Annotated in this window: 43 protein-coding genes and 1 tRNA gene (1 of these 44 running past the window's edge); 25 read left to right on the top strand and 19 right to left on the bottom strand. The window is 60.7% G+C overall.

Features of this window, described 5'->3' with window-relative positions:
• The 3 genes from tssG to DPV79_RS21440 all read left to right on the top strand — a co-directional run.
• On the top strand, positions 1 to 578 hold a 578-nt coding region (gene tssG / locus DPV79_RS21450; RefSeq protein WP_113046417.1), incomplete at its 5' end, for a type VI secretion system baseplate subunit TssG.
• Entirely contained in the window at positions 575 to 1,684 is a 1,110-nt protein-coding gene (tssA, locus tag DPV79_RS21445; protein WP_113046416.1) for a type VI secretion system protein TssA, read from the top strand. The genes tssG and tssA, both read left to right, overlap by 4 nt.
• Positions 1,685 to 1,795: 111 nt before the next feature.
• Positions 1,796 to 2,257: a hypothetical protein gene (locus DPV79_RS21440; protein WP_341867611.1), complete on the top strand. Its 462-nt coding sequence runs from the start codon at positions 1,796 to 1,798 to the stop codon at positions 2,255 to 2,257.
• Positions 2,258 to 2,531: 274 nt separating this feature from the next.
• Here DPV79_RS21440 and DPV79_RS21435 read toward each other — a convergent pair whose 3' ends face one another.
• The 3 genes from DPV79_RS21435 to DPV79_RS21425 are packed head-to-tail and all read right to left on the bottom strand — an operon-like array spanning position 2,532 to position 7,241.
• Entirely contained in the window at positions 2,532 to 3,428 is an 897-nt protein-coding gene (locus DPV79_RS21435; protein WP_113046415.1) for a bacteriophage abortive infection AbiH family protein, read from the bottom strand.
• Positions 3,429 to 3,442: 14 nt separating this feature from the next.
• Positions 3,443 to 5,179 carry a UvrD-helicase domain-containing protein gene (locus tag DPV79_RS21430; RefSeq protein ID WP_113046414.1) on the bottom strand — a complete coding sequence of 579 codons (1,737 nt, stop codon included), beginning with the start codon at positions 5,177 to 5,179 and terminating at the stop codon, positions 3,443 to 3,445.
• On the bottom strand, positions 5,172 to 7,241 hold the full coding sequence (locus DPV79_RS21425; RefSeq protein WP_113046413.1) for an ATP-dependent nuclease: 2,070 nt from the start codon (positions 7,239 to 7,241) through the stop codon (positions 5,172 to 5,174). The genes DPV79_RS21430 and DPV79_RS21425 overlap by 8 nt, the downstream gene beginning before the upstream one ends.
• Positions 7,242 to 7,581: 340 nt before the next feature.
• Here DPV79_RS21425 and DPV79_RS42715 point away from each other — a divergent pair, with 340 nt between their 5' ends.
• The 11 genes from DPV79_RS42715 to DPV79_RS21380 all read left to right on the top strand — a co-directional run bounded on the left by DPV79_RS42715 (position 7,582) and on the right by DPV79_RS21380 (position 15,349).
• Positions 7,582 to 7,728: a hypothetical protein gene (locus DPV79_RS42715; RefSeq protein WP_165843544.1), complete on the top strand. Its 147-nt coding sequence runs from the start codon at positions 7,582 to 7,584 to the stop codon at positions 7,726 to 7,728.
• Positions 7,721 to 8,206, top strand: a complete 486-nt coding sequence (locus DPV79_RS43410; RefSeq protein WP_244321786.1) for a hypothetical protein — start codon at positions 7,721 to 7,723, stop codon at positions 8,204 to 8,206. Before DPV79_RS42715 ends, DPV79_RS43410 begins: the two co-directional genes overlap by 8 nt.
• Before the next feature lie 93 nt (positions 8,207 to 8,299).
• Complete coding sequence (locus tag DPV79_RS21415; RefSeq protein ID WP_113046412.1) at positions 8,300 to 9,268, top strand: DUF932 domain-containing protein; 969 nt, start codon at positions 8,300 to 8,302, stop codon at positions 9,266 to 9,268.
• 74 nt (positions 9,269 to 9,342) lie between these two features.
• Positions 9,343 to 10,335, top strand: a complete 993-nt coding sequence (locus DPV79_RS21410; protein ID WP_113046411.1) for a YqaJ viral recombinase family nuclease — start codon at positions 9,343 to 9,345, stop codon at positions 10,333 to 10,335.
• Positions 10,336 to 10,371: 36 nt separating this feature from the next.
• Complete coding sequence (locus DPV79_RS21405) at positions 10,372 to 11,331, top strand: recombination directionality factor (RefSeq protein WP_113046410.1); 960 nt, start codon at positions 10,372 to 10,374, stop codon at positions 11,329 to 11,331.
• Positions 11,328 to 11,723 carry a hypothetical protein gene (locus tag DPV79_RS21400; protein WP_113046409.1) on the top strand — a complete coding sequence of 132 codons (396 nt, stop codon included), beginning with the start codon at positions 11,328 to 11,330 and terminating at the stop codon, positions 11,721 to 11,723. The genes DPV79_RS21405 and DPV79_RS21400 overlap by 4 nt, the downstream gene beginning before the upstream one ends.
• A gap of 55 nt (positions 11,724 to 11,778) precedes the next feature.
• Positions 11,779 to 12,891: a hypothetical protein gene (locus DPV79_RS21395; RefSeq protein WP_244321785.1), complete on the top strand. Its 1,113-nt coding sequence runs from the start codon at positions 11,779 to 11,781 to the stop codon at positions 12,889 to 12,891.
• A 319-nt stretch (positions 12,892 to 13,210) separates the two neighbouring features.
• A complete protein-coding gene (locus DPV79_RS21390) occupies positions 13,211 to 14,017 on the top strand; it encodes a DUF4942 domain-containing protein (protein WP_113046408.1) in 807 nt (268 codons plus the stop codon).
• Positions 14,018 to 14,124: 107 nt separating this feature from the next.
• Positions 14,125 to 14,313, top strand: a complete 189-nt coding sequence (locus DPV79_RS42180) for a hypothetical protein (RefSeq protein ID WP_133295697.1) — start codon at positions 14,125 to 14,127, stop codon at positions 14,311 to 14,313.
• 96 nt (positions 14,314 to 14,409) lie between these two features.
• Complete coding sequence (locus tag DPV79_RS21385; protein WP_113046407.1) at positions 14,410 to 14,709, top strand: hypothetical protein; 300 nt, start codon at positions 14,410 to 14,412, stop codon at positions 14,707 to 14,709.
• A gap of 1 nt (position 14,710) precedes the next feature.
• A complete protein-coding gene (locus DPV79_RS21380; RefSeq protein ID WP_113046406.1) occupies positions 14,711 to 15,349 on the top strand; it encodes a hypothetical protein in 639 nt (212 codons plus the stop codon).
• On the opposite strand, the gene DPV79_RS21375 is transcribed toward DPV79_RS21380, so the two are convergent.
• Positions 15,327 to 15,668: a helix-turn-helix domain-containing protein gene (locus tag DPV79_RS21375; protein WP_113046421.1), complete on the bottom strand. Its 342-nt coding sequence runs from the start codon at positions 15,666 to 15,668 to the stop codon at positions 15,327 to 15,329. The two genes, DPV79_RS21380 and DPV79_RS21375, sit on opposite strands and share 23 nt — an antisense overlap.
• Before the next feature lie 163 nt (positions 15,669 to 15,831).
• Here DPV79_RS21375 and DPV79_RS21370 point away from each other — a divergent pair, with 163 nt between their 5' ends.
• The gene (locus DPV79_RS21370; RefSeq protein ID WP_113046405.1) at positions 15,832 to 16,305 is read left to right on the top strand and encodes a hypothetical protein; all 474 of its coding nucleotides are present in this window, start codon (positions 15,832 to 15,834) and stop codon (positions 16,303 to 16,305) included.
• Between the two features lie 140 nt (positions 16,306 to 16,445).
• Complete coding sequence (locus DPV79_RS21365; RefSeq protein ID WP_113046404.1) at positions 16,446 to 16,784, top strand: hypothetical protein; 339 nt, start codon at positions 16,446 to 16,448, stop codon at positions 16,782 to 16,784.
• A gap of 244 nt (positions 16,785 to 17,028) precedes the next feature.
• On the opposite strand, the gene DPV79_RS21360 is transcribed toward DPV79_RS21365, so the two are convergent.
• Positions 17,029 to 17,592 (bottom strand): hypothetical protein, encoded by a 564-nt coding sequence (locus tag DPV79_RS21360; RefSeq protein ID WP_113046403.1) that lies wholly within the window; start codon positions 17,590 to 17,592, stop codon positions 17,029 to 17,031.
• Between the two features lie 452 nt (positions 17,593 to 18,044).
• On the opposite strand from DPV79_RS21360, the gene DPV79_RS21355 reads away from it, so the two are divergent.
• The 3 genes from DPV79_RS21355 (at position 18,045) to DPV79_RS21345 (ending at position 19,726) form a co-directional block, all read left to right on the top strand.
• Positions 18,045 to 18,761 carry a hypothetical protein gene (locus DPV79_RS21355; protein WP_165843543.1) on the top strand — a complete coding sequence of 239 codons (717 nt, stop codon included), beginning with the start codon at positions 18,045 to 18,047 and terminating at the stop codon, positions 18,759 to 18,761.
• Positions 18,762 to 19,010: 249 nt separating this feature from the next.
• Entirely contained in the window at positions 19,011 to 19,202 is a 192-nt protein-coding gene (locus DPV79_RS21350) for a hypothetical protein (protein WP_113046401.1), read from the top strand.
• The gene (locus DPV79_RS21345; RefSeq protein ID WP_113046400.1) at positions 19,199 to 19,726 is read left to right on the top strand and encodes a hypothetical protein; all 528 of its coding nucleotides are present in this window, start codon (positions 19,199 to 19,201) and stop codon (positions 19,724 to 19,726) included. The genes DPV79_RS21350 and DPV79_RS21345 overlap by 4 nt, the downstream gene beginning before the upstream one ends.
• Before the next feature lie 72 nt (positions 19,727 to 19,798).
• Here DPV79_RS21345 and DPV79_RS21340 read toward each other — a convergent pair whose 3' ends face one another.
• Positions 19,799 to 20,527, bottom strand: coding sequence for a hypothetical protein (locus DPV79_RS21340; protein ID WP_133295695.1), 729 nt, complete (start codon positions 20,525 to 20,527; stop codon positions 19,799 to 19,801).
• A gap of 209 nt (positions 20,528 to 20,736) precedes the next feature.
• Between DPV79_RS21340 and DPV79_RS21335 the strand changes: the two genes are divergently transcribed.
• The 5 genes from DPV79_RS21335 to DPV79_RS21315 all read left to right on the top strand — a co-directional run bounded on the left by DPV79_RS21335 (position 20,737) and on the right by DPV79_RS21315 (position 26,424).
• Positions 20,737 to 22,131 carry a reverse transcriptase domain-containing protein gene (locus DPV79_RS21335; RefSeq protein ID WP_113046420.1) on the top strand — a complete coding sequence of 465 codons (1,395 nt, stop codon included), beginning with the start codon at positions 20,737 to 20,739 and terminating at the stop codon, positions 22,129 to 22,131.
• A 95-nt stretch (positions 22,132 to 22,226) separates the two neighbouring features.
• Positions 22,227 to 22,976, top strand: a complete 750-nt coding sequence (locus DPV79_RS21330; RefSeq protein WP_133295694.1) for an SLATT domain-containing protein — start codon at positions 22,227 to 22,229, stop codon at positions 22,974 to 22,976.
• A 52-nt stretch (positions 22,977 to 23,028) separates the two neighbouring features.
• The gene (locus DPV79_RS21325) at positions 23,029 to 23,766 is read left to right on the top strand and encodes a hypothetical protein (RefSeq protein WP_133295693.1); all 738 of its coding nucleotides are present in this window, start codon (positions 23,029 to 23,031) and stop codon (positions 23,764 to 23,766) included.
• Positions 23,763 to 24,851 (top strand): DUF3800 domain-containing protein, encoded by a 1,089-nt coding sequence (locus DPV79_RS21320; RefSeq protein WP_113046396.1) that lies wholly within the window; start codon positions 23,763 to 23,765, stop codon positions 24,849 to 24,851. The genes DPV79_RS21325 and DPV79_RS21320 overlap by 4 nt, the downstream gene beginning before the upstream one ends.
• A gap of 205 nt (positions 24,852 to 25,056) precedes the next feature.
• Complete coding sequence (locus DPV79_RS21315) at positions 25,057 to 26,424, top strand: AbiJ-related protein (protein ID WP_113046395.1); 1,368 nt, start codon at positions 25,057 to 25,059, stop codon at positions 26,422 to 26,424.
• Positions 26,425 to 26,530: 106 nt separating this feature from the next.
• Here the strand turns inward: DPV79_RS21315 and DPV79_RS21310 are convergent, their stop codons facing one another.
• Complete coding sequence (locus DPV79_RS21310; RefSeq protein WP_113046394.1) at positions 26,531 to 26,848, bottom strand: hypothetical protein; 318 nt, start codon at positions 26,846 to 26,848, stop codon at positions 26,531 to 26,533.
• Between the two features lie 172 nt (positions 26,849 to 27,020).
• On the opposite strand from DPV79_RS21310, the gene DPV79_RS21305 reads away from it, so the two are divergent.
• Positions 27,021 to 27,935, top strand: coding sequence for a hypothetical protein (locus tag DPV79_RS21305; protein WP_133295692.1), 915 nt, complete (start codon positions 27,021 to 27,023; stop codon positions 27,933 to 27,935).
• A 295-nt stretch (positions 27,936 to 28,230) separates the two neighbouring features.
• Here the strand turns inward: DPV79_RS21305 and DPV79_RS21300 are convergent, their stop codons facing one another.
• The 12 genes from DPV79_RS21300 to cysS all read right to left on the bottom strand — a co-directional run.
• Positions 28,231 to 28,419, bottom strand: coding sequence for an SEL1-like repeat protein (locus DPV79_RS21300; RefSeq protein WP_113046392.1), 189 nt, complete (start codon positions 28,417 to 28,419; stop codon positions 28,231 to 28,233).
• Between the two features lie 1,050 nt (positions 28,420 to 29,469).
• Positions 29,470 to 30,771, bottom strand: a complete 1,302-nt coding sequence (locus tag DPV79_RS21295) for a hypothetical protein (protein ID WP_113046391.1) — start codon at positions 30,769 to 30,771, stop codon at positions 29,470 to 29,472.
• 265 nt (positions 30,772 to 31,036) lie between these two features.
• Positions 31,037 to 32,245 carry an inovirus-type Gp2 protein gene (locus tag DPV79_RS21290; RefSeq protein ID WP_165843541.1) on the bottom strand — a complete coding sequence of 403 codons (1,209 nt, stop codon included), beginning with the start codon at positions 32,243 to 32,245 and terminating at the stop codon, positions 31,037 to 31,039.
• An 843-nt stretch (positions 32,246 to 33,088) separates the two neighbouring features.
• Positions 33,089 to 33,355 carry a hypothetical protein gene (locus DPV79_RS42175; protein WP_133295691.1) on the bottom strand — a complete coding sequence of 89 codons (267 nt, stop codon included), beginning with the start codon at positions 33,353 to 33,355 and terminating at the stop codon, positions 33,089 to 33,091.
• Between the two features lie 457 nt (positions 33,356 to 33,812).
• Complete coding sequence (locus DPV79_RS21285) at positions 33,813 to 35,462, bottom strand: YfjI family protein (RefSeq protein WP_165843540.1); 1,650 nt, start codon at positions 35,460 to 35,462, stop codon at positions 33,813 to 33,815.
• 178 nt (positions 35,463 to 35,640) lie between these two features.
• A complete protein-coding gene (locus DPV79_RS43085; protein WP_208866738.1) occupies positions 35,641 to 36,774 on the bottom strand; it encodes an AlpA family phage regulatory protein in 1,134 nt (377 codons plus the stop codon).
• A gap of 249 nt (positions 36,775 to 37,023) precedes the next feature.
• A tRNA-Ser gene (locus tag DPV79_RS21275) sits at positions 37,024 to 37,117 on the bottom strand.
• A 110-nt stretch (positions 37,118 to 37,227) separates the two neighbouring features.
• Positions 37,228 to 38,481, bottom strand: coding sequence for an aspartate kinase (locus DPV79_RS21270; RefSeq protein WP_113046388.1), 1,254 nt, complete (start codon positions 38,479 to 38,481; stop codon positions 37,228 to 37,230).
• 343 nt (positions 38,482 to 38,824) lie between these two features.
• Positions 38,825 to 40,246, bottom strand: coding sequence for a tRNA lysidine(34) synthetase TilS (tilS, locus tag DPV79_RS21265; protein WP_113046387.1), 1,422 nt, complete (start codon positions 40,244 to 40,246; stop codon positions 38,825 to 38,827).
• 46 nt (positions 40,247 to 40,292) lie between these two features.
• A complete protein-coding gene (locus tag DPV79_RS21260) occupies positions 40,293 to 41,264 on the bottom strand; it encodes an acetyl-CoA carboxylase carboxyltransferase subunit alpha (protein ID WP_006478433.1) in 972 nt (323 codons plus the stop codon).
• Positions 41,265 to 41,367: 103 nt separating this feature from the next.
• On the bottom strand, positions 41,368 to 42,195 hold the full coding sequence (locus tag DPV79_RS21255; RefSeq protein ID WP_059493276.1) for a DNA-3-methyladenine glycosylase family protein: 828 nt from the start codon (positions 42,193 to 42,195) through the stop codon (positions 41,368 to 41,370).
• Positions 42,196 to 42,238: 43 nt separating this feature from the next.
• A protein-coding gene (cysS, locus tag DPV79_RS21250; RefSeq protein ID WP_059493278.1) for a cysteine--tRNA ligase crosses the window boundary here: on the bottom strand, positions 42,239 to 43,263 show its 3' portion. It continues 373 nt past the right edge of the window; 1,025 of the gene's 1,398 nt are visible here — the last part of the coding sequence; the start codon falls outside the window, past its right edge; the stop codon is at positions 42,239 to 42,241.

Raw genomic sequence — 43,263 nt, 5'->3', positions numbered from 1 at the left:
AGGACGTCAACGAAATCCAGCAGCGTCCCCTGCCCTCGCATGCGCGACTCGCAGCCTCGGCGCACCTCGTGCGCGAGTCGCGCAATCCGGACGGACTGCGCGCGACGCTCGAACACTACTTCGGCGTGCCGGTTGTGATCGAGGAGAACGTGTTTCACTGGATCGCGATCGATCCCGCTGATCAGGGACGCATGGGCCGCCCGGGGCCGGCCGCGACGATGGGACACGGCGCCATGCTGGGCCGCGTCGCGCCGGATCGCCAGCACCGGTTCCGTATCGTCATCGGGCCGGTCGATCTCGACGCCTATCTACGCTTCACACCGCAGGGCGAAGATCTGCCGCGGCTCGTTGAATGGGTGCGGGCGTTCGTCGGCCATGAACTGGAATGGGAACTCGAGCTGCGCATCCGGCCCGAAAGCGCGCCGCCCGCAGTGATGGGCGGCCAGCAGCGCATGGGCTGGTCGGGATGGCTGGGCCGCCCGAGCCCCCACAAACCGATTACCGGCATGCGTTTCGAGCCTGAGCGCTACGTTCGGCACTTCAATCGCCGCGCCACTGAATCTGAAGATCGACCATGAGCAAGAAACCATCCATCCAGCGGACAGACTCAGGCATTGCCCCTGCCGGGCGCGCACCGCATCACGACTGGCTCACGCCTGTGAGCGACGCCGGGCCATGCGGTCCGGACCTCGAATACGACCACGATTTCGTCGTGCTCTTCGCGAACGCGGCGCCCAGACAGGACGTGCAGTATGGCGCATTCGTCGGCGCACCCGATCCCGTCAACTGGAGTGAAGTCGAGCGCGATTGCCGGCGGCTCATGATGCGCACCAAGGACGTCCGTGTCGCCGTGCTTTACACCCGTTGCCGCACGCGACTGGCTGGCGCATCGGGTCTCGCGGAAGGCACTGGGCTGCTCGCCGCCTGGCTTGAGGCGTTCGCGGACAACGTTCATCCGCAGCCGGACATCGACGCAGAACGCAACGCTGCACTCGAAATGCGGATGAACGCGTTGCAGGCGCTCGCCGATCCCGAGGGGCTGCTGGCCGACGTGCGGGAACTCGTGCTCACGAAATCGACCGTGACGCGCCTGCAGGTCCGCGACGTCGAGCGCGCGTTTGCACATCCGAGACCGGCCGATGCGCTCGCGCCCGATTCGGTCGCGCAGCAGCTTCATGACCTGCGCACGCACCAACCCGCAGTCATGGCGGGCTTTGACGACGCGGTCGCGAATCTTGCAGCGATCGATGAGTGGTGCACCCGTCATCTCGGAGCGTACCAGCCGGATCTGTCGCCGCTGACGCGGCTGCTCGGCCGGTTGGGCACGCCCGCGCAGGTGATTGCGGCCCAACCGGTCGAGGCATCCACCGAACCTGTTTCGGCAACCGACGAATCAGAGGAAGGCGATGCGGCAATGCCGCCTGAACCGGTGTATGCAGCACCTGTTGCTGTTCCCGAAAGCACGACGGTGCAATCCGGCTCTGCGCCGCCGGCGGATCGTGAGTCGGCGCTTGCCTCGATCCGCACAGCCCGCGCATGGTTCGAGACTCATGAACCGAGCAGCCCGATTCCGGTGTTGCTCAAACGTGCCGAACAGTTCGTCGGCAAACGCTATGCCGAGATCGTGCGTGCCATTCCCACAGAGTTGCTGGCTGAATGGGAGCAGGCGGATGGCGCGTCGTGACCGCACGCACGTGGTGAGGAAGTTGGCCGATCGCGTTACGAACCCGGATTCCGCCGGTTGCCGCCATGTAATCGGCTCATTGTCAATTATCCTGAAAGGATGGAGATACGAATGCACATGCAACTGACCCGACTTGCCGTCACAACGCTCGCCTCCAGTCTTTTGCTCGCCGCCTGCAACTGGCTGCATCAGGGACCAGGCGCAGCCGATATTGACGGCGCTGTGCGTCGGGCGCTGCATACGGAAAACAGGGGCGGTCTGAATGCGCTTGCCGGCAGCCCGCTACCCACATCCGACGGTGTCGCGTCGGTAAAGCCCGATGGCGACTGCGCGAAAACGGGAAGCTCGAACGGTGTCGAGGCCTTCACCTGCAGCGTCAGCATCGTCCTGAAGCGTGGCGAGTCCGGCGATGGGGGCACAACCCTTCACGCCGAACTGCAGTTTGCACGCGATAGCGATGGTCACTGGCAGACCTCCGGTGTCGACCGCGCGATTGCGGTGGGCACGGCATCATCGCTTATTGACCAGGCTGGGCGCGCGCTCTCGGGGCAGGCTGCCTCGAATCCACAGTGACGCTTGTCGCAGGCATGAGCGGGCATCAAGGCATGACAACATACCGGTATGACGGCGCCGGTAATGCTAACCACGAGAGGCTTACTACGTAGGGCGAGTTACAGGGCGAGTAAATACCTAGCGATTTCGGATTTGCCCCCTTGTTGGTTACCTCGCGCTGTTCGCTCCCGTGTTTGAACGAATATCTGACATCTCTCCTGCCACGGCAGCAGACGCACTTTGGTAGACCGGCTCCGGAATAATCCCGTCCCGTAGCTCGGGGGGTGGAACATAGTTAGAGAGCATCCCATGACACGGCGCGCACGGCGGATGGCGCTATGCCAAATGCATAGAGGCGCTTGGACTTTTCTTCAGCGTCTTCGCGACAGGCCAGCGTCCAACGCGCCGTGCGCAGCCCGGGTACAGCAAGCATTGCGTCGAAATACGGTGCATCGACGTAGGACAATGAATGACCAAGTACGAATACCTCTTTAACATCACGCATCAGCGCGAAGAAATCGCCGTGAGCCTGGATTATTTGGGCTGAAGGCTTGAAAGTCTTAGAAAAATACTCGTCGAGGATGTCGTGCGCTTCCGCCAGGCGGACGTCGATGTCCTCGATGTCGGGCCGATCATTGAGCGACCGACGGCTTTCGGGATGCCAGGCGTGCCCGAGAATCAACTCGCTATCCGGCAAATCTGCGCTGCCGTGAATGTGGAAGACGTCGGCATCGGCCACCCCGTATACTTCACGCAATGTCGTCGTGTAGTTGAACGTCAGGAAGATTGCGTCTGTGCCCAGGAAACGCAAACGCCGCGGAACAGTTGTCACCGTCGGAATCGGTAGTTGCCGTATCCACTCGCCGAAAAGAAAGCGCAGCTCTCTGGAAAGACGCTCGACGACGCGTTCGACTTCGTATTGAAAATCATGATGGCCGGAATCGCTCCAGTCATCGTCTCCATAAGACCCCATGAAGTGCCCAAGGCTTTCGATGACGTGATTGACATCAATCTCTGCAAACGCCGCCTCCAGGTCGCTCCAGCTCTCGCCAGCGGGCAGATAGCTTTCCACGGCGTCGAACACGTCACGACCATGCAGCCGTACGTAATCCCTAAAGCACGAGTAGCTCGACGGGATACCGTGCCAAAGATCAAAGCCATTTCCGATCACGTAAAGCGTACGGGATGTCATCGATGGGTCTCCGGTCAGAGCACGACGGCGTGAACGCTCTCGGGCGAAAACCATTGTTCCAGCGTGCCCATCGCCACCGGCGACAGTAACTGGGTGAATAGCAGTGCAAGGCGCAGTTTGGGGCGAGAACACGCGACATAGAACAGATTGCGGTTTCGCTCGAAGGACTCCTCCCTCGCGGCCGGAATCGCTTGTCCCGCCGCCAACCCGAGCATCTCGCCAAAGTTGTACTGGTTCCATCCCCGACCGATAACAACCAGGACGTTATCGAATTCGGCACCCTTCACTCCGTGCTTGGTCTCAAAGGGCGAATGGCCGTCCAGGTAAGCCCGCAACGCCGATATCTCCGCGTAGGGAACAGCGCGCAGCCGCTCGACTTCGGCAAGCCTTTCCGGCATCTCTTCGCCGGCCGCCCGATCGAAGTCGCGTAGTTCGCGCTCACGCTTTTCGATCGCGTCAGGAAGCCGGGGCTTGCGTTGGTCAATGAGATGATCGATCACGTCTCCAACAGTGCCCGTCGCGCGAAGCTCCAGGACGCGGGTCATTGCATTGTGCCAGGCCGCTTTGTCCGCATGGCTGCGAAGAAGTGGAGTCGTCCCGCCGAGTGCCTCGAACATCGCCCCGAACCGGTTTGCCGCGAACGCGTCACAAGCCGGTTCGAGTTCATCGACGAGATATGCGATATGCGGATGTTCCTTCTTGGTGAAGGCGTCGTTGTAGCGAAATACAGTTGGCAGGCTCGTGTATCCCTGCTCGTTTGCGAGCAGCCTGTGCGTCAACATCAGGATCTTCGTGCTCTCGGGCGCAAGATCCCATCCTTGCTGCGCCAGGACCTCCTTGACGTGCTCAAGTGCCTGGTGACCGACATCGGCCGGAAGGTCGCCGCCCCAATGTCCGCCGGTTCTGCGTTGCCCCACCCAGTCGTTGGTATGAAAAACGCTCACCTGACCCACGGAATCCGGGTCCTTGACTTCCTGGCGCAACTCGGGCCGCATCCGGTTAAGGCAATCCACGATCGTCTTGACCGACCGGAAGTTGGCTTCCTTTCCAATCTCCGTTACGGACACGTGCTCAAGCCGGCCGCACCCATCGCCATAGATCTTCTGCCAGTGATCTCCGAAGAAGCCGAACAGCGGTCCATCCGGATTGCCTAAAAAAAGCCGCTTGATCGCCTCGACCCAATCCCTGTCAGTGTCCTGATATTCGTCCACCAGAATGATGGGAAAGCGATCTGCAACCATCCGCCGGAACTTCAGGTGCTCCATCAGGGAAATCGTGAGGGGCAGCACATCGTCATGGTGAATCGATACACGGTCCTCGCGAATTGAGCGGTGCCCCAGGCTGTACTCGACCCCGCGGCTGCCGAGCGCGCCGCCGACCTCTGCAAGTCGCTCCTGCCAATGCGGCATTGCCTCCACCAGGGACCGCAACTGCTTCTGGAAACCGCTAATCAGGGACCAGCAGAAGGCGTGGTTGGTCTCGCAGTACACCAATGGGCTCTTGTCGGTACGAGCAGCAATCTCGTCCCTGGCAACATTCGTGAATGTAATGCACGCAATCTGCTGATTCTTTTTCGGGAAACCATGTCGGTTTCGCTCGATGAGATACTGCAACGCCTTGATCAGGGAATATGTCTTGCCCGCACCAGCTCCGGCTTCGAGCCGGAAACTCCGTCCTTCATCCAGGCATCGAAACATTGCGTCGAGGGCACGTCGACTCGCCAGCTCGGCGGGAGACTGGATATCAGCCATGAGGAGAGGCCTCCGCGCTTGCAACGATAGCGTCTGCTGCCAGGGCCAGCGCAGGATCGGACAGATCGGGTTCGATGCCGGCTGCGAGCCATCGCACGCCGTCGACAAGGTACCTGGGGGCGCTCCACCCTTTCTCCTCAATGGCATACTTGAGCGCGAAGTCCGATTTCTTGAATTCTGCTGCCTTGCTACGGGCAGCGATCTCCAACTCTTCCCTGGTATTGCCCGTCAGCCCAAACAGCGCCTGATTTGCGAGGATGAAGGCGTCCTCGAACGTCCGTCCACATGGACCGCCTTCCACTTCCGCACATTGATAGGCGATGCAATTGCCCTCTCTTATTTTGTCGGCCTCGCCCTTGGCCAACAGTCCCCCCAGGGTGAATGGATCGTCATCCGAAAACCACGCCTTCAGGCAAGCGTTGCTTGAATACGTTCCCTTGTGGACCTCGCACGCCGAACCACCCGCTTTTTCCACGGCGTCAAGGTCGGTGATAATCAAGCTGCGGAGTTCGAGGAATGCCAGAAGCTTGAAGAACAAATGCGCGTACGCGCCCCCCACTTCTATCGTGGTGACGTACTGGCTGGACAACTTCGGTGAATCAGGCTCGGTCTCTTCGAGTTTCCCGATGACGACGGGCAAAAGAAGGCGCTCGCTCAAGCCTTCAACCAGAATGGCCTTGTCTGCAAAAAAGAGATCACAACGCGTCAGTGTCATGTACTGGTGAAGGAACTTCTTGTCGGGCTCAGAAACGCCATCCAGCCCCCTGCGCAGATCCTTGATCCTGGTCTGCCGGACGCCTGGTTGCGCTCCTGGCACGTCTCGTCCGAGGAAGTAACGGATACTTTCGAAGCCCGCTTCGTTTGCGACGTGCGACGAATGCGTAGAAACGACGAACTGGACCGGCCAGGGTGTCTTATCTTCGGTACTCTCCACCAGCAATTGGGCCGTTTTGGCGAGTTGCCGGATGAATACTTCCTGCATCTGGGGGTGCAGATGCGCCTCAGGTTCCTCGATGAAAATGAGATGGACACCCGGGGCCGTCGCTTCGGCGCGAAAGGCTTTGTAGAACCCCGCCAACTGCAGGAGGATGAAGATCAGATTCCGCGCACCGAGGCCGTTGTACGATTCAGGCAACGCGACACCGCTATAGCCGGCGTAACGAACTTTCGTGAAATTGGACAACAGCTTTCGTACGTCAAGAAGGGTCTCAGTATGCAGTTCCTGATTGCCTAATCCTGGGTACCCGAAGCTCTTCAGGGCAGGGATCAGTCCCTTTAGCTGTCCACCGAAGTTTGTATCAATCTGCGATTGAATACCCTGGACGGCTTCCGTCAAGGAATCTGCGATCTGTTTGTCGGCCGCATCTGCCGAAGCCGATGAGGCAGTTGCGAAAAGAAGCTCGACAGTCTTGGCAAGGACGTCCGACTCTCGCGACGTGACGTCGTCAAGGCCACGTTGCGCGTTGATGAAACCCGTCTTGACCAGACCCTTCACTGCGTTGGGAAGGAGCTGGCGCTGGTTTCCAGCGTCATTGGGGTCTTCTGCCCATATGCACGTCGCATAATTGCCTGGTATTCGATCGCGCAACGTACGAAAGAACGTTAGTCGAGCTTCGGCAGACAACGGCGTCGGTGGCAGGCCATCAAAAAGCTGGGAAAGCTGGCCGTCTTTCAGCTCGTAGCGGACAACTACAAGCGCCTCGGTGCAGTCAGGGTCGAGGTCGATGACAAAAGGACTCAGCGGTCCCAATTGAGGCTGATTCGGATCGTACTGGAAGGTCAGTCGCAGCTCGATGTAGGGGATGAGCGCACGAACGATATCGTCGTGTTCGTCGTTGCTCCGAGCCTCCCAGGCTAGACGAAAGCCCTCATAGCAGGCGCTTGAGAAGTCTTCAAGCTGAAACTGCGCGCTGCCATCGGCGAGTAGCCGTCGGATGACTTCGGAAAGCGACGTCTTGCCGCTGTTGTTGCGGCCCACGACGACTGTAGTGAGATCTTCCAAAGCAAGGTCGACATCCGAGAGAAGACGGAAGTTCTTTATCTGAACATGACGCAGCTTCATTTATTCCCCCGGGCGCCGGCAATTTGATGCGTTGGTTTTGCGTATGGTAGTTCATAAATGCCATACGCTGAGCGCGGTCGATTCAATGATATTTTTCGACGTCACAGCCACGATTTCCACATAAGTGTCTGGTCAGTACCTTGATTGCTACCAGGTTCGGACAGGACGTGACTAGCCGATGTCGACCTGGCGTCAGATCGCGTCCACGATCCCGATCACCAGCCCTCCGAAGATTCAAAAGAAACTCGGACACATATAACTGCTGCGAGCCCGGTTCGATCCTGCGGCTTCGTCGGTACGGTCGTGTTCCGGCGTCCCTCCCCGTTCAAGGAGCAAGACGATGTTTCCCACCCCTCTCGATTACCTTGCCGCCTTCGCGCTCGCATTTGTCAGCGGTGCGCTCGTGGCCGCGTGCCACTGCAAGTATGTCGGCAAGGTCCGACGCGATGTCCATGCCCGCGCGTGCGAGCCTGCCATTCATGCATAACCGTCCGCCATTCCTGCCATATGGCGAGGGGGACGAAGACGAAGAGCCCGCGTGGCAAGCCAGTCTTCACCGGCTTCACCATCAGCGTCAGCCGCCAGACCCCGACGAAGACGAATCGCCGCGCTACCGCCCGGGCAAGGGGGACCTCGTCTGGCCGTGTCCGTCATGCGAGTCACTTCGCACCGAGCAACGGCATATCGCAAGACGCGTCTTCAGCGCCGTCGGTGCTGCGGCGGGCGCGACGAGTGCAATCACCGCGTCGCTGTCCGGTGCCGAGACCGGTGCGGCCATCGGCATGCTCGGCGGTCCTCTCGGAGCCGTCTGCGGCAGCGTTGCCGGCGCGATACTCGCGGGACTCGTGGCTGGCGCCGCCGGCTGCGCGACCGGCGCCGCACTCGGCGAAGCCCTCGACCTGAAGTGCCTCGACAACTGGCGGTGCCTGGCCTGCGGACGCACCTTTACCGTTCGTCCTGGCTGACGCTTCGTCTATCTCCTTTCCGTTTCGTTCCTTTCATCTCGGTGCCCGGCGCGTGCCGGGCTTTATGCACTTCTTTTCACAGGAATCCAAAAAATGCATCTCGTACAGACCATGGCGTTTACAGGCGAGGAACCGTGGCACGGTCTCGGCAACGAACTCGCGCCCAAACAGCCGCTCGAAGTCTGGCAAAAGGCCGCTGGCATGGACTGGAGTATTGAAGAAGCCGAAGTGCGCTTCGTCGCCGCCGGCAACAAAAGCCTCGGCTCGATTCACGCCTTCCCCGAACAGAAGGTCCTCTATCGTTCGGACACGAAAGCAGCCCTGTCCGTTGTCTCAGCGCGCTACCAGGTTGTCCAGCCTGCCGAAATACTGGAGTTCTATCGCGACCTTACCGATTACTCGGGGTTCGAACTCGAAACCGCGGGTGTATTACGCGAAGGCCGCAAGCTGTGGGCGCTCGCGAAAACGGGCCAGTCCGCCACCCTCAAGGGCCGCGATACCGTGAACGGATATCTGCTCCTTGCGACAGCCTGCGACGGGTCGCTTGCCACCACCGCACAATTTTGCAGCGTTCGTGTGGTGTGTAACAACACCCTGTCGATCGCTCTGGGTGAGGGCACGGGGGCGGTGAAGGTCCCACATCGTTCGCAGTTCGACGCCGCCGCTGTCAAACGTCAGCTTGGCATTTGTATCTCTTCGTGGGATGCCTTCATGGTTCGCATGAAAGCATTGTCGGAATGCAAGGTGTCCGACGCGGCAGCCGAGAAATTCCTGCGACGCGTACTGACGTACCCCGCCACAAATGGCGCGGAACGCGATGCGATTGCGGTCAACGAGCGGGCTATCAAGGCGGTCGGCCAGCTCTACGCCGGTCGTGGCATGGGCTCGGATCTCGCTTCCGCATCCGGCACGGCATGGGGGCTGCTGAACGCTGCGACTGAATACGCAGACCACCATCGGCGCGCACGTAGCGATGATCATCGGCGTGACGCGTCGTGGTTTGGCGCGGGCGCTACGCTCAAAGCTCGCGCGTGGGAAGAAGCCATGAAGCTCGTCGCGTGAGTTCATTGTCCACCACGGCATAGACGCCCGGTCGGGTTCTCCCCGCCGGGCGTTTCCGCTTTCAGGAGGTCACCATGTCTTTGCAGGAAACCACAGGACGAACTCGCCGCCCCGCGCTGCGTCTTGTCGAAACAAAGGATCTTCCCCGCGCCGACTGGCTCGAGGTCAGAAGATCGGGGATCGGCGGATCGGACGCGGCGGCGGCAGTCGGTCTGAACCCTTACATGAGCCCGCTGGAGTTATGGCTGGACAAGACCGGACGCTCGGAAGGGCTACCCCGTCCCGATCCGACCGACACCACTTCGCCCACATATTTCGGCACGCTGCTTGAGCCGATTGTTGCAGCCGTCTACACGCAGACGACAGGAAATCGCGTGCGCAAGGTCAATGCCGTACTCAGGCATTCCACTATTCCCTTCATGCTCGCCAACCTCGATCGGGAGATCGTCGGTGCCCGTGACGTCCAGATCCTGGAGTGCAAGACCGCGGGAGAATTCGGCGCACGGCTCTGGCGCGACGGCGTACCTGAGTACATAGAACTGCAGGTGCAGCACCAGCTGGCCGTCACCGGCAAGACTGCGGCGCACGTCGCCGTGCTGCTGTGCGGACAGGCGCTCGAAGTGCATCGCATAGAGCGTGACGACGCGCTCATCGCCCGGCTCATCCAGCTCGAAGCGCAGTTCTGGAAATACGTCCAGACCGACACACCGCCTCCGGCGGATGGATCGGAGTCAGCAGACCGGGCCTTGCGGCATCTGTATCCGGGAAACGGCGGCACGATCGATTTCAGCGACGACCGCAACCTCTCGTCGGTATTCGCTGACCTGGTGGCGGTACGGGCTGAAATCGAGGCGCGTCAGGCAATCGAGGCGCAGCTGAAACAGCAGATCCAGCAGGCGATGGGCGATGCGACGCGCGCGGTGTTCGAGACCGGCGAAGCCTCGTTCAGACGCAGCAAGGATTCATCTGCCGTCGATCTGAAACGGCTGCTGGCCGATCACCCGGAGCTCGAGCAGCAGTACGCCACGTCAAAGCAGGGGTCCCGACGCTTCCTGGTCTCCACCTGATCCGATATCCCCAATCATTTTAGTTAGAGGTCCAATATGTTGAAAGGCCTTTCCATCACTCCACCCGTCGTGGGCCGAATCTCCATCGGGCGCATCGTGGAAAAGAATGGCAAACGTCTGCCGGAAAAAGCGGATGACTTCACCCTCACCACACAGGTTCAGCAGCGCGGCGAATGGGTCCTTCATCCGCTCAACGAAGCCCTGCGCAAAACCACGTCGGGCAAGCTCAGGTCGATCCCCGTCCGCATGCTGTTCAACGATCCAGATCTGAACCTGCGGGCCGACTATACGCTGTTCGAGCGCGACACCGGACGGCAGGTGTGCGTCGGAAACGGCCAGACGTGCAGACGCGTCAGCGAAGACGGCAATGGCATCGACACCCTGCCCTGCCCGTCGCCGGAGGGCTGCGCGTTCGGCCAACAGGGCGGCTGCAAGCCCTATGCGCGTCTGAACGTCATCATCGGCGAAGAAGATGAGCTTGGCTCATTCATTCTCCGTACGACGTCCTGGAACAGCATCCGGACCCTGGCCGCCCGCCTGCACTACTTCAGCGCCGTGTCGGGCAACCGGCTCGCCAGTCTGCCGCTGACACTGAAGCTGAGAGGCAAAAGCACCACCCAGAGCTACCGCTCGGCGATCTACTACGTGGATCTCAGTGTCCGTTCGGGCAGCACGCTGGAAGACGCGCTGACGCAGGCGAAGGAACTCGATGCGCGGCGCCGCGCAACCGGTTTCGACCAGGCAGCGCTCGATGCGGCGGCGCGTGCCGGATTCGCCAACGGGGCGTTCGAGGACAGCCCGGACGAACGGGCAGCTGTGGTGGAAGAGTTCTACCCCGAGTCCGTGGCCGATCACGCGGACACTGGCTCCGAGGCAACGGGAAATACTGGCGAGACACAACCGCCACAACGGCCACAACCACCACAACCGCCGCGATCAAGCCTGCGCGACAAGCTCGACCGTAAAGCCGCTTCGCTTGGAGGGAAGGCTGCATGAACAACGACACGTGCGAGCCATTCGTCTGCCGGGACGGACGACTGCTGCCCCGCTACAACGACGCCCAGACTGCGCTTGCCCCCGGTCTGTATCTAGGACTGTTCCACGGACGCGGCGCGATCGACGACATCCTCGACGACTGGGGATTCGACGGGCCGGTGATCGGTCCGCTCGAATTCGTGCATACGACGTATGCGGCAGACGTGAAGTTGCGCTTCGCCGATGGACAGATAGCCGGACGGTATTTCCCGGACACGGGTTTCGTCACGAATCTCTCAACAGCCGAACGGACACGCTGCGCCGAAGCCTCACTCGCCATCGCCGACGATCTGCTCGTCTTCGATGGCCGCTATTTCGGCGACTGGACGGTCTTTCACATCGCGCAAAAGTAGCCATGCATCCCTCAACCCCGGCTCAAAGCGCGGCCATCACATGGACATTCTGCCTATGGAGAACATCAACAGCAGTGAAGCCCGCTTTCTCCAACTGCGACCACCTGGCGGATGCGCGCTCTGGCTCGCGACGGTGGCGACCCTCACCGCGCTGGCCCTATCGATCCTCGCAGGCTGGCAGCGCGGCGGCTCGCTGTCCGAGCGGGTCGTGTGGGTAGCAATCGGCACGGTGCTCGTCACGAGCGCGCATCTGTTGCCGGCGCTACTCAGGGACACGCCGGTGCCGGTCCGTGGCATAGGTACCCTCTTATGGGGTGCCTGTCTGGCGACCGCGTGCTATGGGCACGCCGTGTTTTTCGTGACGGCCCAGCAGCATGCCGGGGAACTGCGGGCATCTGCCGTGCCAAACGTTGAGGTCACAGCGTCGGGTCGCAGTCTGACCGTCATCATGGCGGATCGGACCAGCGTGACGCGGCAGCTCGCGTTCACACAAACGCAGCGTTGTTCGCGTGACTGTCCGGGGCTGGCAACGCGTCGCGTGACGCTCGCCGCGAAGCTCGATGCGCTGAATGCCGAAGCAGACGACGTTCGACGCAGCGAAGCCGAACGGGACCGAGCCTCGACCCGGCGCGACGCATTACTCGCCGATCCGGTCACGTCGCGACTGGCGTCGTCACTCGGCGTGAGTACGGCGCGCGTCGATCTGCTCTCGGGACTGGCGTTCGCTGCCGTGCTCGAAGGCGTCGCGTGCCTGCTGTGGACGGTTGCACTCCGGCCAGCGTCGCTACCAGCGCTGTTACCGGCTGCGGTGCCTGCCGTGACTGCGCCGGAAGTCACGCCACTGCCGGAAGCAGTCACCGCCGTGACTCGCGTGAGCCAGCCTGCAGTCATGGCAGTCACAGCGAATCGCGCCAGCGAGGCCGTTAGTTGCGAAACGGTCACGGAGAGTCACGCCGTTACGACGGGCAGTCACGCGGCGCGCGACGACCCCGTTACGCCGTTGCCGAAGACAGCATCAGGCGACGACGACCTGAGCGGACTGGTTCGCGACATCGCAGCCGGTCGCGTGCGTCCGACCGTCGCCGACATCCGGCGTCATCTCAGCTGTTCCCAGGCACGCGCGACGGCACTGCGCCGCCAGCTCGCTGGAGTCGCCCCGACGGCATAAGCCGGGCCTGAGCCCGGCGATCCCGTTTTTCCCTTTCCCATCTCGTGTCGCACGTCCGGTTCATCCGGAGGCCGTCGCACGTCCATCAACAGGAGAACGTCGTGAATGCTTCAACCCATCACAGCCTGCCGTACCTGCTGGGCGGGCATCACAAACGGCCGCAGAGCGAGCCCCCAAGGGCACGCAGCCGTTCGAAGCGGGGCGCTGTGCACTCACCGCCGGACGCAGGGTCGATGCTCGAGTGGTACCCGGGACTGGCGAGCTGCCGAAGACTCATTGACCACCTGCCCGCTCCGGCGGGCTTCCTTCACGTCGACCTATGGACACCACCGATCTTGTCAAAAGCGTCAGCATCACCAATCTCGCCAGGCAGCGCGACGCCGTTGTCGAACGCGTTCACCGCGCACTCGACCTGCTCGACGAAGCTCAACAGCTCGCGAAGAGCGCACACCTCGGCTTTCCGCGGCTCGTGCTCGACGATGCCTATGCTTGTCGCGGCAGGCCCTCCGTTACCGGAGACTATGCAAAACGCGACGAGGCAGAAGCCGCCATCGTTGCTGTCATCGACGTGCGCGGCTGGAGCTATCTGCTGTCCGAATCAGGCCTGCGCACCTTCATGGATGCCAAGGCCCGGGAGCAGTGGGGCCGCCAGCTCGTCGAAGGCGACGTACCGGAACTGACTGTCGCCAATATCGAAGCCACCTTCACCCAGCTCTACGGCGCGCGCGGCGACATGTTCGAGCGCGGCGTACTGCAGTGCTTCCGTCGGCTGTCGTGGGATTACAAAAGCAATCAGCCGTTCCGGTTTGGCAAGCGGATTATCGTCAAGTATCTGCTCTCGCAGGGCTCCACGAACCACCGCGTCACGGACGAACTGGACGACATCGTTCGGGTGTTCTGCGTGCTCGATGGACAGCCCGAGCCGGATCATCGGCACGGCGTGTATTACCTGATCTCGGACGCGCAGCGGGAGCGGCGCGCCGAAGCCGAACACGCGTACTTCCAGCTGCGCTGGTTCAAGAACGGCAACGGGCACCTGACGTTCAAGCGCCCCGATCTGGTCGACCAGATGAACCTGATCCTCGCCAAGCACTACCCGAACGCGCTCGCCTCGGAAGTCAGATAGCTTCCGTCGTCTTTAGGCGCGTTCCGCACCTCGCCTTTTCCCCTCGTTTCATTAATCGCCATCCGGCTGATCCGGAGGGCCGTGTTCGCATTTCTTCAGGAGACTCCATGCACAAAACCAGCTTTGTCGATCTTCCGCCACGCCTGTGGCCGCTGCTCACGCCGTTCGGTGTCACGGCAGGCATCACGGCGGTCAGCCTCGCGCTCGCCGTGTACTGCTACGGGCAGTCCTGCAAACGCGATTGGGTCCGACGCCGGACAGGCCCGACTGCCTGCGCGACAAGCAGTAAAGCCTGACCTTTGCGCCGGTGGCTTTCACCGGCCCCTCGTTCAAGGAGCGCACATCCCGTTTCGCGAGCGGCGTGCGCTCGTCCGCTATCAGGAGAGTTCGTCGTGAATCTTCCATCTACCCGTTTCCCCGGCCCCCGATTCAGGCCCGGCCGGATTCTTGCCACACCCGCTGCCGTCGAAGTCATCGCCGATGCGCGTGTGCCCATCCTCCAGCTCCTCACGCGTCATCTGTGCGGCGACTGGGGCGAGCTTGCCGCGTCCGACCGCGAGCAGAACGATCTCGCCATCGAGGCGGGGCTACGCATCCTGTCGAGCTACGTGCTGCCCAACCGGCAGACCGTATGGGTCATCACGGAGTGGGACCGCTCCGCGACAACTTTTCTGCTACCCGGTGACTACTGACATGCTGATCCAGAAACTCCATCCGGGCATCCGGCTTGGCCAGCAGCCGGTGCTGGCCGGGTCCGGCAACCCGCTCTTCAGCCGGCAGGGACACTGGGATGGCGGCAGCACGCTGCATTGTGTCGCGATGGCGCTTGCGCTGATCGGCAGGATCGACGACCCGGTCAGGCTGCCGTATCGCACGAGTGGCAACGAGCGCACGGTGTGGGATCACGCCTGGCCTCACTACCTGCACGGCCTCACGTTCTCCGAACTGGCGAGCTTCGTGTGGGAATTGAACCTGGGCGTGCGACCGGCCGCCTTCCTGGGACAGGCGAACGGCGTCCTGCGCTTTGGCGCGCGCGAGCTGAACAGCTACCGTCCCGTCATCGTCGGGTGGCGACAGCGGCAACCCGTCGCGTCGCACGCCGCGCTCGTCGTCGGCGTCGAGGGCCGTCTATCCGGCCGGGCATTCGAGCCGCATGCCTTGCTTCTGCTTGATCCCGCCGGCAACGCCCCAGGACTGGCGGGATTCAACGCGCGCATCGACGTCCGATCGCGCGGCAGGCCGTGTTATCTGTCCACGGACGTGGCGCACCATATCCGGTTCGAAGGCGCGCTTTCGCTTCGCCCGGCCGCTACCGCAAGCGCTGACGCTTGATCTGCGGCGGCGTCGCGGCGTTCGCGCGGCGTGCTCCGGTAGGCTTGAGCGACACTCCGTGCAGCGGCGCAAACAGTTCCGAAAGCGTCACCCCCAGGCAATAGCAGATGTTCGCCACAGTCTCGACCGACGGATTGGCGATGCCCCGCTCGATCGACGAGATGTAGGTGCGGTCAACACCAGCCTCGAAGGCCAGCGTCTCCTGCGATTTCTCCGCCGCGTGCCGGCATTCCTTGATCCGCTTGCCAAGCGCAATCGAGATCGGAGCCGGACGGGCTGCGGGAGGATTGGGGCGTCTGGTAGTCATGGCGTGCAGGATGCCCGCCCGTCGACTGATTAACGACGTTGTAAACACGTCTATACTTGTCGCTTATACTCGACAATCCATTGTATTCCCCATCGCCTGCCGATGTAGCGAACCGCATCGGCTGGCTCTCTTTCATCCACGTTTGTAGAGTAAACACGTCAATCAAGGAGTTGTCATGCAGGAACAGGCACAAAACGTCCGGAACGCCGCCCACACGGTGTTCCCCCTCTTTGTCATCATTGGCATCTTCGGCCTCGGCATCTGGCCGGTGATGTATCTCTCCATGCGCGAGAAGCGCATCAACGAAGCGCTCGGCGCGGAACTCATCCCGCACTGGGTTTCCGTGACGCAGATCGCGCTGCTTGGCGCGACGCTCTTTCTGAAGTTCTTTGGCGGCTGGGCCGATTCGGACGACATCGTCGCCCTGTCGGTCCTTACCTCGCTCGCCATGGGCGTGATGTGGATCGTCTTCGCGTTCCGGGCAAAGACCACGCTCGAGCGCGTGGTCGTGCATCAATGGCAGATCACGGGCTACCGGCTCAATCCGGTGTGGACGTTCTTTTTCTCGCTCTTTTACATCGTCTACTGCCTGAACGACCTGCCGGAAGCTGTACGACGCGCCAGCCCCATCCAGCAGCCTGTCGCCTGAGCCCGTTCCGCACCGCCGCTGCGCTTTTCCCGGCAGGCGGTGCGGGATCAACGCTCCCGAGACAACAATCCACCCGGCTCACCCGACACCGTCTGCCACCACGCTCGCGGACTCCGGGGATCGCCATACGGAAGACCTCAATGGGAACAGACCGGGTCAACGCTTTTCACGGTCCGGATTCGGTCCGGCATGAGGCGGCGGAACTGCTGCTGCTCGCTGCACGGACACTCGTTTCGCCCCAGACGCCGCTGTGGGGGCGCGCACGCTGCATCGACCTGATCGATACGCTGCTCGATCTCGCGACACGCCACGGCTTCATGCTGACCGAGCCGCTGCTGGAGATGCTGGACGCCGACCTGTACGGTGATGACACGCTCCGGATGCTTCATGCCGCCTTCAATCCGGTACCAGAAACGGAACTGGTCGCAGCCCTTCAGCAGAGCAGCTTTCATGCGTGGCTACAGGGAAAAGTGCACTGAATCCCAGTCGTTGCAAACACAACCAGGGAAATCAGACGGCATAACGGCAGGTGCGCCTTCTGGCGTACCTGCCGTCTCGACTGACATTCTTTTTTTTGCGCCCTGCGCTACCATCCTGACAATAACGTGAAGGCGAATCACTGTAGCCGACCAGGAGCGCACTCTCACATGCCCCGGAAGCGGTCGACCAATTTTCCGATCGCCCGGCAGCACATTTAACCACCGCGTCTGCTGTCCTGTTCGCTCATCGCGTCGCCTCAGGGCGCCAGGCGCCGAATGCGACCGGCTTTGCACGGTTCGCGTGCGTCACGTTTGTCCTGTCGGGCGTGCCGTTGAATGGATCGGAAGACGTGACGATCTCGCTGTCGAAGAGCCATGCGCGCCGCCCAGCGTCATAGCGGAACGTGATGAAGTCGGTCCAGTGCGCGCCGCACGCGACGCCGTTCTGCACCGTAAAGTAGCGGCCCTTGACCGCGAGCCCATCGTAGCCATCCTCGAACGGATCACACTGACCGCCGTCGTTGGCGCGCAGCACCACCGTATCGTTGCGTGCGGCGAGGCGATACTCCCCGCTTGTCTGTTCCTCGAAGATCAGCAGCGGGCGCGGCGACGGGCTATCCGTCGACTCGGCGCGCCGGTGTGCGACGACGAGCAGGCTTTGCCGGCCGCCTTCGATTTGCGGCCCCGCGCGGAACGTCATCGGCTCATAACCCGGGGGCAACTGCATTGCGACGCCCGCAGGTAGTTCGGCGGCATGCAGCGTGGTGGACACGGCAAAGAGGACTACCGGCAGCAGAATGCGTTTCATCGGGAGAAGGGCGCACGTCGCCGCCTGAATGTCGATGGCGCGGATTCTACCTGTTGCAGGCCGAACAGAGGTGGGCTTTGCCCGGGCCACAACCAGCGACAACAATCCAGGTGAAGCAACCCATTCAACTATCCGGCGACGACGGGGATAAGCGTCCATTCATGTTCGAACCCGGTTGGATTACATTTGCCTGTTCCTGTCGCCACAGGCAGCAGATGGGATCGGCGATTACGTTGACAACAGCATCCGCCGGAGAAGACATTGCATCAACGCGCACCCCTGCGTCTGTCGCATCGCGAAAGTGAATCGTCGGTGGCATCTTCGCCGCGGCAACGGACACTCGTGCGCGAATCCTGGTTCGCCTCGCCTCGGTTTCGCAGGCATCTGCGTCATGATGCAACCGGATACAATTGCGGCCCTACCACAAGTTGCGGGGCGACAAATTGGATTTCGTGAAAGGATTGATCAAGGGACCGCTGCAGGTAACGTTACTGCTTGTCGGCGTGGCCGTTTTCGTACTTGGGTGCGGGACGCCTGACAAGCTCCCAGTGATCGGTGGCTTCCGTTCCGATCATCCCATTCCCATGATGATCCTCGGGGCAGTGCTCACGATCACGGGTATTGGCTGGCACATTGTTCGTACAATGCTGGCTCACAGCGAAATCGTCCATCGCCGAAACGCACACACGTCTAAAGGCCCATTGCTTCCCAAAGCGGCCGACTTCGACATCCGCATTGTCAGCCACCCTGATGGCGCCTACATCGACGAAGACGAACAGAAGTTTCGAGGAACGATCAAACGCGCCGTCCCGGACGGATATGCGATCTGGCTGGTAAGGCGCTGGAAGAGCGCCCCTGACCTTTACTATCCCGAGGGCCGAGCAGATTTGAGACCGATGAGCGGCAGTACGGCCGAACACGAATGGGAGGTCGAGAAGGTCTTCGTGGGCGGAAACCCGGGCGGCAAAGATGCCCGCATTATCGAGATGTGGCTCGTCGGCCCAGACGGACAGATCATGCTTGATGCTGTTAAGAAAGCGAACTCCAAGTACGCCAGTCTGATGTCGCACACGAAAACGCCATGGGAGCAAAAATGGTTAATTGCTCCCCTCGGGCGCTCTACGAGCGATATGGTGCTTGGAACTCGGATCACTCTGACGCGGCGGTAGACCCGAGGCAATGGCACTGACCAGTTCGAAGTTTCGCTGCGGTGAATTCGGGCACCCAAGTCGCCCCCAAAGCTGAATGTAATTCGCGTCACGGAAGGCAGGTGCGCGACGGCGTACCTGCTTTCTTGACCGTCATCTTTTTTTTGCCAGTTATGACGTCCGCAGGCAACCGCGCCGACCGGACGGTCTCCAGTTATGGCGGCTGATAGAGTTCAGCACCAAACCTGCAGCACCACGGGTCAACCGATCATGGATTATCGCGTCAGCTATGAACACAGCCTCAAGGGCGCACCGGACCAGTTCATTGTTCACGTTCCGTCGCAACTCGTGGACAACGTACCGGCCAACGTGCCTCGCGCGCTGCTGCTCGAATTCATCACGGGTCTCATCCTGAAGCGCTCGCCGCAGATCGGGAAAATCCGAAATCTTCGGATTCTGTGACGAAGGAAGTTCGCCAGCTCCCGCCCGGACGCGACAAGGACAACACAGAACAACGGATGATCGAAGCCCGGGATCTCAGGATCATGCCAATACCCGATCTTGACATCTACTACCGCTGCCACACCCGCGACACGACGTCGCTCAGCATTCACGTTGACGGCGTGACAATCTACACGCTCGACGTGCGCGGCAGAATAACGCCAGCGTCCGGCAGGACAGTCGGAGCGTTCAAGAGCGACGACAAACGCTCGCTCGTCGCGTGGATCGATCCCGTATCGGGCGACTTCATAACCAGCGACCCCACGGTCTACGACTCGATTCTCGCCATCCCCGTCCTGACGATGATGTCGGTGGTCGCAACCGCAATGTTCTATCAGGCAGTGTTCGTCGCCGTTCCCGTTGCTGGCGCTGGCGTCATCTGGGCAGCAAGACGCATCATCCGGGGACGCAGGAACAACGCGGAGCTGGCGTCGATGCTGCGCAATGAATTCCAAACTCAAAGCCAAGCCGTCGGTGTCGAATGAGGGCCGGACGATTGTGCCGGGGACTGAAGCCCCAGGGGGTTCGCGGTGGCCCACAGGATCGTGTTCGCTGCGTCAGCCGATCTTCACAATCGACATGTAACCCTGCAATTCCAGCGGCGTCTGGTTCTGCGAGCCCAGCACTTTCGCGAAGCCCATCCACAGCGGGTTACTGCTGCCCCAGTTCGCCTGCACGCCACTCATGCGCAGCGAGCCGAGCACGCCAGAGATCGAGGCACTCCCCACCGGCGCGTCCGGATATTGCTGGACGGCGTTTTGGTACACGCCCGGATATGCGTAGCCCTGACCGGCCGCGAAATACATCTGCGCAGGCAACTGGTACGTGTCCGTTGACACCGCAAGGATCTTCGCGCTACCTAATACCAGATAGACGCCGGAGGGAATAGTGATCGTACCGTCGGCGTTCGCGGTGTACTCGAAGCCATTGGCCGCCGAGACGCCGATTCGGAAATCGAGCTGGTACCAGTTCCCCATGTCGATTCCGCGACCGTTATTGGCTTGTGCGCCGTGGCCGAGTTCGATCGTCAGCACGGGCAGAATGCCCTGCGACGAGGGCAAGCTGGTGAGCTGACTTCCGTCGACTGCCGGCAATCTACCGTTTGCATCGAGCACAACGACATCGCCGGGCACCGTGCCGACTTGCGACTTCGGAATCGCGGCCTCTGCGATAGCCTGGGCGCTTTCAGCGGTCCCTGCGATCGCCTGAAGGCCAGGACCAAGACCAGAGATTGCATCCCCGAGCGCGGTAAGCGCCGAGGAAAGGGTTTGTTGCGGGCTTGTCACGATGTACTCCTTGAGAGGAAGGATGAGCCATAGGATTCGTCCTCTCCCCCTTTCCCTCACGTCACGGACGCGGTACCGCCCACATCGGATTTCGAATTGACGATGCCTCTGGCATTCGTGTGTACACGTCGTCGTATTCGACAGCTTCAGATAAAATCCATCGAATCTTGTGGCAATGAGAATCTGCGATTAACGGAGCCTATGTGGACGTGAGTCAGACCGAAACCTTTTCTGCTCTTTTCTCGCCGGCGGCATTCTCAGAGGTCTTCACGTCGCGGTTCGCCAGAGCACGTAGCAAAGGCATCGACCGGTTGAGCGGATTTCAGTTCGCGCAGCGGTCGGTTGTAGCTCTCACAGTTGCGAGCTACAAGTGTGTGAACGGCTCGTTTCGCTTCTCGCCGTACCTTGAAGCGTTGAAGCTCAAAGGACGAGGTAAAGCTCCTCGCGTGGTTGGAATTCCAACCATCAGGGATCGCGTTGTCCTGCATCAGCTCAATGCGTTCCTGAAGACCGTTTTCCCGGAATGCATTCCAGCAAACATCGCAAACGGGTATGTGCGACAGATAGCGGCCGACATTCCGCTACGCTCACCAACCGAGACGTTTGTCTACGGCGGCGACATCAAGAATTTCTACGATGCGATTCCCCGCGAACGCATGGTCGCAGTACTGGAAAAGCGGGTTACGGTTCCTGCGGCACTGGATCTGATTCGCAGGGCGATTGCCACCCCGACCGTCGCCAAAAATTCTTCTCGCGCCAGGCGGAGCACAGGAGGACCTGCGCGCGGCGTTCCTCAGGGTCTGTCGATCTCGAATCTTCTCGCTGCGATCTACCTGCACTCGGTAGACGCGGAAATGCGTCACGCCTTCAACGTCAATTACTTTCGCTACGTTGACGACATCCTGATCTACGGCGCGCGCAACGACGTTGAGAAAGCAAAGGCATCGCTAAAGGCGCGCTTGCAACGGCGAGGACTGAGCCTGCACGCGGCTGGCTCAGGCAAGGCCCATTTTGCGGCACTGGAACAGCCGTTCGGCTATCTTGGCTATCTGTTCAACTCGCCAACTATTACGGTTCGTGAGTCAACTGTAGAGCGGCTTCTACAGTCACTTTCCGCCCAGTTCAGTAGCTTTTCGCACAACAAGGATCGGCGCCTCGAAAAACACGCCTACCTCAACCTTGAACGCCTGAAAGAGATTTTTCTTCTCGAGCTCAACGACCGGATCACGGGCGCGATCAGCGAGAACCAGCGCTTTGGCTGGATCGCGTTCTTCAGCCAGATCAACGACCTGACGCTTCTTCATCGTCTCGACAACGCGGTAAGCGCCATGTTTGAGCGCCTGCCTGAATTCGATCGCCGTAGCCCCCTCGGATTGAAGCGGTTCGCCCGAGCCTTTTTCGAAATCAAGTATCGACCCGACGGCGGCTACGTGCGCAACTACGACACGAACGACACCCCGGTGCGGATGCTGCAGTTTCTTGTCGAGCGCGGCCGGGTTGCTCCGACTGAAATGCTGACCGACCAGCAGATTGCCAATCGTTACCAGAGTTACCTCGCCCGAGCGTTGGCCGCCATGCATGCCGACGAAGGCTTCGCATACTAGGGAAGTCGGCTATACTTTTTGCGCGCGACACCTACCGCCGTTAGGTGGTACCTCGGGCCCTGGGCCACGAGCGGAAGTGCTCCATTTTCGGCTTCATGCCGATTCCCGTTTCCCCGGGAACCTCGTTCGGACGCTGCTGTATGCGTTGTCGGGCGAGTGGATATTGCCTGATCCTCAAGGTGTCGCGCCTTCCTGACGAGGCGCGAGTGAGAGATACACTAGAACGACTAAAAACGACCATCTGGATCACTGCAGGTGCCCGATATAACGCGTCCAGGCGGCTATCGCTCCGAGACTCGTTTTCGACCGTCAGCCTTGCCATGTTCTCGGTGGTGACGATCGGTCTGGCCATCGTTCAGAAGATCTACTTTGTGGCAGACTCGCCTGCCGATAAATATGGCACTGTACTGGGCGTGACCCTCGGCGCGTTCCTTCTGGCCGTCAGCCTTCTGGAGGCGGGAAAGGGCAACGCCCTTTTGGCAGATGCCTTGCACCGAAACGCGGAAGAACTCACAGCGCTTACAAAGCGCATTGATTTGCGAATCTCCGCACACGATGCCGGCCGACTGTTGACTGAAGCGGATTTGATCGGGTTCAACGAGGACTATGAGTCCATCAAGGCTCGCTGCGTCACGAACCACGCACCCAAGGACTATCTGCTCTTCATCGGTGAGAAGCGCATGGCACCGGAGTTTGCGAAAAAGGACGGAACTCCCCCCGTGAATGGGTGGCAGTATCGTTGCCGACACACATGGTGGCTTCTGTCGAGCGTCTGGTACTTCATTTTGCTGTGGCTTACGATCGCCTACCTATGCTACGAAAACTGGGCCCAGTACACGCGATGAGCGTACAACTCGCCGTCCAAAGCCGCGTCGTACCAGCGTCGCAGGCCCGTCGATGATAAACGCTCTTCCTCTCGCGCTCGCTTTGTACTGGCTGCTCGAATATGTGGTCAGGCGCGCAAGTTACTGTGCTGAAATGGAGCCCGCCACGTTTCAACCACCGTGGCAAACGGGATGCGAATGGGCCATTGTGATTAGCCCGGGATTCTGGCTTTCGCATTATTTCAAGAGCCGCATTCAACATTTCGCCGGCGCCAACGCCGTGTCGGCCAGAAGAACCCTGATCACGCGAAGCAATTGGCTCAACGTGTTGGTCAGTATGATATTTCTGATTCTGGGCCTCCTTACGACGCTTGCGGCGCGCGGGACATTCGGCTGGTCGCTCGTCGCCGATCTCGTCGTGGTGCGCTACATTTCCCGCACCACCGAGATCGGCTATGCGTTTGGACGGGACGTCATGACGCCCCCTGACAACAGGAGCGGCCTCGACAAGCATGCACGGCTTACGCTTGCACTGCGTAGTTACGTTGAACTGTTCCTGCTTGCTATGCCGGTCTATCTCCTCTGCGTGCCGCACTACGGGACCGTGCTCAGGGCTCTGACGCTCTCGCTGTCGGTCGGCACCCTCACCAATGTTGGATACGGGTTGCCGCTGGACCAGCACGGATATCGAGCGCTACTTGTTTTCCCGCAAGTGATCGCGACGCTCAGCCTGGTATTGCTCAGTCTCGCCTCCTATATTTCCCGGCCAGAGCCGAAATCGACTCCCGAGGCGGACGCGGAGCCAAAATGACCATGTCGTTTTACATCGATGAAAGCGGTCACAGTGGCGACCTCGTCAAGACCGGCAATGCATACGATTTTCTTGACCAGCCGTACTTCTCACTGGCTTGCGTTGGCGTTGAAGACGAGCAGCGACTCATGCACCTGGTCGGTGAATTGAAGACCCGGCATCGGTTGCCGCCAGGTGAGATCAAATCAAAAGGGCTGGTGAGCAAACCAGCGTTCGTTGCCGATCTTATCGAAACGATTCTACGAGAGCATTTGCCTGTATTCGTTGAAGTGGTCGACAAGCGATACTTCGTCTGCATTCAGCTCGTCGTCAACCAACTCCTGTCGCCGGTTCTGGGCTACGGACATGATCCCAAGTCCGACTATCTGCGCAACACACTGGTGGATTTCCTCTTCGACTATGTTCCCGACCCCGTCCTTGATCGGTTCGTCGAGTCTTGCATCGCGCCGTCCGATCATTCGCTAATGAGCGCGTTCGGCAGCCAGATGCGTTTTGCATGGATTCTTCGGCAAAACCCTCAGATGGCGGATTTCGGACTAACTGTCGAGCAGATGGTGCGAGACGCCATCGTGGAATACAAGGAAATGCGAGTTGAGGATTCTGACGCCTATCTCCGGTTCCTGCCCCCGCCGGATCTCAATAAGCACGGCAAGAACGTATGGATGCTGCCGAACCTCACTTCGCTCACGAACATCTACGCCCGAATTAACCTCTTCCGCAAGCAGCGACTTGCCGGTGTGCGTATGGTGCACGACCAGCAGCTTGAGCTCGAACAGATCCTGCGCAACGCAAAGCAGAGTGCCGAGGCAATGAAAGAATTCGGCACTGTGCCGCACATCCCATTTGCAGACTACTTTTTCAGCCAATCAGCGTCGATGGAATTCGCTCACTCCCACGAATCAATCGGCATCCAGGTCGCTGACGTTATCGCGGGTACAACGATGCGCTACTACCGCTCGCTGCACTCCAATCCGACCGCCATCCCGGCAGAGATTTCGCGCGGAATGAAGGCCCTGCGCGACTCGGGCGACCCACGAACCGGTCATGGGATTAACCAGGTTGTGCCGACACGAATGGCACTTTAAGACAAGCCCATCATGCAGACAACCGAACACGCGTCGCTCGCCTCATTGCGGGACAATTTGCTTACCTTGACAGGAAGGTCACGATTCAGCAAGGTGAGCTGGCCGGGTGGCGACACATTGAATACGTGAGCGCGAGTGACATTGGCGCACGACGCCCGCACGCCACAGCGCATGTATGCCTCATGGCTATTGACCAATTGTGAAAATGGATATTGCCGCCCTGCGTGACATCCTGCGTCCGATCATCGGAGACCTCAAAGATCGCTGCACCCATGACACGCTCCCGGCCTTCTGCGTGGATCTCGGCATGCCGGTCGTTGATGCCGGCGGATCGAAACGTGACCAGCTCCATGCAAGCTTTGACGCCCAGCGGGACGCCGATCTTCCTGAAACGGCGTATCGGGTGATCGAACGCGGCTACGTCAGCGCCACCACGCGAAATCGTATCCAGGACCTGCTGTGGATGGACGATCGCTGCCCTGCAATTCCGCTTCGCTTTCGCCGTGAACTCGCCCGATCACTTCAACCGTTACCACGGTACGGTGATGCACGGCGCTTCAATGACCTGCTGCAAAGGTTGTGGATTATTGAGTCCGACCCGTGGGCCAGCCTTTTGGAGCGACAGGATGACAGCCTGGCAGCCGAGATCGATCGACACGTCTTTCGCAACCCGGACGACTGGACGGTCGACTATCTGTTTGAGCAGTTAGGAGCCTACGACGCGTCCGACCCGCGATTCGTGCGATTCATCGAGGGTATGGCAACGGGAGAGGTCAGGCCCGACATCGCCGATCAGCAAGAATTCGTCGAATGCGCCAATCAGGTGTTAAGCCAGTGCGGCGCGCAACTCAGAGAGACCGGGATCAAGGGCGGGTATCCCGAATATTCACTGGTATCGCTGTATGGCCCGTCGGGCAACCGCCCCAAGAACATCATCTTTGCCTCCGCGTGCAAGCCTGATCTGCGCTTTCGGGATGCGATCAATAACGACATTGAGATCGTCACGAACGCGGATCAGGTGCTCGTCTATGACCGGCCTATCGGAAATGACGGTCTGAGCTGGCAGGCACTTCAAGCATGGTGGAGCGAGCTGCAAGAGATCGAAAACGATGACGCGGCCAAAAGCTCCTTGTACAGGCGACTCAGAAGCGTCCTTCCTGAGAACTCGCCCCCTCAACGTCTGCTGTTCATCTCCTTTTTCAAGGCATTTGGCAAAGCGGTGCCGCGCCTTCCCGCGCTGCTTCCCGAGGTATGGTTGCACTGGGACCCGCAAACCGTGCGAGAGCGAGGCGCAGACGCACTTTTGCGCTTTCGCATGGACTTCCTACTGCTGTTTCCTCACGGCATCCGAGTCGTGATTGAGGTGGATGGCTTGCATCACTACGGTGACCCCGATACCCGTCGGGCGGATGCGCACCGCTATGCGCAGATGGCTGCGGCAGACCGGGACCTGAAACTAGCCGGATACGAGGTTTATCGATTCGGCACGGCGGAGTTGCTTGGAAATAGCGCACAAGCAAACGCAGTATCGTTTTTTCACAAGCTCTTCAGGCGATATAACCTTACGTGGTAAGGACCATCGTCGACAACGAGCGACAATCCACCGAACTCATTCCTTGCGGACGTGCGTGAGCCGCTGAGCAAGCCCGGGCGTTGGCCAGGGCCACTTTGGGTTAGGGTTAGGCCAAGCCCCAGCCGGCCGTCGGATCGAAGCCTTCAGCGAGAATGGCCATCAGTTGGCCGTAGAGGGTGCGCAGCTCAGCAAAGGTGATATTGGAACGACCCGGCCCCATCGCCGCGGGCGTAGCATCCAACGCATCGGGCCAGCGACGCTTATCCACCTCGGGCATGGCTTCCTTCGCGAGCTCAAGCAGTTGGTTAAAGTTTTTCGCGATCGCGACGGTAACGTAGACGTCGGCATCTTTCGCCGACAGCTTGGGTGCTGAGTCCAGCGCAACCTTGATTTGGTTGTAAAGCTGATCCGGTGCAACAGCCATTGGCTCTCTCCTCGGTGATCCCGCGAATGTGCGGCCAACCTAGCTGGAGGCGTTCCCCAAGTTTTCAAGCAGCGGGTCTCCATACCTGACGTTTCCTGCTACGATCTGCCGACAGGGCAGTTGAGGCGCCAGGCAGATCTAGAGATTCCGACTTCACAGAAGGAGCAGGGTCATGACCAATCGCGTACTGATATTTGCCAATACACCTTGGGAGGCGGACGCACTCACCGCGGTCTTCAGTAACGGGCAGGCTCGCCCTCCGACAAGAGACGAGCCTACACGGCCACTGTTCGATTCTTACTTCTTCCCTTCAAAACTTGATGCACTTCCGGCCGTCGACATGCCTGGGAGCGCGAAGCCCGTCTACGCCCGGCTCGCCTATACCAATGTCGAGGTATGGTGCGTCACTGATCTGACGCTCGGGAAATACGGGTCCCGAGAAAAGGCAAACGCCCTCAAGATCGTCGCCGATAGCCGATCTGCTCCGAAACTCGTCGTTGCCTTTGGAACAGCGGCGTATCCCGATCCACACATTTACGACGGATGTGTTGTCGTCGGCTCGAATGTCTTCAACTTCGATCCGAAAGTCGATGGCCTTGATCCGGCCGATCAGTGGATTGATCGGTCGATCGGGAGCCTGCAGGACAACTCGAAGCAATCAATCAATGACAACATTTTCCAGCAATTGAGAGGAAGGTTGCGTCTCCCTATTGAAAGCCGGTTTCTCTCGCCACCAATCTCGGGGGTGCGCGCACCTTTTCTGCTCGCCTCGGCCAGCTATGTCGCCGTCAGCGATGTGAACGTTGCCCACGTCGATGATTACGCGTGGGCCGATCGAGACGCAATTCAGGCGCTGACGAGAGACCACCCGCGGTCGACGCCAGGATCGGTCGAGACGACGCACGGCATCATTCACGCTTCCGTGAAATCCGACCAGTTCCTCTTCGTGTCGGCCATCGCCAACCGGCTCGGATATTTCAATATGGAAGTGGCGCCACGCAACTACGCGCAGGACTTCGCCGTTGCTCACAATGCCGCAGTCGCGCTCGCCTGGTTACTTCCCCAGATTCTTGCGACGTTGACCTGACTGGCAGCGATACGGCCGCGAGGATTGCACTGAAGCTATCCTCGTGGCGACAGGCCCCCTGGTTCGCGCCCTATGTGATTGCGGGCGCAGTCTTGCAGAGCAACGCTTGACTTGCCGCGAAACCGACCATTGAGTGGCGCAAGCGCGGTCACCGGCCGCTCGATCAGACTCGCCGCCCTGTACATCCGTCGTCACGAATTCGGCTTTGCGCCCCCGACTGTCAAATCATCATCGAAGTCGCGCCCTTCCCCTCTTCTCGGGAGTGCGCCAGCTCCTGTTGAGCCTGCACGTGCCCCTAGCCGGCGGCGCGCGCGTACCAGTAAGCGGCGTTGCGCGACGACTGCTGGACGCCTTCGCCATTGGCGTAGCGCCCGGCGAGATTGAATTGCGCCTGCGCATCGCCCGCCGTAGCACGCAGCGACAAATCGTGAGCATCCTGATAATCGGACATGATAGAGATCCCGTTGTTGAGATGAAAGCCCATTCGAAAATCGACGGGCAATGCTCAAGTATGCGTAATGGGTTCGCTTCGCCGAAGCGCACGAGCCGCATCGCACAACGAATGCAGCGGCGAACCGAATTGAGATGAGGTACGAGGGATCGCGACGCTGCCCCACGTGTTGACGCGGGTCATGTGATGGAGCTGAGCGGTAAGAATTGGACGAGATGGAATCACGACAACGGATTCACATCCGACTACTGGAGCGATCCAACAGTAATAGTGACGTATGTCTGGCTGACATCGCGGATTGCGTCACACATCAATTCCCATGTTTTAGTCGACTGTCACGTATGCACGTCCCTGCTGGGCTTGGTGGCCCATCAGGAACGGCTCGTATCGTCCTGCTCTAAAGAAAGTATCCCGGGATTGGCCTCTAGCCAAGTCCCGGTTAATCGAGTTTATATCCACCTCCGGCACACGCCTCCGGTTGCTATAAACTCTAAAAGAATGCTGGTGAGGGGTTGTAAATTCCCCTCACCAGTGAAGAAGGAAGAGATTACATCCGCCTCGCGGCTACTATAATCTCTTTAATAGATCGCTTCGCTTCGCTCGCTCACTACACACAAACCCTCCGTAGGTTCCCTCACGCAATTTGCGTGAGAGAGAAGGTGATGCAACCGCATCACCCGACCTATATGATTGGTAGTTGATACGATAAAAATTTACTTCGAGTTACGAATTACTTCTGTACAAACTATCGGGCGTGAACGCCCTATCGTCTGGACAGAAGTAATTCGTTGTGTGTTTCAGCATTTCTCCCGAAGGGAAAATCACTGACGTTGCACAAAGGTTGCTCGCACAACGACACTGCGTGCGATGCGCCCTATAAAAGCACGCACAACCCTCACCAGGAACGCGTGGGGCGGCGCCGGACACTCGCATGCTGGCCGGTCGGGGCGTGACGCACCTAATCGGCCCGTAGCGCCGTTCCAGCCACCGGCCGCACCCTTGATTACCCGATCGTCACGAACCGCCTGGAAGGGCTATATTGGGGCCGCATCGATATCGACCGATGTTGCCCTCGGCTGCCAGTCACGACGTTGGCACAACCCTCAGCCCGCGCGCCTTGTCAAAGCGCTCGATGTACAGGCGGTTCAACCGGCTCGCCTCGGATTGCGCGCATCCGAGGAATTTGCGGATCGATACGAGATTGCGCTTCAGACGCCCTGCCACAACGGCCTCGTGGATCTCCGCGATCCGGCGGTCGTCATCCGACATGAGGGGATCGGGACAGGCGTCGCTCGCGACCAGCTCTCCCTCGGCAACGGTCGCGACGTGAGTCGCGGATGGCTCGACACGACCCGCTAGGCGCGCTTTCGGTATCGGTGCGACTACTTCCAGTCGCGACGCAGTCGCATTTCGGTCGGATGCGACTACTGGACGACTGAAGGCGACCGGGGGAGGTTCGACAAGGGCAGCCTGCGTCGCGTCCCGATCATCGCGACCATCTTGCGACAGTTCCGGCATCGGCACGATCGCCTGCGACTCCAACGTGGTCGCATTCCGGTCGTCTGCGACTGCCGCGCGACGAGTCGCGACTGCCCCCAGTCCCACGAAGTACCAGCAGTAGCATGCCGTACCTTCAAGCACGACTACCAGCACGAAATTCATCAGCAGGTCCAGTCGCGCTTCGGTCGTACCGAGCCACGGTGCGACCAGCGCAGTACCGGGCTCGGCGCGGCGCGACTCACGCAGCTCCTGCGCGCGACTAACCTGGTCGCGCCGCCAGTCCTGCTCAGCCGCGCTACGTTTCGCCTCATTCGCCTCGGCATCAAGCAACGCGAGCTGCGCCGAAAGCTCCGCCTTGCGCATATGCAAAGACCGGCACTCGCCCACGCAGCGACGAGCGTCGACATGTGCCAGATCGATGCTGGCCTTCGCGATGTCCTGCTCGATTACCATCAGGTTACGACCTTCGGGCCCGGTCGCGACCGAAGGTACCGCGACGACGGCAACCGTCTGCGCCCGCTCGTCAGCGGCATGCAGATTTGCAAACGCCAGCACGTCCACCTGCCCCCTCAGCACGCCGCCCACGGCGAGCAGCCACAGGACAGCCAGCACGACGCGGGCTCGCGTCGGCGCGAACCGCCAGAGCATCGGCGCGAGATACATGCAGAGCGCCGCCACGAGCGACGTTGCAACGGTACAAATTTGCTCCGTCACCGTACCGGCACGAAGCATCCCTGCGTACACGTTGATCCCCAGCGAGATAGCGGAGGCGAACAACGCCGCCGCCAACGCGATCGTCCACATCACGCGCGGCATCGCGACGGCAGTGCCGTTGCTCGTGTCCGGCAGATCATCCGCCACCGGCTTGTGATTGATTTTGTTCATCGTTCTGTTCCTTCCCGTGCGACAGCCGCACGATGAAGCTTCTTGGTGCGTCACCTGGCCCTTCAGTGCATCCGCAGCAGTTCGTAGCACGCTATCGCGCTTGCCGCGCTGGCCTGACGATGCAGCGAACGCCAGCGACCATGGCAGCGTAAGCCGCATCCGACGAAATGACCGCCAGGAGCCAATTACAGCCCGCTGACGGCCTTCACAAGACGTCGCCCACCCCTGCCAACCACCCGATGCACCGAAGCTGTTATGGCCCGATTTATTCTTTCTGGTCCGCATCCAGGTTCGCCGCGTCCACACCCGTGTCATCGAGCGATTCGGAATCGAACGAATCCGCATGCGCGCTGCCTGCCGGATCACCCTTACCCTTCGGCTTCGCCACGCGCGGACGACCCGACTTCTTCTTTTCCTCGACCTGGCTCGTGCCGAACAGGCGGCTGTGCTCGCCGTATTTCATCTTGAGGAACTGGTCGGCCTTGGTCATGTACCGAATGTTCTCGCGCAGTGCTTCACGCTTGGCGTCATCGTCCCAGTTGATCTCGCCCGTGCCGACGCCGTGACCGTACTTCTCGTGAAACGCCTTGTGGGCGTTCGAGTTCCAGTACTGGCCCGTGCCGTCCGTCACAACTTCGTTCCAGTATTCGCCGAGCCGCTGGGCGATGTACACGTCGCGGCACGAATCCGCCGTGTAGAAGATGAGCACGTGCAGGTGCAGACCGGACTCGTCGCCTTCCTCGAGCTTCCAGATATAGTCAACGATGCCGCGCAGCAGCTTGTTCGTACGGCAGTTGTTGAAGAACTTCTTGCGGTGCTTCTGGATCTCGTCGAAGGTCATCGCCGCACGGTGCTCTCGCTGGTAGCCGAAGTGCAGCATCAGCACGAGCTGGCGTGACTTGTTCTCGAACACCTTCTGCTCGATCGCCAGCCCCTTCGCCTCGTTACGCGCCGCATTGCGCTTACGCACACGCACGCGCTCCTTGAATGCTGAAGACGCAACGATCTCGCCCACCTTGGCGACCACCGCGTTGAAGAGCTCCGCATACGTCTTGCCCATGCTGAACTCGCGCGCACCCGGCTCACCGAAACGGAAGCCACACGACGACAAGCCCACGGCGTCGAGCGCTTCGACAACAGCCTGCACGTGCGGGCTATAGACACGACGCTCCGAGCGCGCGTAATTCCACAGGAACGGCTTGAGGGTCCAGTAGTACTTCATCGTCTGCGTGTTCGCCTTCGAGGTCACGCTCACCTTGCCGCGGGCATTCGTCTTGATGTCAAAGCCAACGCTATGCTTGTCGAACTCGATCTCACGCACCATCGCTTCCATCGCGATCAGGATCTGACGCAGCAGGCCAAATTCCGTACGCAGGCAGGTCTTCTCCTTGCCGTCGATCACGGTGCCTTCAGTGTTGGTCGTCCAGTCGATGTATTCATACGCCGTGCTGAAATCGTCTTCTTCGAAAGACATGGTCATCACCTGTCAAAGTTCTTACGCAGGAGCGCATCACAAGTGCTGCTTCCTGCTGTTGTGTTTGATTGATTCATGGCGAGAGCATCGAATGCTCGTCGCCTTCCTTTATTGCTTACAGCTTCTCTTCTCTCGTTTAGCTATCGATTGATCCCTCATCCTTTTCACGGAGTAGATGAATGATTAAGCGCTTGTATGGAACAGGAATCACTAGGCAATATAACCGTGGATAACAGGGAATGCATTGTTACCAATGAGCGATCTATTGTTGTCAGCTCTCAATGTCCTTATATCCACTTACCACCAATACCCTCTGCTCTAGCTCAATACCGATCCATTCTTCTATCTTCTTATATTCTTTATCTTCCTTATTTACTCTTTTTCTATTACATAAGCTCCATAAGTCCCGCAGTACAAGACTCAACCATTCACGCGATCTTCTAGATAAATAACCCGGTTCAAACCGGGAATTCTTCTTTGCCTGGCGATATACGTACCTGTGCCCGAGACAGGCGCTCGAAACGCAAGCTGCTGACGGCCAAAGCGTCGCGGGCCGTCAGCGTTCAGCAATCTGCCAGTTGCCCCCGAGGAGCAGGGGCGAAAACCGTCGTTGGTCGCAATTTGTGTCGTTCCGGAGACAACTTGTATCGATTCGACGCAGCTCGTATATCAACCGCCTCCCGCAATACCGCTTGCTCCACTGGGTTACACAACGTCGCAAAATCTTGACGAATCCATTTGGAACCACCATCGCACCCTTTCCGCGCATATCCTCCAACACGCACGGGAAATAACATCCAGATCCGGCCAAGAGACTCCCGACCGGGACTCGGAATCTTCACGTTATACGAACTGGAAATGCGGGGCAATCGCCTGAAAAAGGATGCGGAGAAATTGACGCTTTCCATTCTTAGCCAGGCAAATCCAATCGAATCCAAATTGATCTTTTTCGTTCTTTCGAGATTTGTATAAATACAACGACGCTCGGCGCGAGGAAGCAATGACGCGGACGGACAGGTTGCGCTGCGCGTAGAAGGCGCGATCGGCGAGCGCCGACAGGCAGAGAGGGAAAAGAGATGGAGCTACGGGAAGGTCTTCGACATGACGCATCGGCCCTACTGGGATCAGACGATGCGGGTCCGGCAGGAATCGAACCTGAGGGTGTTAGCAGTCCAACGAGCGGTCCCTCTTGTCTTCGTCATTTTTCTGCCTCCACACGGTGAACGAAAGCTGCTCTTTTTGCTCCATGAAGAGCAAAAGAAGCAGCTTTCTTATCCACGTGTGATTTGTGTTTTTTATTTGACGGTCGACGCTCACACGAACTCGAGGTCCGGGTGCTACCGGCGTAGCCTGCGCTTGGAGAAGATTGGAAGATGAACCTGGGCGTGCAAGGGCAACCAAAGCGGCTTGCTTTGGATAGAGGTGGGGGAAATGGCTTTCTGGCGGCGCCGTCACGCCGAGCCGCCAGGGAGTGAAAGGTGCGTGCCAGCCGGCAAGGTCACGCGCAGCATGAACCGGCTCAAGCCGGCGCCGTCCGGCCGACCACGACTTCTGGCGAAACTGACCGTTAGCGCTTCCAGCCGTCCCACCGCACCTCTATGTTGAGCCGAACCGTTGTAGTCGGCTTGCGAGTCACCGGGTTGTTCTTCTCATAGACAGTGACCACCTGTCGCTCGCGAAGCCAGTCCAATGCCAGCCGAAACCGCGGCACGTCAGTTTTCAGGTGAAACCGGGTGCAGTAGAGTCGCAACGTGTTTGCAGCGATTTCGATATTCTCGTAGCTCATGGTCGGCGCATCAGGCACCTTTCCGTCGGGGCTTTTCGCAGCGAGGCGCTCCTTCAGCTTTTGCAGAACGTGATCTGCCCATTCTGCGATCGCCATGTCCGGGTTGAATATCCGACTAAACTCGCTCAAATACCACTCACATACGTGTGTGGCGCGATTGACCGTGTCGTCGTCAATTTCAAGCTTGCCTGCGTCGCCATTGTCAGCGCCTTGATTCGTTTCGAAGAAATGAAACAGAGCCGCGAGTCTGGCCACATGCTCCGAGTACCGGTTGACGAACTCCCGCTCGTGCACATAGCGCCCGCCGTCGACGGTCTGCGCTTCCTTATCGTCGTGGTCCCTGTTCCACAACTGTTGCGCCGCTGGCGAGAAATAGAGAACTTTCCTGTTTTGGGCACGCATGCCGATATCCGCATGCCCCTGATCCAGTAGCTGCACCACCCGCCGGTTGAACCTTTCAATCCACACTGTGGAACGCGGGGCCGAACTATTGGCCTGCCGCTGTCCGTACGGAGTTTCAGGCCGCGAGATGAGCGTCCGAGGAATGAAGCCGATCCCTTTGGCCAGTTCACCCTTGCGCTGGACAAAACGGTCAAAGACAGTTGGTTGCACCATGAGGGACATGGTGAGCCTTGGATCACTGACCGAAAAGCTCTCGCGCGCGGTCCGCCCCACCACATCAATGCCCTGTCCATCCCAAAGCCGGTCGAGCCTCGCCATGTCGGACTCGCTACGCGCGTTCAGGATGTCCGCCGCCTCACTGGAAATCAGGCCCGCCGACGGCCAGTTTTCGCACAGACTACGTTCGAGCTCGCGTATCGAGATGCTTGAATACAGAGCTCGCCGAAGTCGCGGCTGGGGAATGTCCGGCTGCTGGCTTCGCAGGTCGCTCAGCATCCGCTCAACCTTGTGCAGTGCTTCCTCGGCATCGGCCGCCTTATCGGCCGGCGCGCTATGCACCTTACGTGTGAGGCTGGCATAAGTCCGCTCAAGGGCACTTTCCTTGGTGCGACGCGCCTTTAGCTCGTTTTCGTGCGCCGCCTTGTTCAGCCCGTGTTCCGATGCACGGTCGCGATCATAAGCCTCGATCACCGGCGTGACTGCTCTATCCGCCCGCGTCTTCCGGGCTCCTGAATCGGCGACAGCCAGCATGAAGAGCGAGCAGACCGACGCCTCCCCAAAGCCCCGATCCACCAGAATCAGATCCTGGCAGGCGACGGAAACGGCCGCCAGCGTTGCCTGAACGGCAAGCGGCACGGCAAGCCGGTCATTTTCGCAAATCTGGAGAACTGCGCCCCGGATCGTTTCGGGCAATGCCCTCCAGGGAAAGTCTCCAGGCGGCTCGTAGTCAGGAAAAGGCGGCTTTCTATCTTCAGTTGAGAACGTTGCCGGATAGACTGACATTGAAGCACCCGACGCAATGGCCGACATGAACTCTCCCGAGTCTCCGATCGTCCCAAAGCTATATGTCTCGCCAGTCTTGCCTCGCGATTTAAACTGATCTTCCCCACCCTTCATCAGCATTTCCTATCAGCTTCGACCCCACGCGCGGCATGCTCGCCATACCGCGAAAGTACCGGTGTAGCTCTCTCCAACAACGCAACAGATTTTACTTCGGACGGGTAGCGCCACGCGCCGCCACCCATGCCATCACCTTTTCTTCGTCCCACCCCACCGCGCCGCCATCGGCTCCAAGGGAGAAGGATTGGGGAAAGGTTGGGTCGTAGTACTTCGAGCGCTTGTTCATGCGGTTGTGGATTGAGCTGTGCTTCAAACCGGTAAGCTCTTCGACACGCGGCAATCGGGCGATCTTTCCCACTGTTGCTTTTGCGTTATCCGCCGAAACTGGCATTGTCGCGGCGCTATCAGAACCCGCCGGCTCGTTGTGAGCGTGCTTTTTGTCCCTACCGTTGTCTGTATCGACTCGCTGACTAGCGGACAACGTTTTTTTCCGCGCGGGAACAGCGATGCGCGATGAACCCTGCTTGCGCTCGTCCTCGTGCCCTATTGACGGACTGCGCGTCTCCGCGTCCGCAGTTGTATCCGCGCTGACGTAGGAAAAGCCACGGCGCTCGAGATACGCAATTGCCTGCTGCCGCGAAATGAAGCAGCCGCCCATCAAGACAGGAACCGGAACATGGTGGCCATTCAACGCTTCGATTCTGCCGCTCCTGAACTCGTCCTGAAGCGCCTGTTGATGCTCGGCCAGAGCCGCCGGCTGCGCTGCCTTGCGGCGTTCAACATACGCGGTCGTCACAAGAACAGGTTCCCATGCCGGACGCTCCTTCAGCTTAAACCAGGCGTCGAGAAACGCGGCCTGGTCTGCGTCCGAAATTGGATACTGCAGCGGCGGCAGGTTGGGCAGAATCTCTTGCAGTGCACGCCGGTCGTTATCGTCGATTCGATATGGCATCGCGAGCTCAACCATCTGGCGCGGCTGATCCGGTTCGAGCGGTAATTCGAGAGCGCTCATCTGACCGGCATCTGCCCGGCCTGGGAGCAGTTGATCGAGCGTGCGGCCGCCTTCTGACAACAGTACGGATTGAAACTCCACCGGGAACGGCCACTTCTCGTTTGGCGTGGGCGGAGCCATCGGAACGTGGTGCGTCACCATCTTGTTGACGATGCACTCGATGCCTTGATAGTGCCGCGCGCTTGCCGGATGGACAGCCTCGGCGATGGCCGTGCAAAGGCTCAAATACTCGATGAGTGGACCGGCTGGAAGTTCGACGCGGACGTGCATTTGGACCCCGTTGGATTGTTCTCGTAAGTTCTGCGAGTATAAGGGAGCGGGAAGCTCCAACACCCGCTCCGAGCGAAACTGGCCGCACACACGCACAGCAGGTTCGCCAACGAAACCCTGCCCTTCATCGCCTGGGCGATGGGCTAGGTCGGCAGCGGACAAGCCAATGCTTGTTGATGGGCCTGCTGATGGGCTGAAAAACAAAAAGCCCCGTAAGTCCTTGAACTTACGGGGCTTTCTCACCGCTTTTGGCGGAGACGGAGGGATTCGAACCCTCGATCCAGGTTTTGGCCCAGATGCTCCCTTAGCAGGGGAGTGCCTTCGACCTCTCGGCCACGTCTCCCAAACTTTCGCTCGCACCAGGGAGGCAGTGCGACGAGAACGAAATAATATAGGGTTTCGAACCGCTCGTCAATTTCCGTGATGCATTTTCTTCAATGCATCACGAAAAATTCACGATGCCTGGTCGAGTTCGAATGCCTTGTGCAGCGCGCGGACGGCCAGTTCCATGTATTTCTCGTCGATCAGCACCGAAATCTTGATTTCGGACGTCGAGATCATCTGGATGTTGATGCCCTCTTCCGACAGCGTGCGGAACATCTTGCTCGCGACGCCCACGTGCGAACGCATGCCGACGCCGACCACCGACACCTTCGACACCTTCGGATCGCCCTGCACCTGCTCGGCGTTCACGTGGCCCTTCACCTGGTTGGTGAGGATGTCCATCGCCTTCTGGTAGTCGCCGCGGCCGACCGTGAACGTGAAGTCGGTCTTGCCCTGGACGCTCTGGTTCTGGATGATCATGTCGACGTCGACGTTCGCATCCGCGACCGGGCCGAGGATCTGATACGCGATGCCCGGCTTGTCGGGCACGCCCATCACCGCAATGCGTGCTTCGTCGCGCTGGAACGCGATGCCGGAAATGACTGCCTTTTCCATGGTCTCGTCTTCTTCAAAAGTAATCAGGGTGCCCGAGCGCATTTCTTCGTCGAGCGTAATCAGCGGATCGGTCAGGCTCGACAGCACACGCGTCTTCACCTGGTATTTGCCGGCGAATTCGACCGAGCGGATCTGCAGGACCTTCGAGCCGAGGCTGGCCATTTCCAGCATTTCCTCGAACGTCACGCGATCGAGGCGTCGCGCCTCTTCGACGACGCGCGGGTCGGTCGTGTACACGCCGTCGACGTCCGTGTAAATCAGGCACTCTTCGGCACCCAGCGCAGCCGCGACCGCCACCGCCGACGTATCCGAGCCGCCACGGCCCAGCGTCGTGATGTGGCCGTCCGGATCGACGCCCTGGAAGCCCGTGATGATCACGACCTTGCCTGCATTCAGGTCGGCCTTCACGCGCTCGTCATCGATCGAGTGAATGCGCGCTTTCGTGAACGCGCTGTCCGTCTTGATCGGCACTTGCCAACCCGCGTAGCTCACGGCCTCGACGCCGATTTCCTGCAGCGCGATCGACAGCAGGCCGACGCTGACCTGCTCGCCGGTCGACGCGATCATGTCGAGCTCGCGCGGGCTCGGCTGGCTCGAAATCTCTTTCGCAAGACCGAGCAGACGGTTGGTTTCGCCGGACATCGCCGAAGGCACGACCACCATCTGGTGCCCGGCCTGATGCCATTTTGCGACGCGTTTCGCGACGTTCTTGATGCGCTCGACCGAGCCCATCGAAGTGCCGCCGTATTTGTGTACGATGAGTGCCATTGTCGTTCTGAACTGGAGGAGAAACCGCACGGGCGCGCTGGGCAGGCCGCGTAGCCGTTCGGTCACGCGGCTTGTGGCTGTGGACGGACGACGAGGGGGACGGCTGGGACGCAACACGCAAGCGTGACGGATTTTGCCCGGAAGGCCGATCAGGCCGCGCAAACCGGGTACGTCACGCGGAAAACCTGCACAAATCGCTCAAAAATCGAGCCGAGCAAACGACCGAGCGTACCCGATAGAGGCCCGCTTGACAAGCCGCTCGCCGCGTCCGGAGCCGTTCCGGCGCTGTTTACCAAATGGTGAAAATGCGCGCGCCATCGCGCCGCCGGAAGCCTGCCCGCCGTTACGCGATCAGCAGGTCGGGACGCCATTCGATCCGGCGCCAGGCGCCGTCGCCGGCCGCCTCGCTGCCGTACGCGCCGACATCGCGATTGACGCCGAGCCGCGGCACGTAGATCAGCCGCTCGCTCACGAACAAGAGCGGTACGTCGCGCTGCCAGGCCGGCACGCCGCGCTCCTGGAACAGGTTCTTCAGCGTGCGGCCCGGCCCGCCCGGCGACGTGCGCATCCGCTCGCCGCCCGCTCGGGCGCGCGCCACGAGCCGCGCGCCGCGCAGCAGCGCCTCCGGCACCGCATCGGGGCTTGCCGCGTCGGCCGGCGCGAACACGAACGTGCCGCGCCACCCCGGCAGGTGCCAGACCTCCTGCCCGTCCCACGCGAGCGATGCGTCCGGATGGGGCGTGCCGGTGCCGTCGTCGGCCGGCTCGCTGCTGTCGCCCGCTTCCCAGTAGACGACATCGCGATAAAGCCGCAAGCATTGCCCCGCGTGATCGACGCGCAATGCATGGGCATCGTGTGCGGCACGCAACTGCCGCATCATGTTGGCGAGCCGGGCGGCCGACGCGCCCGGCAAACCGAGCCGGCGCATCCAGAAGCGCAGCAGGTTCGCGCCACGCGTATCGTCGAACGCAACCAGTGCATCGCGTGACAGCGCCTGCCCGTCATCGCGCGCGGCAACGGCGAAGTCGAGTTCAGCCAGATCGTCGAGCAACCGCTGGGCGGCGGCCGCGTGCTGGGCCGCGCGGCCCAGCGCGTCGCGAAAGCCCGGAAAATGCACGGCCAGCGCCGGCAGCACGTCGATGCGCAGCGCATTGCGCGCGTAACGCGTGTCGTTGTTCGATTCGTCGTCGATCCATTCGAGCGCGCGCTGCGCCGCATAACGCTCGAGTTGCGCGCGCAGCAATCGCAGCAGCGGGCGCACGCGCTCGACGCTCACGCCGTCGGGGCGGTAACGCGGCGCCATCGCGGCAAGCCCCGCGATCCCCGCGCCGCGCAACAACTGCAGCAACACGGTCTCGGCCTGGTCGTCCGCATGCTGCGCGAGCCACAGCGCGGCCGCGCCGTGGCGTTCGCACATCTCGTCGAGCGCCGCATAGCGCCGCTCGCGCGCCGTCGCCTCGACACCGAGGCCGCTGTCGCGCGGCACGTCGACGCACATCGATTCGAATGCGACGCCGAGCCCGGCCGCGCTCGCCTCGGCATGCGCAACCCAGGCGTCGGCGTTCGCACTCAGCCCGTGATGCACGTGCAGTGCGACGCAGCGCGACGCGCCCGCGACGCGCACGGCCGCATCGAGCAACACCGTCGAGTCGAGGCCGCCGCTGTACGCGATCGCGATGCGCGCATCGGGCGGCATGCCGGAAAGCGCAACGCCGACCGCGTCGAGGACGACGCGGTCGGCGGAGAATTCGGTCGGTGGGATCACGAGAGGAACGCGCGCGCAGCGGCGCGCGTATTGAACACGCGGGCGGTCATGCGCCCGGCGTGGTTTCCTTGAACTTGCCGTAGGCCATCAGGCGCTCGAAGCGGCGCTCGCGCAGCGCATCGATGCTCATGCCCTGGAACTGGCGCAGCGAATCGGCGAGCGCGCGGCGCAGCAGCGCAGCCATGCCCTTCGGATCGCGATGTGCGCCGCCGAGCGGTTCGTTGATGATCTTGTCGATCAGTCCGAGCGCCTTCAGGCGGTGCGCGGTCAGGCCGAGCGCTTCCGCGGCTTCCGGCGCCTTCGCGGCGCTCTTCCACAGGATCGACGCGCAGCCTTCCGGCGAGATCACCGAGTAGGTCGAGAACTGCAGCATCATCACGGTGTCGGCCACGGCGATCGCGAGCGCGCCGCCCGATCCGCCCTCGCCGATCACCGTCGTGATGATCGGCGTCTTCAGCTCGGCCATCACGTACAGGTTGCGGCCGATCGCCTCCGACTGGCCGCGCTCTTCCGCGCCGATGCCCGGGTACGCGCCCGGCGTGTCGACGAACGTGAAGATCGGCAGCCCGAACTTCTCGGCGAGACGCATCAGGCGCTCGGCCTTGCGATAGCCTTCCGGACGCGGCATCCCGAAGTTGCGCGCGGCGCGCTCCTTCGTGTCACGGCCCTTCTGGTGACCGATCACCATGCACGGATGGCCGCCGAAGCGCGCGAGACCGCCGACGATCGACAGGTCGTCCGCGAATGCGCGGTCGCCATGCAGCTCGTGAAAATCGGTAAACAGTTCCGCGACGTAATCGAGCGTGTACGGGCGCTGCGGATGCCGCGCGATCTGCGAAACCTGCCACGGCGACAGGTTCGCGTAGAGGTCTTTCGTCAGTTGCTGGCTTTTCTTCGACAGCCGCTCGATTTCTTCCGAAATGTCGACAGCCGAGTCGTCCTGCACGAATCGCAGCTCTTCGATCTTGGCCTCGAGTTCGGCGATCGGCTGTTCGAAATCCAGAAACGTGGTCTTCATGTGTTCGAATCCTTGGGTCTTGCGGCAGCGCGTATTCTACCCGCGCGGGCGACGCTCAAAACCGGCTCTCAACTATTGATGTTTAAAACCCGATAGCCGCCGCTCAGGCGTCGGCATCGGGCGCATCGAGGCTGCGCCACATGTACCAGGTCGCGACGGTGCGCCACGGTTCCCAGTTGGCCGCGACTTCACGCGCCTCGCTGCGCGTGACGGGTTCCCCGCTGAAGTAATTGACGCTGATCGCGCGGATCAGGCCCGGGTCGTCGAGCGGCAGGACATCCGGCCGCGACAGGTTGAAGATCAGGAACATCTCGGCTGTCCAGCGGCTGATGCCGCGGATCTGCGTGAGTTCCGCGATCACGTCCTCGTCGTCCATCGACGTCCATTTGTCGACGTGCAGCGCGCCCGACACGAAATGCTGCGCGAGATCAAGGATGTATTCCGTCTTGCGCTTCGACAGCCCGCACGCGATCAGCTTGTCCGCGCCGAGCCGGATCACCGGTTGCGGCGCGAGTTTCGGACAGGCATCCCCGATGCGCGCCCACAGCGACTGCGCCGACGGCACCGAAATCTGCTGGCCGACGACCGAGCGCGCAAGCGTGACGAACGGGTCGCCGCGCTTCACGAGATGCGCGGGACCGAACTTCGGAATCAGTTTCTTCAGGATCCGGTCGCGCTTGACGAGGTCGGCGCATGCCTTGTCCCAGTAAGCAGGACGCACGACCACCTCCTCGCCGTCCGCTTCGGACGCACGGGCCTTGCGGGCCGCATCGGCGGCCGGCTGCGCGGCCGCGGGCTGCGCATGACCGTTGAGCGCGCCGTTCGGCACGGCGCGCGTCGCGTCCGTCTTCACCGGCGGCACGCGCTTGGCTGCCGGACGCGCGGCGACCGGGGTCGCGCGCCTGACCGGCGCTTTTCTGGCCGTTGCCATCTTGCCTCCTACCTGACGGATCGGTCAGTGGAACGCACCGCGCTCATACGCGACGCCATTCGGTCGATCCGCCCGGTTTGTCTTCAAGTGCGATACCGGTCTCGAGCAGTTCCGCCCGGATCCGGTCCGCTTCGGCATAGTCCTTCGCTTGCTTCGCCGCGACGCGCGCGGCGATCTTCGCTTCGATCTCGTCGGCGGCGAGCCCGCCCGCCTGCGCGGCACCCGACGCCTGCTGCAGGAACGCGCGCGGTTCGCGGCCCAGCAGGCCGAGCAGCCCCGCCAGCTGTTTCAGTTGCCGCGCGAGCGATGCGTCGCGCGTGCGATTCACCTCGCCCGCCAGCTCGAACAACGTCGCCACTGCAACCGGCGTGTTGAAGTCGTCGTTCATCGCGGCCGCGAAACGCTGCGCGTGCGGCTCGTTCCAGTCGAGCGCCAGCGTGTCGGCCTCGACGTCCTTCAGCGCGGTGTAGAGGCGCGTGAGCGACGCGCGCGCATCGTCGAGATGCACGTCGCTGTAATTGAGAGGCGAACGGTAGTGCGTGCGCACGATGAAGAAGCGCATGACTTCCGCGTCGTAGCGCTCGAGCACTTCGCGGATCGTGAAGAAGTTGCCGAGCGATTTCGACATCTTCTCGTTGTCGACCTGCACGAAGCCGTTGTGCATCCAGTAATTGACGAACGTCTGGCCGGTCGCGCCTTCGCTCTGCGCGATCTCGTTCTCGTGGTGCGGGAATTGCAGGTCCTGCCCGCCGCCATGGATGTCGAAATGTTCGCCGAGCAGCGTGCAGCCCATCGCCGAGCACTCGATGTGCCAGCCCGGGCGACCCATCCCGTACTTCGACGCCCACGACGCGCCTTCCGGATCTTCCGGCTTCGCCCGCTTCCACAGCACGAAGTCGAGCGGATCTTCCTTCGCGTCGTTCGCGGCGACGCGCTCGCCCGCGCGGAGATCGTCGAGCGACTTGCCCGACAGCTTTCCGTAGTTCGCGAACTTGCGCACCGAGTAGTTGACGTCGCCGTCGGTCGCCTGATACGCGTAACCGTTCGTCTCGAGCGTCTCGATCATGC

The sequence above is a fragment of the Burkholderia reimsis genome (assembly GCF_003294055.1).
Lineage (GTDB): Bacteria > Pseudomonadota > Gammaproteobacteria > Burkholderiales > Burkholderiaceae > Burkholderia > Burkholderia cepacia.
This window is presented reverse-complemented; position numbering and strand designations above follow the sequence as displayed.

What these genes read in the sequence shown, in the direction of transcription:
- tssA (WP_113046416.1), top strand. Translation starts at nt 575, where the DNA reads ATGAGCAAGAAACCATCCATCCAGCGGACAGACTCAGGCATTGCCCCT.
- DPV79_RS21440 (WP_341867611.1), top strand. Translation starts at nt 1,796, where the DNA reads ATGCACATGCAACTGACCCGACTTGCCGTCACAACGCTCGCCTCCAGT.
- DPV79_RS21435 (WP_113046415.1), bottom strand. Translation starts at nt 3,428, where the DNA reads ATGACATCCCGTACGCTTTACGTGATCGGAAATGGCTTTGATCTTTGG.
- DPV79_RS21430 (WP_113046414.1), bottom strand. Translation starts at nt 5,179, where the DNA reads ATGGCTGATATCCAGTCTCCCGCCGAGCTGGCGAGTCGACGTGCCCTC.
- DPV79_RS21425 (WP_113046413.1), bottom strand. Translation starts at nt 7,241, where the DNA reads ATGAAGCTGCGTCATGTTCAGATAAAGAACTTCCGTCTTCTCTCGGAT.
- DPV79_RS42715 (WP_165843544.1), top strand. Translation starts at nt 7,582, where the DNA reads ATGTTTCCCACCCCTCTCGATTACCTTGCCGCCTTCGCGCTCGCATTT.
- DPV79_RS43410 (WP_244321786.1), top strand. Translation starts at nt 7,721, where the DNA reads ATGCATAACCGTCCGCCATTCCTGCCATATGGCGAGGGGGACGAAGAC.
- DPV79_RS21415 (WP_113046412.1), top strand. Translation starts at nt 8,300, where the DNA reads ATGCATCTCGTACAGACCATGGCGTTTACAGGCGAGGAACCGTGGCAC.
- DPV79_RS21410 (WP_113046411.1), top strand. Translation starts at nt 9,343, where the DNA reads ATGTCTTTGCAGGAAACCACAGGACGAACTCGCCGCCCCGCGCTGCGT.
- DPV79_RS21405 (WP_113046410.1), top strand. Translation starts at nt 10,372, where the DNA reads ATGTTGAAAGGCCTTTCCATCACTCCACCCGTCGTGGGCCGAATCTCC.
- DPV79_RS21400 (WP_113046409.1), top strand. Translation starts at nt 11,328, where the DNA reads ATGAACAACGACACGTGCGAGCCATTCGTCTGCCGGGACGGACGACTG.
- DPV79_RS21395 (WP_244321785.1), top strand. Translation starts at nt 11,779, where the DNA reads ATGGAGAACATCAACAGCAGTGAAGCCCGCTTTCTCCAACTGCGACCA.
- DPV79_RS21390 (WP_113046408.1), top strand. Translation starts at nt 13,211, where the DNA reads ATGGACACCACCGATCTTGTCAAAAGCGTCAGCATCACCAATCTCGCC.
- DPV79_RS42180 (WP_133295697.1), top strand. Translation starts at nt 14,125, where the DNA reads ATGCACAAAACCAGCTTTGTCGATCTTCCGCCACGCCTGTGGCCGCTG.
- DPV79_RS21380 (WP_113046406.1), top strand. Translation starts at nt 14,711, where the DNA reads ATGCTGATCCAGAAACTCCATCCGGGCATCCGGCTTGGCCAGCAGCCG.
- DPV79_RS21370 (WP_113046405.1), top strand. Translation starts at nt 15,832, where the DNA reads ATGCAGGAACAGGCACAAAACGTCCGGAACGCCGCCCACACGGTGTTC.
- DPV79_RS21365 (WP_113046404.1), top strand. Translation starts at nt 16,446, where the DNA reads ATGGGAACAGACCGGGTCAACGCTTTTCACGGTCCGGATTCGGTCCGG.
- DPV79_RS21360 (WP_113046403.1), bottom strand. Translation starts at nt 17,592, where the DNA reads ATGAAACGCATTCTGCTGCCGGTAGTCCTCTTTGCCGTGTCCACCACG.
- DPV79_RS21350 (WP_113046401.1), top strand. Translation starts at nt 19,011, where the DNA reads ATGGATTATCGCGTCAGCTATGAACACAGCCTCAAGGGCGCACCGGAC.
- DPV79_RS21330 (WP_133295694.1), top strand. Translation starts at nt 22,227, where the DNA reads ATGCCGATTCCCGTTTCCCCGGGAACCTCGTTCGGACGCTGCTGTATG.
- DPV79_RS21325 (WP_133295693.1), top strand. Translation starts at nt 23,029, where the DNA reads ATGATAAACGCTCTTCCTCTCGCGCTCGCTTTGTACTGGCTGCTCGAA.
- DPV79_RS21320 (WP_113046396.1), top strand. Translation starts at nt 23,763, where the DNA reads ATGACCATGTCGTTTTACATCGATGAAAGCGGTCACAGTGGCGACCTC.
- DPV79_RS21315 (WP_113046395.1), top strand. Translation starts at nt 25,057, where the DNA reads ATGGATATTGCCGCCCTGCGTGACATCCTGCGTCCGATCATCGGAGAC.
- DPV79_RS21310 (WP_113046394.1), bottom strand. Translation starts at nt 26,848, where the DNA reads ATGGCTGTTGCACCGGATCAGCTTTACAACCAAATCAAGGTTGCGCTG.
- DPV79_RS21305 (WP_133295692.1), top strand. Translation starts at nt 27,021, where the DNA reads ATGACCAATCGCGTACTGATATTTGCCAATACACCTTGGGAGGCGGAC.
- DPV79_RS21300 (WP_113046392.1), bottom strand. Translation starts at nt 28,419, where the DNA reads ATGGGCTTTCATCTCAACAACGGGATCTCTATCATGTCCGATTATCAG.
- DPV79_RS21295 (WP_113046391.1), bottom strand. Translation starts at nt 30,771, where the DNA reads ATGAACAAAATCAATCACAAGCCGGTGGCGGATGATCTGCCGGACACG.
- DPV79_RS21290 (WP_165843541.1), bottom strand. Translation starts at nt 32,245, where the DNA reads ATGTCTTTCGAAGAAGACGATTTCAGCACGGCGTATGAATACATCGAC.
- DPV79_RS42175 (WP_133295691.1), bottom strand. Translation starts at nt 33,355, where the DNA reads ATGCGTCATGTCGAAGACCTTCCCGTAGCTCCATCTCTTTTCCCTCTC.
- DPV79_RS21285 (WP_165843540.1), bottom strand. Translation starts at nt 35,462, where the DNA reads ATGTCGGCCATTGCGTCGGGTGCTTCAATGTCAGTCTATCCGGCAACG.
- DPV79_RS43085 (WP_208866738.1), bottom strand. Translation starts at nt 36,774, where the DNA reads ATGCACGTCCGCGTCGAACTTCCAGCCGGTCCACTCATCGAGTATTTG.
- DPV79_RS21270 (WP_113046388.1), bottom strand. Translation starts at nt 38,481, where the DNA reads ATGGCACTCATCGTACACAAATACGGCGGCACTTCGATGGGCTCGGTC.
- DPV79_RS21260 (WP_006478433.1), bottom strand. Translation starts at nt 41,264, where the DNA reads ATGAAGACCACGTTTCTGGATTTCGAACAGCCGATCGCCGAACTCGAG.
- DPV79_RS21255 (WP_059493276.1), bottom strand. Translation starts at nt 42,195, where the DNA reads ATGGCAACGGCCAGAAAAGCGCCGGTCAGGCGCGCGACCCCGGTCGCC.